The following is a 57108-nucleotide window of genomic DNA, read 5'->3' on the forward strand; positions in this document are numbered from 1 at the left end:
TCGACCGCGCGGCGGCGGCCGACCATGGCGATGACGTCGCGCAGGTGCCGTTCGAGGTAATTGGCCGGGTTCACCGACAGCGTCGAATCGTCCACCGGCGCGCCGTCCGAGATCACCATCAGGATCTTGCGCGCCTCTGTGCGCCGCTCCATCCGGCGGTGCGCCCATTCCAGCGCCTCGCCGTCGATGTTCTCTTTCAGCAGCCCTTCCTTCATCATCAGCCCGAGGTTCGAGCGCGCCCGCCGCCAGGGCGCATCGGCGTGCTTGTAGATGATGTGGCGCAGATCGTTGAGCCGCCCCGGCGTCTGCGGGCGGCCCTCGGCAAGCCATGCCTCGCGGCTTTGCCCGCCCTTCCACGCGCGGGTGGTGAAGCCCAGGATCTCGACCTTGACCTGGCAGCGTTCCAGCGTGCGTGCCAGAACATCGGCGCAGATCGCCGCGATCGAGATCGGGCGCCCGCGCATCGAGCCTGAGTTGTCGAGCAGGAGGGTCACCACAGTATCGCGGAACTCGGTATCCCTCTCGACCTTGAAGGACAGCGGGGTCGTGGGGTTCGCGACCACCCGGGCCAGCCGCCCGGCGTCGAGGATGCCCTCTTCGAGGTCGAATTCCCAGCTGCGGTTCTGCTGCGCCTGCAGGCGGCGCTGCAGCTTGTTGGCCAGCCGGGACACGGCGCCCTTCAGCGGATCGAGCTGCTGGTCGAGATAGGCGCGCAGCCGTTCCAGTTCCGCCGGTTCGGCCAGGTCCTCGGCGCGGATCTCTTCGTCGAAGCGGGTCGAGAAGACCTGGTAGTTGGGGTCGGCGTCGGAGACCGGCGCGGGGGGCGGCGGGTCCATCGGGGCCTCGCCCTCGGGCATGTCGGCGTCTTCGCCCGTCTCCATGTCGGCGGTCTCGTCCGAGGCCATCTGCGCCTCGGCCGCGTCCTGCGACTGGTCCTGGCTCTGTTCGGGGGACGCCTCGCTGTCGTCCTCGTCGGAGCCGTCGTCGTCGCCGGAGCTGTCGGGCTGGTCCTCGTCGTCGCTTTCCTCGGCCTCGTCCTCCTGATCAGGGTCTTCGGCGTCGGGATCCTCGCCCAGCTGGTCGCCGAATCCCAGATCCTCGATCATCTTGCGTGTGAAGCGGGCAAAGGCCGACTGGTCGGCCAGCGTGGTGTCGAGATCGGCGAGCGTTTCGGCGGCGTTCTCTTCGATGAAGCCGCGCCACAGCTGCATCACGTTGTCGGCGCCGCCGGGCAGGGTGCGACCGGTCGCCAGGTGCCGGATCAGGTAGCCCGCCGCCACGTGCAGCGGTACGTCGTCGGTCGATGTCACATCGCCATAGCCCTTGCGCGCGGCCTCGGCGCCGATCTTGGCGTCGATGTTGCCGGCGGTGCCGGGCATGGCGCGGGCGCCCACGGCCTCGCACCGGGCCATCTCCATCGCCTCGTAGAGATCGCGGGCCATCTGGCCCTGCGGGGCGTAGCGGTTGAAGGTGCCCGCATCGTGATACTTGCGCCGCAGCGCATAACTGTCGGCGGTGCCGCGGGCCATCAGCACCTCGTCCCGGGTCATCCGGCGCGAGATCTGCGGCAGCCGCACCCCGTCATTGGTCATCCCCGGAGGGTCGACCGAATAGGACACGCCCAGGTCGGGGTCGTCGGCCAGAACCTTGGTGGCCTCGGCCAGCGCCTTCTTGAAGGGATCGGCGGGGTTGTCTGACGGTTTGCTCATGACCTTGATAAATCACCGCCCGGGCGGGTCGGCAAGGGGGCCGTGCCATCGCCGGGCGGCGGGGGGCGCCGCGCGAACGAAAAACGCCGCCGGAGGGCCCGGCGGCGTGTTGCGGATCGCGACTGCGTGGCGGCGCCCTTACCGGACGCGGACGTTCGCGGCGCTCTCGGGCAGTTCCTCGTCAAAGCAGCGCTGGTAGAACTCGGCCACCGTCTCACGCTCAAGTTCATCGCACTTGTTGAGGAAGGTCAGCCGGAAGGCATAGCCGACATCGGCGAAGATCTCGGCGTTCTGGGCCCAGGCGATGACGGTCCGCGGGCTCATCACCGTGGAGAGGTCGCCGTTCATGAAGGCGGTGCGGGTCAGGTCGGCCACGGTCACCATCTGGCTGATCGTGCGGCGCCCGGCCTCGGTGTTGTAGTGCGGCGACTTCGACAGCACGATGGCCGTCTCGGCATCGTGGCTGAGGTAGTTCAGCGTCGCCACCAGGCTCCAGCGGTCCATCTGGCCCTGGTTGATCTGCTGGGTGCCGTGGTAAAGGCCGGTGGTGTCGCCCAGGCCCACCGTGTTCGCCGTGGCGAAGAGGCGGAAATAGGGATGTGGTTCGATCACCTCGTTCTGGTCGAGCAGCGTCAGCTTGCCCTCGACCTCGAGCACCCGCTGGATCACGAACATCACGTCGGCACGGCCCGCATCGTATTCGTCGAAGACGATGGCGGTGGGGTTGCGCAGAGCCCAGGGCAGGATGCCCTCCTGGAACTCGGTGAACTGCTTGCCGTCGCGCAGCTTGATCGCGTCCTTGCCGATCAGGTCGATCCGGCTGATGTGACTGTCGAGGTTTACCCGCACGCAGGGCCAGTTCAGCCGGGCGGCGACCTGTTCGATATGGGTCGACTTGCCGGTGCCGTGATAGCCCTGGATCATCACCCGGCGATTGTGGCTGAACCCGGCGAGGATGGCGAGCGTCGTGTCACGGTCGAACTTGTAGGTCGGATCCAGCGCGGGGACACGGTCGGACGGCTCGGCGAAGCCCTTGACCATCATGTCGGAGTCGAGCCCGAAGGTCTCGCGCACCGAAATTTCCTCGGTCGGTTTCGCCGCGATGTCCATAGTTCCATCCGCCATAGTAACTGGTTCCCTCATGCCGGCCCCGGCATTCCGGGCGCCGCGGATCGGTTTGCGTGGTGCAACATATCCCATGCAGGTGCAAGGGAAAGGCCGGTCCGGTTTTCGTGTAACCGGGGCTTGAGTTCGCGCGACAAGACGGCAAGACTGGCCCGCGACGGGGCCATGCGCGCCCACGCGCGCCCCGAGGAGTACCGGCATTTGACCATCGCCGAAATCGAAAGCCTGCTACAGAAGACTGCGACCGGGGATCGGTCTGCCTTTCTCGAACTCTATGATCGGACCAGCGCGAAACTTTTCGGCGTCTGTCTCCGTGTCTTGAATGACCGACCCGAGGCCGAGGATGTGCTTCAGGACGTGTTCGTCAAGATCTGGCGCAACGCGGACCGGTATCGCGCCAACGGGCTGAGCCCGATGACCTGGCTGATCACCGTCGCCCGCAACAGCGCCATCGACAGGTTGCGCGCGCGGCGGGCCGCCGGGGGTGCGACGGGGGGCGATATCTCCGAGGCCCGCGAGGTTCCCGACAGCGACCCGGGGCCCGAGGCGCGGGCCATCGCCCTGTCGGAGCGGGATCGCATCCGCGCCTGTCTCGACGAGCTCGAGTCCGACAAGGCGCAGGCGGTCCGGGGGGCCTATCTGGATGGTCTCAGCTACCGGGACCTGGCCGAGCGGTACGCCGTGCCGCTCAACACGATGCGGACTTGGCTGCGGCGCAGCCTGGACAAACTGAAAGAGTGTCTTGGTCGATGAGTGACGCTGCAACATACGATGACCGCGACGACGCGATCCGCGCGGCGGAATACGTGTTGCGCCTTCTCGACACCGCAGAGATGCGCGCCTTCGAGGCGCGGCTCGAGCTTGAGGGCGCGCTGCGCGGCCGGGTCGCATTCTGGGAGGAACGTTTCCTGCCGCTGATCGCGGGCGTCCCCGAGGTTGCGCCGCCGCCCTCGGTGCGCCGCGAGATCGAGCGCCGCATCGCACCATCCCCGGACACCAGGCAGCCCAAGGGCGCGCGGACCGGCCGGCTGGGTCGCCCGGCGCGCGTCAGCCGCGCCCGCGGCTGGCTGGCCGCGGCCTTCGTCGCCGCGCATGTGGCCGCACTGATCATCGTCACCCAGCTCACGCCACCGCCGACGACCACAGGCCCCGTCTACGTGGCCGAGGTGCAGGCCACGGCGCGCGATCTGGTGCTGAACGCCAGCATCGACAGCTCGCGCAGCATCCTCACCGTCGCGCGGCAGTCGGGCACCGCCGGGGCGGGACGCGACTACGAATTGTGGGTGATCCCCGCGGACGGGCCCGCGCCGCTTTCGCTGGGTCTGCTGGACTGGGACGGGGAAACCCGGCGCCCGGTGCCGCAAGAGGTGGTCGAGGCGCTGCAGGGCGGTACCTTCGCCGTGTCGGACGAGCCCGCGGGCGGCTCGCCCACGGGCGCTCCCACGGGCGAAATCGTGGCGACCGCACCGCTCACGACGCTGTGATGGAAATCTCCTGAAAAATTTTGACCCGGTCCGAAACTTCGGGCCGGGTTTTTTCGTGGCTCCCGATGTGTCCCGCCGAGGGGCTGGCCCGTCGTGGCCAGTTGCCTGGGCCCGGGACGGGTCGGTCGCGTTGACCGGTCGTAGTGATTTGATCGCCCTCACGAGGGGGTGATGCGTTTCGTAGCGAGTTCGCGTGTAGAGAGTGGGTGCCGTCCGGTCATGCGCCGGACGGCATCTTTCGGCCCCGCCGCAGGCTTTGAGTGCCGCGCGGGCCGGAAGCCGATTTTTTGCAGATGCCCGTGCCGCGGCTTGGTCTTGCCGACACCCGCTGCGGGTGGGCTGTATCAGGCGCCCGTTTGCGGGCGGTATAGAATGGCGCCCGGTTGCGGGCGACGTCGATGGGCGCCCGTTCGTGGGCGACCCGGGCAGAAGGAAAGGAACCGCAGATGAACCGCCGCGATTTCACCATGGCGTCTCTGGCCGCATTCATGTCGCCGCTGGCCGCCCGCGCCGCGACCGAGGGCAACTTCGAGGTCACGAGGACCGAGGCCGAGTGGAAGGAAATGCTGTCGGATCTGGAGTACGACGTGATGCGCGAAGAGGGGACCGAGCGCGCCTTCACCTCACCACTGAACGACGAGACGCGCGCCGGCATCTTCCATTGCAAGGGCTGTGACCACCCGGTCTATGACGCCGCGACCAAGTTCAAGAGCGGCACCGGCTGGCCGTCCTTCTACCAGGCGATCGATGGCGGCATCGGCACCAAGAACGACCGCAGCTTCTTCATGGTGCGCACCGAATGCCACTGCGCGCGCTGCGGGTCGCACCTGGGCCACATCTTCGACGACGGGCCCGAACCGACCGGCAAGCGTCACTGCATCAACGGCGTCAGCATGACGTTCCGGCCCGCGGCCGCCTGAGACGCCGTCATGCCAGCCGCGTCATGCCTGCCGCCCGCGGCGGGGTGACGCGCGGTTCTACGGAGCGGCCCCCTCATGCCGCCTCTGAGGGCCGCAAGCCCCCCGTCGCCCTCCCGCAGATTTGACCGGGATCGCGGCGGGGGACTCTGTCGTTCCCATGATCCGACGCCAATGGACAAGATGGGGCACGCGACGTGGGACATACGGCGACTGCCTTCGACAAGACCGTCTTCTTCACCGGCGCCGCCTCGGAAATCAGCCCCGCCGCGGCCCGGAGGTTTCATGCCTAGGCACGCATGTTGCGATAGTGAACCTCGACCCGGCCGACCTTGATCATATCCTGGCCGAGGTGCCTGCGTGTGGCATGCGGATCGCGGCAGAGATCGCGGACCCCGCCGCGACGGCCAACATGGGTGCGCGGACCGTCCCGCGGCGGGCGGTATAGCCGTGCTTGTCTTAAATGCAGGGATCGCGGTGATGGCAGGGTGGACGAGATGTCGCCGGACGATGTCCGCCGCCAGATCGAGGTCAACCTATTCGGGTTTTACATCAGCCTGCACGCGGCGTGGTCCTGCCGGTGGACGGCGGCACGACGGCCTCGACCGGACAGTCGCCGCTGAACGGCTAGGACCGTGGTCGGGGTAGGGCCCGGGGTCACGCGGGCAGCCCGTCGCGACGCGGCTTTTGCCCCGCGCCCGGATCGGCTAAGTCCGCGGACATGGAACTGTCGTGTCGGGATCTTGCAGTGGCGCGGGGCGGATGGCCCCTGTTGTCGGGCGTCACCTTTCGGGTGGCGCCGGGCCGGGCGCTGATCCTTCGGGGGCCCAACGGATCGGGCAAGACCACGCTTCTGCGCACGCTGGCCGGGCTGCAACCCGCCCTTTCCGGGCGGGCCGACCCCGAGCCGGGCATGATCGCGTATCACGGCCATGCCGATGGGCTGAAATCCACCCTGACCGCGACCGAGAACCTGAGGTTCTGGGCCGAGCTTTTCGGCACCTCGCCCGATGTGCGATCGGCATTGGCGGCCTTCGGGCTTGAACGGCTGGCGGATCGGGCGGCGGCCCACATGTCCGCGGGGCAGAGGCGCCGCCTCGGGCTGGCCCGGCTGATGGTCACCGGACGCCCCGTTTGGGCGCTGGACGAACCGACGGTGTCGCTCGACACCGCGTCGGTCACGCGCTTTGCGTCCGTTCTGGCGCGGCACCTTGATGCCGGGGGTGCGGCCCTGATCGCCACGCATATCGATCTGGGTGTGCCGGGCGAGGTGCTGGACGTCACGGCGTTTCGCTCCGCGCCGCCCGCGCGGGGGCAGGGCGGCGCGCCGGACGGCTTCGGCAACGCGGCGGATGCGGAGGCGTTCCTGTGAGGGCGCTGCTTCTGCGCGACCTGCGGCTCGCGGTGCGGTCGGGGGGCGGCTTCGGGCTGTCGCTGGCCTTTTTCCTGATCGTGACGGTGCTGATCCCGTTCGGCGTGGGGCCCGAGCCGGGGGTGCTGGCGCGGATCGCGCCGGGCGCGCTCTGGATCGGCGCGCTTCTGGCGGTGCTGCTGTCGCTCGACCGGATCTTCGCGCTGGATCGCGAGGACGGGACGCTGGATCTTCTGGCAACCGCGCCGATCCCGCTTGAGGCCGTGGCAGCGACGAAGGCTCTGGCGCACTGGCTGACCACAGGCCTGCCGCTGGCGCTGGTGGCGCCGGGGCTGGGCGTGCTGCTGAACCTGGCGCCCGCGGCCACGGGATGGCTGATAGGCTCGCTTCTTCTGGGGACCCCGGCGCTCAGCGTCATCGGGGCCTTCGGCGCGGCGCTGACCGTGGGGCTCAAGCGCGGCGGGCTGCTGATGTCGCTTCTGGTTCTGCCGCTTTACGTGCCGACGCTGATCTTCGGCGCGCTGGCGGTCGGCCGGGGCGGGGCCGGGGCGGATGCCGCGACGCCGCTGATGATGCTTGCCGGGGTCAGCCTCGGCACCGTCGCGGTGCTGCCCTTTGCCACCGCGGCGGCGCTCAGGATCAACCTGCGCTAGGGGCTGCCGCGCCACGGGCGCTTTGCCGCAAGCGCCGGGTCTTGAGTGCCCCGGGGGGCGGAGATAGGAGAGACGCATGTCTTTGTGGGAATACGCCAATCCGGTCCGCTTCATGGCCCTGTCGGGCAGGGTTCTGCCCTGGCTGGCCTGGGGGGCGGGCCTGTGCATCGCGGCGGGCCTCTTCTGGGGCTTTTTCCTGACGCCCGAGGATTATCGCCAGGGCTCGACCGTCAAGATCATCTATTTGCACGTGCCGGCCGCGCTGGTCGCGATTAACGGCTGGCTGGCGATGCTCGTAGCCTCGCTGATCTGGCTGGTCCGGCGTCACCATGTCAGCGCGCTGGTCGCCCGCGCGGCGGCGCCCGTGGGCATGGTGATGACGGTGATCGCGCTGGCCACCGGGGCGATCTGGGGCCAGCCTATGTGGGGCACGTGGTGGGCCTGGGATCCGCGGCTGACGTCGTTCCTGATCCTGTTCCTGTTCTACCTGGGCTACATCGCGCTTTGGTCCGCGATCGAAGAGCCCGAGACGGCGGCGGACCTGACCGGCGTGCTCTGCCTTGTCGGGTCGGTCTTCGCGATCCTCAGCCGCTATGCGGTGAACTTCTGGAACCAGGGGCTGCACCAGGGCGCGTCTCTCAGCCTCGACGCCAAGGAGAACGTGGCCGACGTGTTCTGGTGGCCGCTTCTGGTGTCGATGGCGGGCTTCGTCATGCTGTTCCTCGCGCTGGTCCTGGCCCGCACCCGGACCGAGATCCGCGCGCGGCGGCTGCATGTCCTGCGCCTGCGGGAGCGGATGGAATGATGCCCGAGCTTGGCAAATACGCGGCCGAGGTGACGCTGGCCTACGGCGTGTCCCTGTGTCTTCTGGCGGCGCTGGTGGCGGCGACGGTGCTGCGCAGCCGCCGCGTGCGGCGCGACCTGCGAGAGATGGAGAAACGCCGTGAAGATTAAGGCGCTCGCGGTCCTGCCGCCGCTGATCTTTGCCGGGATGGCGGTCGCCTTCTGGCTGGGCATGCAGCGCGATGATCCCGAGGCGCTGCCCTCGGCGCGCGCGGGGCAGGTCGCGCCCGAGCTGACGCTGGAGCCGATGCCGGGCGAGGCCGGGTTCGACGCCGAGACGTTGCGCAACCCCGGCGCGAAACTCGTGAACTTCTGGGCCAGTTGGTGCGCGCCGTGCAGGGTCGAGCATCCGCATCTCGCGGCGCTGGCCGAAGAGGGGGTGCCGATCTACGGCATCAACTACAAGGACGAGCCCGAGCGGGCGCTGGGGTTCCTGCGCGACCTGGGCAACCCTTTCGCGGCCATCGCCGCCGACGCGTCGGGGCGCACGGCGCTGGACTGGGGCGTGTACGGCGTGCCCGAAACCTACGTGCTGGACGGTGAGGGCCGCATCGTCCTGCGCTTTGCCGGGCCGATCACGGAGCGCGTGATCGACAGCCAGATCCGGCCCGCCATCGCCAAGGCGAACGGCAACTGATCCGGCCAGCCCCGCGCGAGGGTTCGGGTCTTAAGCACAGGGTCGGCGCCGTCAGTGGCCGAGCCCCGCGCCAAAGGCCAAAAGCAACAGTACTCCGGTTTCGAGGAAGGGCAGGCTGAACGGCAGCTGCCGCAGGATACTGGTCAGATTCAAAATCATAATGGTCATGCCCCCAAGCATTGGGGAAGCATGTATCGCGATTTCCCGTATGGCGAGAAAACAGATTGTTTCCGCCCAATTGTCGCCAAATGGGAAATTGCGACGCGGTCCTGTCGCCGGTCGTTTTCTGCTAACCATCTGAGACCTGGCCGCAAATCCCGGCCCGGCGGTAGGCGCCGGAGGGGACCGCCAAGAGGGCGCGTCGACGTTTGCACACTCCGGACAGCGGGAATCACCCTCCACGCCGTGCCGGCCCGGGGCGCTTGGCCGCCCTCCCGGATAGGCGTCGGCACCAGCGTACCGCGCAGGAAAAAGGCCGGCCGCGACGAACGCGACCGGCCTTGTCCAGCGGTGGCCCCCACGCCGAGACGTGGGGGAGGTCGCACGAAGGCTCAGCTCGCCTTGGCGAGGTTGCGCAGCACGTAGTGCAGCACGCCGCCGTTCTCGATGTACTCGATCTCGACCGCCGTATCGATCCGGCACTTGATCTCGATCGTCTTGCTTTCGCCGTCCTTGCCGGTGATCGTGCAGGGCACCAGGGCGCCGGGCTTCAGGCCCTCGGACAGGCCTTCGATCGACACCGTTTCCTCGCCGGTGAGTCCCAGCGACTTGCGCGTGTCGCCGCCGGTGAATTCGAACGGGATGACGCCCATGCCGACCAGGTTCGAGCGGTGGATACGCTCGAAGCTCTCCGCGATCACGGCCTTCACGCCCAGAAGCGCGGTGCCCTTCGCGGCCCAGTCCCGGCTGGAACCGGCGCCGTACTGCTCACCCGCGAAGATGACCAGCGGCGTGTCGGCCTCCATATACTTCATGGCGGCGTCGTAGATCGGCATCTGTTCGCCGTCCGGACCCTTGGTGTAGCCGCCCTCGACCCCGTCCAGCATCTCGTTGCGGATGCGGATGTTGGCGAAGGTGCCGCGCATCATCACCTCGTGGTTGCCGCGACGCGACCCGTAGGAGTTGAATTCGCGCGGCTGCACCTGGCGTTCGGTCAGGTACTTGCCGGCGGGCGTCGTTTCCTTGAACGATCCCGCGGGGCTGATGTGGTCGGTGGTGACCATGTCGCCCAGCAGCGCAAGAACGCGCGCGCCCTCGACGTTGTCGATCCGGCCCGGCTCCTTGTCCATGTTCTGGAAATAGGGCGGGTTTTGCACGTAGGTCGACCCCGACGGCCAGTCGTAGGTTTCGCTGTCGGGGGTTTCGACGCCGCGCCACTTCTCGTCGCCTTCGAAGACGTCGGCATACTTCTCCTGGAAGCTTTCGCGCGTCACCGTGCTTTCCACCAGCTGGGCGATCTCGGCCGTCGAGGGCCAGATGTCCTTGAGGTAGACGTCGTTGCCGTTCTTGTCCTTGCCAAGCGGCTCCTTGGTGATGTCGACGTTCATGTCGCCCACCAGCGCATAGGCCACCACCAGCGGCGGCGAGGCCAGGTAGTTGGCGCGCACGTCGGGCGAAATCCGGCCTTCGAAGTTGCGGTTGCCCGAAAGCACCGACACGCCGATCAGGTCGTTTTCGTTGATGCACTCGGAGATCTCGGGGTCCAGCGGGCCCGAGTTGCCGATGCAGGTGGTGCAGCCGTAGCCCACGAGGTTGAAGCCGATGGCGTCCAGGTCCTCTTGCAGGCCCGCCGCCTCGAGGTAGGCGGACACGACCTGGCTGCCGGGGGCGAGCGACGTCTTGACCCAGGGCTGACGGTCGAGGCCCAGCTCGCGCGCCTTCTTGGCGACAAGGCCCGCGCCGATCATCACGTAGGGGTTCGACGTGTTGGTGCAGGAGGTGATCGAGGCGATCACGATCGAGCCATCGTGCAGCTGGTAGTGGCCTTCCTTGGACTTCACGAAGCCGCGGACGTGGTGGCCCTCGTCGCCGGGAATGTCCTTGGGCTCGGGCTGGCCGCCCTCGGCCTCCCAGCGGTTCTCGGCGCGTTCGCTGGCATCCTTGCCGTCACGCTGGGCGCGCACGTAGTCGTGGAACTGCGTGGCGGCCTCGGTCAGGGCGATGTGGTCCTGCGGGCGCTTGGGGCCCGAGATCGCCGGCACGACCGTCGACATGTCGAGCTCCAGCGTATCGGTGTAGACCGGCTCGTAGCCCGGGGTCCGCCACATGCCGTTGGCCTTGGCATAGGCCTCGACCAGGGCGATCACCTCTTCGGGGCGACCGGTCTGGGTGAGGTAGCGGATGGTCTCGTCGTCGATCGGGAAGAAGCCGCATGTCGCGCCGTATTCGGGCGCCATGTTGCCGATCGTCGCGCGGTCGGCCAGCGGCACGTTGTCCAGGCCGTCGCCGTAGAATTCGACGAACTTGCCGACCACGCCCTTTTCGCGCAGCATCTCGACCACGCGCAGCACGAGGTCGGTGGCGGTCGTGCCCTCGGGCATCGCGCCCGTCAGCTTGAAGCCCACGACCTCGGGGATCAGCATGGAAATCGGCTGGCCCAGCATCGCGGCCTCGGCCTCGATCCCGCCGACGCCCCAGCCCAGGACGGCGGCGCCGTTGACCATGGTGGTGTGGCTGTCGGTGCCGACCAGCGTGTCGGGGTAGGCCACGGTGTCACCGGCCTGATCCTGGTCGGACCAGACGGTCTTCGCAAGGTATTCCAGGTTCACCTGGTGGCAGATGCCGGTGCCGGGCGGCACGACGCGGAAATTCTGGAACGCCTTCTGGCCCCATTTCAGGAACTGGTAGCGTTCGATGTTGCGCTCGTACTCGCGGTCGACGTTCATCTGGAACGCGCGCGGGTTGCCGAATTCGTCGATCATCACGCTGTGGTCGATGACCAGGTCGACGGGGTTCAGCGGGTTGATCTTCTGCGCGTCGCCGCCCAGTTCCTTGATCCCGTCGCGCATCGCGGCCAGGTCGACCACGGCGGGCACGCCGGTGAAATCCTGCATCAGCACGCGCGCCGGGCGGTAGGCGATTTCGCGATCCGACGTGCCGCCGGACTGCGCCCACGCGGCAAAGGCCTTGATGTCGTCGGTGGTGACGGTCTTGCCGTCCTCGAACCGCAGCATGTTCTCAAGCACCACCCGCAGCGCGATCGGCAGGCGGCTGAAATCGCCCAGCCCCGCAGCTTCGGCGGCCTCGATGGAGTAGTAGGCGTAGCTCTTGCCGCCCGCCTCCAGAGACTTGCGGGTCTTTGAACTGTCTTGTCCGACCTCGATGGGCATAGGGCTATCTCCCTTGTGGATTGGCGTCCTGGTGTCGCCCCTGTCCCCCCGAGTCTGGCCCGAAGGCGTGGCGACGGTTGCGGTATACTATTGTGCACAACACTTGGCGAGAGGCTTTCGCGCCACGCTTCGCCAACTGCTCGCGCCTTCTCTCAAAACCTTGATTGGAGTCACTGGTTCCCTGCATCTAGGTCAGAAGGGCATCTGACACGAGGGGACAGGGCATGACACGGGCCATCTCGGCGGTTCTGGCGCTGGTGCTGACGGCCGGCACCGCGGTGCCGCTGCACGCCGGCGACCAGCCGGTGGTGATCGAGCTGTTCACCTCGCAGGGGTGTTCGTCCTGCCCGCCTGCGGACGCGCTGCTGGCCGATCTTGCCGATCGGCCCGAGGTCCTGCCGCTGGCCCTGCATGTCGATTACTGGGATTACATCGGCTGGAAGGACCGCTTTGCCAGCCCGGCTTTCACCCATCGGCAAAAGGGCTATGCCCACGCCGCCGGGGTGGGCACGGTCTACACGCCGCAGATGGTGGTGGGCGGGGTCGACCACGTGGTGGGCTACCGCCCGTCCGAACTGATCGACCTGATCGAAAAGCATCGCGCCGCCCCCGATCGGGTGTCGCTGACCGCCACGCTGGCGAATGGCACCGTCACGGTCGAGGCGCCCGCCGCCCCCGATCTGGGCGCGCCGGTCATGGTGCAGCTTGTCACCTTCCTGCCCGAAGAGACGACCGAGATCGAGCGCGGCGAGAATGCCGGCAAGACGCTGACCTATACCAACATCGTGCAGGACTGGCGCGATATCGGGGAATGGAGCGGCGCGGAGCCGCTGAAGATCGATGCCCCCCTCGACGGCGGGCTGCCTGCCGCGGTGATCCTGCAGCGCACCGGCGTGGGCGCCGTCCTTGGCGCTGCGCGGGTGCAGTGACCCGGCGGACCGCAGGGTGCGATCCGGCGCTTGCGACCCGGGGGCGACCGCTGCGCCGTCTCTTGGTGACGGGGGCGGCCGGGGCGCCGCCCGACGCGCCGTTTCATGCCCCGGATCAGCCGGGCAGGGGCAGGACGCAGGGGGCCGCGATCCGGCGAGGATCTTCGGAAATGACGTGCCGAGGCCGCGCGCCGCTCGCCAAGGCCCGGGCGGCGGGCTAGAGATCGGGGCATGACCGATCTGAACCTGACCCTCGATGCCTCTCTGCCCCGGCGGGCCTTTGCCACGGCCCTTCTGATCGTGCTCGGGGGGCTGCTTCTGAACCTTGCCGCGACGGGAGCGCCCTCGCCGGGCTGGATCGTCGTCCTGGCGGCCTTGGGCGTTGGCGCATTGGTTCTGGCCGTGGCGCTTTGGCGTGCGACGGCCAGCAGCGTGGTGCTGACTGACGCGGGGCTGGCGCAGTCGGACGGCCGCCCGATCGCCGCGATGTCGCAGATCGAGGCGGTCGAGCGCGGCATGTTCGCCTTCAAGCCGTCGAACGGGTTCCTTCTGCGGCTGGGCGAGGGCGGCTCCGTGGCCTGGGCGCCGGGGCTCTGGTGGCGACTGGGCCGCCGCGTCGGCGTCGGCGGCGTGACAGGGGCGCCCGCCTCGCGGGCGATGGCCGAGATGCTGGCCCTGCACATCGCCCGGCGGGACGCGACCGAAATGTCCCCCGCGCCGGAGGCACATGGGCCGGATCAGGAATAGTCCATCAGCAGCTGCGGCGCGAAGCGGGGCGAGACCGACATCTGGTGGTGGAACTCCTGGGTGCCGAACCCCGCAAGCTCGAACAGCGGTGTGAAGGTCATCCAGGATTCCACCAGGATCACCATGTCGCCGTTGGCCAGGTCCGGCACCTGATGCAGAAGGTCGGGCAGCGTCGCCTTGGTCACCCGGGGATGATCGCCGGACGAGGGTTCGGACCACATCAGTTCGTATTCCTCCACCGTGCCGCGCCAGCGGATGCCGGTGACCCGGATCCACGTGTCGTGCCGCCCGTTGGTCAGGTAGTGATGCAGATCGCCCAGCCCGCGCACGTAGGCCGGTGTCAGCTGCCGCGCGTCCTGCCGCGAGAGCAGGTCGCCGATCGTGTAGGTGGCGCGGACGTTCTGGCCCTGCATCCGGTAGGCATCGACGAAAACGTAGCTGACGACCACCGACCAGAAGAGCAGCGGCACCACCAGCACCGTCTCGATCGAGAATGTGCCGCGGGTGTCCGCGCAGAAACGCAGCGCGCCCTTGCGCAGCATGGCCAATAGCCGGAGGGGCAGGGACAGGGAATGGGGGCGGCTCATCTCATGGCTCGTTCACGAAGGCGGTGGAGGCGAATAGCGGATAGGTTCCGTCGGGACGGTTTGCGACCTCGCGCCCGATGCCCAGCCAGGGAAAGATCGGGCGGAAGATCACGCAGAACCGCAGCAGCATGATCTCGTTCTCGGCGCCCGGCCGCAGCACCGGGTTGATGCGGCTGGTGTTGTCGACGCACTGCACCTGATCCTCGGCAAAGTCCCAGCGCCTCTCGTCGATCTTCACCATGTCGACCGAGATGTTGTCCTTGCAATGCGGCAGCAGCACCGTGTTGTCGCAGATGGCGGATTTCAAACCATCGGCGGTCTGCACCGACTCGTCGCCCAGACGCAGCTGGCGCACGGCGATTTCAAGCCCGTGCTCCATCATCGACTGGCGAAGCTGCAACAGGCCCAGTTCGGCCCCCAGAAGGAAGAACATGAAGACGGCCGGGAACACGATGACGAACTCGACCGACATCGCGCCCTCCTCCCGGGCGAGGCGAGAGAGAAGGCGGCTCACTGGATCAGCCTCAGCTGGTTGATCGAACTGGCGATCTGGGCAAAGACGTCGATGATCTCGATGCCGTCCGCGTCGAAGTAGTAATTCGGGTTGTAGGCGCAGGACGACATCAGCCTGTCGTTGGATCCCTTGATCTCGAGTCCGATCGAATAGACGATCACGTTGCGCTCGCGCAGCGCATCGCAGATGTCGCGCAGGCGGGAGTTCTTCTCATTCGACTCGAGCCGATCGTAAAGCGATCTGGCCGAAGAGTAGTTCCAGGTAAACTGACCGCTGTAGTTCCGCATCTGGTCATAGTGATACTCCACCGGCATCGTTTCCCAGACTTCCAGCCACGACATCTGCTCGATGGTATTCTTGTTGCCGTCGGGCCTGTCATCGCCCCTGTTCTTGGCCGGGAGCCACCAGTCGTAAAGCGACCAGCCCCAGAAAACGAGATCATTGATGCTGTATTTCCAGGTCTTGCTGCTGTTGCCGTTCCTGACCACCCAGACGTCGGACATGCCATCGCGGAACTGACCCTTCACCTCGGCTTGTGAGGTGTTTTCGCCGTCGGTCATGACGACGAGGATCTTGAGCGTGTTGTTGCGGTCATAGTCGTATGGGCGACCCTTGAAATCGGAATCTATTTTGCCCTGCGCGGCAAGTTCCGTGATCAGCGGGCGCATGGTCGGATCAAGCATAGCGGCGCCCCATTTCACGCCGATGTCGATCGAGGTGTTGCCATTGGCGGACAGGCTGTCGATCTGGTTGCGAAGCGCGTCGATATCGCTGCTGAACGGACGCATCTGGAACGCGGCATCGTCCCGGCACTCCCGGTTCTTCGGCGTGGATGAACTTCTGCCGGTCCTGACGTCGGCGTTGCTGGTTTGGTCATAGGTGCGGCTGAGGTCGATCGTGGTCGTCGTAAAGTCCCACTGCGCGAAGTTCAGGCAGTACGAATAGTCGTGGGCATGGATCCGGTCGATTTGTCCCAGGATATCCGCCCCCGCCGCGACCTGCGTGGCATAGGGAATGAGCGAGATCGAGACGCGTGTGGCTATGGATGAATCGTCATTCTGCTTTTCCAGCATCGTGGTGACGAATTGCTTTGCCGCCCGCTTGAGGTTGCCAAGCCGTCCGTGATTGTTCATCGATCCCGACAAGTCGAGAACCAGCGAAACCTCGATGTCGGTGATTTTCTCCTGTGCGGTGCTGACGGCGTGCGCGTCCATGCGGTCGACCCCCAGCATCCGCACCAGAACCGTCTTGACCGGCATCGTGCCGACCGCGGTGACGGTGCGCGAATTGAGCGTCTCCTGCACATCCACGCTGTCGAGCGATGCCGCCAGTCCGGCCTTGGCGAAATAATCCCGCACAACGCCCTCGGAATCGAGCCGCTGGTCGAGATCGGTCGCGGCAAGCACGGCATTGTCGAGCGTCGCCTGAAGCTGAAGCCGCGCGTATTCGTGCCGCATCAGGTCGACGGATATGCCGCCGATGAAGATGATCGACATCATCAGGAACAGGCCCAGCACGGTGATCGAGCCGTCGTCGCGCCGGACGAAACGGGCCGAACCTTTCACAATCGCGCGCCTCACCATTGCGCGGTCTCCTCATTACCAACGCCAGACCTTTCCGGCAGGCTGGACACTCGGGGACGCCCTTGTCCGGCTGACGACACAATGGGGGCAATTTCGTGGTGATCGATCCCTAACCGAGAACTGCGGCCTTCAAGTCCGACCCGACGCCGACCGCTGAAATTGCGCCTAGATTCTTCGCATTTCAGGTAACGGTTTCGGTGGCCCTCTTGTGCGCGTGCGCTAAGGTCGGGCCCGTGAAGCCCGCCACCCCGGCGGACGGCCAAGATACCAGGAGTAGTCCCATGCCCGCAGATGGCGCACTGCGCGAACCGAGCTTTCGCGAGTCAGTCGATCTGATGTTCAACCGCGCCGTGTCGTTGATGGATCTGAGCCCCGGGCTCGAAGAAAAGATACGGGTCTGCAATTCCACCTACACGGTCCGCTTCGGCGTCCGCATCCGCGGCGGCATCCGCACCTTCACCGGCTACCGCTCGGTCCATTCCGAACACATGGAGCCCGTCAAGGGCGGCATCCGCTACGCGCCTCACGTCCACCAGGACGAGGTCGAGGCGCTGGCGGCGCTGATGACCTACAAGTGCGCGCTGGTCGAGGTGCCGTTCGGCGGCTCGAAGGGCGGGCTGTGCCTGGACCCGCGCGAGTTCAACGAGGAAGAGCTTGAGCGGATCACCCGCCGCTTCACCTACGAACTGGCCAAGCGCGACCTGATCAATCCCGCCCAGAACGTGCCGGCCCCGGACATGGGCACCGGCGAACGCGAAATGGCGTGGATGGCCGACCAGTACGCGCGGATGAACACCCGCGACATCAACGCCAATGCCTGCGTCACCGGCAAGCCGCCGCATGCGGGCGGCATCAAGGGCCGGGTCGAGGCGACGGGGCGCGGCGTTCAGTACGCGCTGCGCGAGTTCTTCCGCCACCCCGAGGATGTCGCCGCGGCGGGCCTGTCGGGCCAGCTCGACGGCAAGCGCATCGTGGTGCAGGGTCTGGGCAACGTGGGCTATCACGCGGCCAAGTTCCTGGCGCAGGAGGACGGCGCCAAGGTCGTGGCGATCATCGAACGCGACGGCGCCCTGGTCGATGAGAACGGGCTCGACGTCGAGGCCGTGCGCAACTGGATCGGACGGCATGGCGGGGTCGCGGGCTACGGCTCGGCCAGCTACGGCGAAGATGGCGCCAAGGCGCTGGAAAGCCCCTGCGACATCCTGATTCCCGCCGCGATGGAGGGGGTGATCCATCGCGGCAACGCGGCACGTATCCAGGCCAACATCATCGTCGAGGCGGCGAACGGCCCCGTGACGGCGGGCGCGGACGAGATCCTGCGCGACCGTGGCGTGGTGATCATCCCCGACATGTATGCCAACGCAGGCGGCGTGACGGTGTCGTATTTCGAGTGGGTCAAGAACCTCAGCCACATCCGTTTTGGACGGATGCAGCGCCGGCAGGAGGAATCGCGCCACGACCTGATCGTGAAAGAGCTTGAACGCCTCTCGGCCGACCGTGGCCTCGGGTGGGAGCTGTCGCCGGACTTCAAGGAAAAGTACCTGCGCGGCGCAGACGAGCTTGAACTCGTCCGGTCGGGGCTGGATGACACCATGCGCCAGGCCTACCAGGACATGCGCGAGGTCTGGTGGGGACGCGAGGATGTGCCCGACCTGCGTGTCGCCGCCTATTTGGTCGCCATCGGTCGCGTCGCGTCCAGCTACCGCGCCAAGGGCCTTTGACCCCGGCGCATCGGCCCGTCCGGTCCGGCCCCTGGCCGTCCCGCATCGGCCTGCCCGCCCACCCCGATGGGGCGCGGGCGAGCCGTACGCGTCCGCGCGGGAAGGGACGGGCAGATACTATTGGAGCGGGCGAGTCGATCCCCGTCGCTGCTCGGGCCGCGGCACCGGTCGCGCCGGGGCGCCGGGGGCCCCCGCGGGGGAGGGGGGAATCGGCAATTGCGGCAAACCGCGATGCCGGCTTCGTGAACGGTCCCTGCGCTGCTGCCGTGGTCCGGGTATTATGGCTAACCGCCTGCTAACCTTGGACAAAGCCAGCTATTAAAGGGATGTCAGGCAGCTGGTGCCAAAGATGTTGCCGCAGGAATGCCGCATTCCTGCCGCTTCGTTCCCCGTCCGCGCCACCGTGCTGCCGTGGCGCCGTCATATACCGAAGGCTTGTATCAAATCGGATCCACGTGGAGTCCGTCAGGGGTAACGAGTGTTCGGCGCAAGACGTGTATCGCGCCTGTTCGGCAGGTTCGCGGCAGAGAATGACGGCAGTGCCACGGTCGAGGGTGTCCTCTGGCTGCCGATCTTCTTTGCCTTCTTCGTCGGGATCGCCGACGCCTCCCTGATCTTCTTCGGCCGCGCGCAGGCGCTGCAGGTCACGCAGGACGCCAACCGCTTCTACTCGATCGGGCGGCTGGATGCCGATGGCGCCGAGGCCTACATCGAAAACGCGCTTTCGGCGCTGAGCGCCAGGGTCCAGGCGACAACCTCGCTCAGCGGCGGCATCATCACGACGCAGGTCATCATGCCGTCGTCGGACCTGGTCGCCGTCGGGTTCATCACCGCGCTCACCGAAATCGACGTGTCGGTGACCATGCACCACGTGATGGAGAACTGAGCGTGCATCGGACCCGCGTCATGGATCTGCACAGGACCCTGCGCCGCTTCGCCCGGGACGAGGGCGGAGCGTTGACCATCCTCGGCCTCTACCTGTTTGCAGGCATGGCGGTTCTGGGCGGTCTGGCGCTGGACATGACCCGCCTGATGGTCGCGCGCACCGAACTGCAGGTCGCCGCAGACAGCACCGCGCACGCCGCGCTTTACCTGCGCGACGGCATGGAGCCCGACGCCGCGCGGGCCGGCGCGCTCGACATCGGGCTGGCGAACATGCCCAGGGACCGGTTCGGCGAAATCCTGAGGGCAGAGGATATTCATTTCGGCAGCTTCGACGTAGAAACCCAAAGCTTCGTCATCGACGCGCGGGGGCGCGACGCGGTGCTGGTCACCACAACCCGCCTGCGCGAACGGGCGAATGCCGTCACCACCTACCTGCTGCAGCTCGTGGGGGCGGGATCCTTCGATATCCGCACCGAGGCAGTCTATGAAACCTACGTGCCGCGCTGCCTGCGTGAGGGGTTGTTTGCCGACGACGTCATCGACGTGCAGTCGAACAACTTCTACTCGTCGGGGTTCTGCATGCACTCCAATGCGCATGTCGCGCTGAACAACAACAACACCTTCGAACAGGGGTCCGTGGTGTCGATGCCCGAAATCGACGACCTCGACCTGCCGAAATCCGGGTTTGAAAAGAATGACGGGCTCGAAGAGGCGCTGTTCGAGACGACGTATCAGCCCAAGCTGACGGACCGCGTCGACGAGATCCTGGAAGGCCTGGCGCAGGTAGGCTCGCCCTATCGCCCGTCCTACCTGGGCGCCACCACCGAGATCGAGCTGAAGGGCAAAACCATCGCGCAGGACGATCTGGTCAAGGGGCGGCTGCACCGGATGACCTGCGGCGGGGGCGGCGGTCACGTCACGATCGACGCCGGCGTCCAGCTGAACCAGATGGTGATCCTGACCGACTGCAAGGTGAAGTTCGGCGCCGATGTCCTGATCGAGGATGCCATCGTCGCCACCACCAACACGGATGCGCGCAGCCTGAGCGGTGCTGCCGATTTCGCCGTCGGGCGCGATGATGGATGTGCCGCCGGCGGCGGGGGCAAGCTGGTGACGGCGGGGGGCATGGATTTCGCGGCGAAACTCGCGCTTTACGGCGCGCAGCTTGTGGCGCGCGGCGACATCCGATTCGCCGCCCAGGCCGAAGGCGTCGAGGGTGTGTCGATCGTTGCGGGCGGGCGCATCGACGGAAGCTCGAACATGTCGATTTCCTACTGCGACGGGATGGGCATGGAGGACATCTATCAGGCCCGCTACTTCCGTCTCGCCGCCTGAGCGGGCAAGCGCGCCCCGGCGCCGGTCAGCCGCGGGGCGGCATGTCGCACACACGGTCCAGTACGAAAACCCGGATCGCCGAGGCCAGTCCCACATCGTCCCGGGTGGCGTCGATCTCGGCGGCCAGGTCGTTCAGCGGCCGTCCTTCGGCCGCGGCGATGTCGCGGAACGCGTGCCAGAAGGCGTCCTCCAACGACACGCTGGTGCGGTGCCCGCGCAGGGTCAGAGACCGCTTCCGGGGCCGGCCGCCCCCGCTCATTCCTCGGGCTTCGTGCGGTCCAGCCGCAGCTGGTCCAGCCGGCGTTCCGAGGTCTCGGCCCGCGCGGTATCAAGCGATTTCTGCGCCTTGGTGCGGCCGAACTTCGCCGCGTTGGCGTCCGCGCGGGACCGCGCCTCGTTCCGCGCCCGCTCCTTGCGGGCACGGTTGAGGTTCACGGGCGTGCTCACCGGGGCCCGATCATGTCTTCGGGCCGCACGACGCGGTCAAAGGTCGCCTCGTCCACGAGCCCGAGCTTCACCGCCTCTTCCCGCAGCGTGGTGCCGTTCTTGTGGGCAGTCTTGGCGACCTTGGTGGCGTTGTCGTAGCCGATTTCAGGCGCAAGCGCGGTCACCAGCATCAGGCTTTCGCGCATCAGCTGGTCGATACGGCTCTCGTTGGCCTTGATGCCCGCGACGCAGTTGTCGGTGAAGGCCACGCAGGCATCGCCCAGAAGCTGCAGCGACTGCAGCACGTTGTAGGCGATCATCGGCTTGTAGACATTGAGCTCGAAATGACCCTGGGTTCCGGCAAAGCCCACGGCCGCGTCATTGCCCAGGACATGCGCGCAGACCTGGGTCATCGCCTCGCACTGGGTGGGGTTCACCTTGCCCGGCATGATCGAGCTTCCGGGCTCGTTCTCGGGCAGCATCAGCTCGCCCAGGCCGCAGCGCGGGCCCGAGCCCAGGAAACGGATGTCGTTGGCGATCTTGAAGAGGCTCGCGGCAACCGTCTTGGTCGCGCCCGACATCTCGACCATGGCGTCGTGCGCCGCCAGCGCCTCGAACTTGTTGGGGGCGGTGACGAAGGGCAGGCCGGTGATCGCGGCCATGTGGCCGGCGACGGTCTCGCCCCAGCCCTGCGGCGTATTGAGCCCGGTGCCCACGGCGGTTCCGCCCTGCGCCAGCTCGTAGATCCGCCCCAGCGCGCCGGTGATGCGGGCAATGCCCATACGCACTTGTTGCGCATAGCCCGAGAACTCCTGCGCCAGCGTCAGGGGCGTCGCATCCATCGTGTGGGTGCGGCCGATCTTGATGATGCCGTCGAACTCGCACACCTTGTCCTCGAGCGCGGCAAGAAGTTTCTCCAGCCCGGCGAGCGTCACCTCATGCGCCGTCATCGCCGTGGCGATGTGCATGGCGGTGGGGAAAGTGTCGTTCGACGACTGGCCCATGTTGCAGTGATCGTTGGGATGAACGGGGTCCTTGGACCCCATCTCGCCGCCCAGGATCTCGATCGCGCGGTTGGCAATAACCTCGTTGGCGTTCATGTTCGACTGGGTGCCGGATCCGGTCTGCCAGACGACGAGCGGGAAGTTGTCGTCGAACTTGCCGCCCCGCACTTCCGACGCGGCCTGGATGATCGCGTCGGCAAGCTTCCCGTCCAGCTTGCCGCGCGCCTTGTTGGCCATGGCGCAGGCTTCCTTGATGACGCCCAACGCCCGGACGATCGCCACGGGCTGCTTTTCCCATCCGATGGGAAAGTTCTGGATCGACCTCTGGGTCTGTGCGCCCCAGTACTTGTCGGCGGGAACCTCGAGCGGTCCGAAGCTGTCGGTCTCGGTGCGGGTCGCGGTCATGCGAAGAAGCCTCCATCCTTCCGGTTGCCACAGGCTCTACCGCCTGCGCCGGGCGCAGGCAACGCCCCCGTCCCGCGGCATGGCTGGCCGCGGACGCCTCCGGCGACCCTGCTCAGGGGACGTCCCGACACACGGGCAACGCAGTCCGCGCGCGTGCCTTCTTCTCTTTCGAAATACTCCGGGGTGAATGCGCGGGCTTGCCCGCGCAGAGGGGCAGCGCCCCTGGACCACCCCGCCCGCCTACTTGCGGAACTTGTCCAGGCTGACGACCTCGGCATCGCCCTTGGGCGCCGCGTCGTCGTCTGCCTCGTCCTCGACCATTTCGTCCATCGGCGCTTCCTCGTCGCTCTCCTGCGTTTCGAAGCGCAGGCCGAACTCGACCGAGGGGTCGACGAAAGTCTTGATCGAATCGTAGGGGATGTAGAGCGGCTCGGGCGCGTTGCCGAAGTTCAGCGTGACCGAAAAGCCCTCGTTCGTGACCTCAAGCCCGTCGAACCAGTGCTGCAGCACCACCGTCATCTCGCCCGGGTAGCGGTCCGACAGCCAGTCGGCGATCTCCACGTCCGGGTGCATCGTATCGAAGGTGATGAAGAAGTGGTGGTTACCGGGCAGACCGGTCTCCGCCACGTCGCCCAGCACCTGCTGGATCAAACCCCGCATGGCGCGGTGCATCAGGTTTCCGTAGTCGATACTGCGAGACATGGACCATATTTCCCGGGAAAACTTCGCCAAGCATACGAGATTCGGGTCCGAAGGAAAGGGCGTCCGGGCCAAAATGCTCATGCCGCGGCGGGGATCCCGGCCAGCAGCCCTGCCGCGGCAGCCAGGCCAAGCACGATCGGCAGCGGCCAGCGCAGCCCGATCAGCACCCCGCCTGCCAGCATGGCCAGCCCGGTGGCAAGGGGCGAAAAACTGTTCGGCACCGGCAGCGGCATGTCGACCGGTCCGACGGTGACGGTCGCGATGTGCGCGAAGAAGACATGCATCGCGAACCAGATCGACAGGTTCAGGATCACGCCCACCACCGCCGCCGTGATCGCCGCCAGCGCGCCCTTGAGGCGCGGCCGGCGCGACAGGGCGTCGAGATACGGCGCGCCCGCGAAGATCCACAGGAAGCAGGGCGCGAAGGTCACCCACAGCGTCACCAGCGCCGCCGCGACCGCCAGCGGCAGGCCGCCCGCACCGGCGCCGGCGAGAAAGCCCACGAACTGGGTTACGAGGATCAGCGGGCCAGGCGTGGTCTCGGCCAGCCCAAGCGCGTCCAGCATCTGGTCGGCGGTCAGCCAGCCGCGCCCCTCGACGGCCTCTTGCGTCATGTAGGCAAGCACCGCGTAGGCGCCGCCGAAGGTCACCACCGCGAGCTTCGCGAAAAACACCGCGATGCCGGTCAGCAGGGTCGCGCCACTGGCCCAGAGCGCCGCGACGGGGGCAAGCCAGATCGTCAGCCAGATCGCCACGGTCCGCCCGGTGCGCGGCGCTCCGGCAGGATCGGGGTCGGCGTCGTCGATGGCCTCCGGCGCGCGCGCCAGGGCCCCCCAGGCTGCCGCAGCGGCGATGACCAGCGGGAACGGCAGGTCGAAGGCAAAGAGGGCCAGGAATGCGGCGCCCGCCAGCACCCAGTGGTCGGGCCGGGTCAGGGCGCGCCGCGCGACACGGTGCAGTGCGTCGAGCACGATCACCACCACCGTGGCCTTGATCCCCAGGAACAGCGCCTGGGTCGCGGGCAGGGCGCCCCAAAGCGAATAGGCCCAGGCCAGAGCGAAGATCGCCACCGCCCCGGGCAGCACGAAGAGCAGCCCGGCCAGAAGCCCGCCCGCCGTGCCGCGCATCCGCCAGCCGCAATAGGTGGCCAGCTGCATCGCCTCGGGCCCCGGCAGCAGCATGCAGAAGCTGAGGGCGCGCAGAAAGCGATCCTCGCTCAGCCACGACCGCTCTTCGACCAGGTCGCGGTGCATGAGGGCGATCTGAGCGGCCGGGCCGCCGAAGGACAAAAGCCCGATGCGTCCGAAGACGGCGAAGAGCTGGGCAAAGGTGGGGGGCGGGGGCCGGGCAGTCATGATGCCCCTAGTGCTAGCCCGATGTGACGCCCACGCGACAGGGCGCATCGCAGCAAACCGCACCGGGGGCGTGCGAAAGGACCAATTGGGGGGAAGTGCAGGCTTCTGTTGCCAGGTGCCTGCGAACCCCGCCTTACGTTGCTAGACGCAAGGGCTTCAAGAATCGATCTACGTTACTGCTTAAGCAGCAACGGCGACCGGAGCACGATTGTCGTTGGCAATTATGCTTTGTCGGACCGATAACGGTGGTACCTCACCGAGCGAAAGCAAACAGCTTTAGACGTCCGTCGATCCTATTTCGGCCCCATGACCCGCAACGATCGGGTGATTGGTGGAGCCGCCGGGTACCGCCCCCGGGTCCGAGCCGCTTATTACCTGCGCGTTTATCGCCATAGTCCGCTTGCACGGACAGGACGGAAGATAGGGCAGGGTGGCGCCGCGTTCAAGGCGTTCGCGACCCGTCGCGGTGGATTCGCGGGGGGGCGGTGGGTCGCACCCGGCCGGATGCGCGTTGGCGCAGCGCAGGCGGGCCAAGGCTATTGGTTGCACCGCACTTTGTCGCAGTGGTACGCTCACGAAACCGCGACCGGCGCGGCGTCCGATGTCCCGCCCGAGGCGAAGCCGGATGCCGCTGGCCCGATCGTCGCGCCGCCCGCCTTCGTGGCGTGGATCTGCGGCGCTGAAACGGCGGATCTGGCCCGATCAGAGGCGCCAGATAAAAAGAAAGAAGGAGGAGCGCTCGTGTTCTCGCATATCATGGTTCCGGTGGATCTTTCTCACGCGGCGGCAATGGCACCTGCGGTCAAGGCGGCCAGTGATCTGGCCCACGCCAACGACGCGCGGATCACCTATGTCGGTGTCACGACCGCCGAGCCCAGCAGCGTAGCCAGAACGCCCGAGGAGTTCGGCCGGAAGCTTGCCGCCTTTGCCGAAGAGCATGGCGATGGGCTGAGCGTGGACTCGCGGGCGATCACCTCGCATGATCCGACGAGCGATCTCGACCGTAAGCTGCTCGACGCGGCAAAGGAGATGGGTGCCGATCTGGTTGTGATGGTGACGCATCATCCCAACCTCGCGGACAGGATCTGGTCCGGCCACGGCGGGGACATCGCGGCCCATGCCGATATGTCGGTCCTGCTGCTGCGCAGCTGAGCGCTGCTGGAAAAGCGTGCGGTGGGGTCGCGCGCGGTGATGAACTGACAGCCCACGGGGGGCGGACCGCGCGGTTCGCCCCCCGTGGTTTCAATGAAAACCTATGAATAAAAACACAGGAAAGGGGGACAGATGACTGACGAAGATGAAAGTGTCGGCGTACCCGCGCCGGACGGTGATACGGCTCTGATCGAGACCGATTACAATATCGGGCAGGACAACGTGGAGGGGTCTGTCGGGCCGCTCGGCTTCGACATCCACAACCCGGTCTTCGTGATCTCGGGCGTCTCGGTGGTGGCATTCGTGCTGTTCACGCTGCTGATGCCGGAGACCTCGGGCGACCTGTTCTCGTGGCTGTTCAACGAGGTCACGCAAGGATTCGACTGGTTCTTCATCGCCTCGGCGAACATCTTCGTGCTGTTCTGCATCGTTCTGATCTTCACGCCCTACGGATCGGTCCGGCTGGGCGGAACCGAGGCGACGCCGGATTATACCTATACCGGCTGGTTCGCGATGCTCTTTGCCGCCGGCATGGGCATCGGGCTTATGTTCTATGGCGTGTCAGAGCCTCTGACGCACTTCTCGACCGCCTCGTCGGGCGAGGCCTATGGCGTGGTCTACGGCGGCGACGAGCTTGAGGATGATGCGTTCCCGCCGGGCTTTACCTCGCGCGAGCAATTCGACGAGGTAGAGGCCCTGACGGCCGTGTCGCCCGATGCCGTGAACGCGGCGCTGGATGATGCCGTCCCCGCCGACGCCCGCGGTAACTTCACCGCCACGGATGCGCGGACCGACTGGTCGCCGCTGTCGGGTGCCGCGAACAATTCCGACGAAGCGGTGCGTCTGGGCATGGCGGCGACGATCTTCCACTGGGGCCTTCACCCCTGGGCGATCTATGCCGTGGTGGCTCTGTCCCTTGCACTTTTCACCTACAACAAGGGCCTGCCGCTGACGATCCGGTCGGCCTTCTACCCGATTTTCGGGGACCGCGTCTGGGGCTGGCCCGGACACATCATCGACACCCTCGCGGTGTTCGCAACGCTCTTCGGCCTTGCGACGTCGCTTGGTCTCGGGGCCACGCAGGCCAACGCGGGCTTGTTCGAGCTTTTCGGCATCCCGGTCGGCAACACCACCGAGGTCATCCTGATCTGCTGCATCACCGGCGTCGCCCTGGTGTCGGTGCTGCGGGGGCTCGACGGCGGCGTGAAGCTCTTGTCCGAGCTCAACATGGGGCTCGCCTTCCTTCTGCTGCTCTTCGTGCTCTTCGTCGGGCCGACGGTGACGCTTCTGAGCGGCTTCGTCAGTTCGCTCGGAGCCTATGCGGAATACCTGCCCGAACTCGCGAACCCGTTCGGGCGCGGTGACGTCAACTTCCGTCAGGGCTGGACCTCGTTCTACTGGGCATGGTGGATCTCCTGGTCACCCTTCGTCGGCATGTTCATCGCCCGCGTCAGCCGGGGCCGGACAGTGCGCGAGTTCATCATCTGCGTTCTGCTGATCCCCAGCCTCGTCTGCGTGTTCTGGATGTCGGTCTTCGGTGGCACGGCGATCCATCAGGTCCTTTCGGACGGCTACACCGCCGCTCAGGAAGCCGACCTGCCGATCCAGCTGTTCCGCATGCTGGACGCACTTCCGCTGGCCAGCATCACCTCGCTGATCGGGATCGTGCTGGTGATCGTGTTCTTCGTCACGTCGTCGGATTCGGGTTCGCTGGTGATCGATACGATCACGGCGGGCGGCAAGGTCGATGCGCCGGTGCCGCAGCGGGTGTTCTGGTGTGTCTTCGAAGGCGCGGTGGCCATCGTGCTGCTGCTGTCGGCGGGCGGCCTGAATTCGCTGCAGTCGATGGTGATCTCGACGGGGCTGCCCTTCACGGTGGTCCTGCTGTTGATGTGTTACGCCATCGTGCGCGGGCTCAGCAGCGAACGGCGGATCTGATAGCGCCGCGGGTGCCCCGTCCGGGGGCGCCGACCTGACACCGGCCCGGCGCGGATGCCTCCGCGCCGGGCCTTTTTCGTGGATCTGCCCGTGCGGCACGGCTTGACCGGACCCGCCGCGCCCTAGGTCGCAATACAGATGACGGAAAAGGGCCCCGCGGCGGCGGGGCGGACAGGGCAGATGAGCGACACGCGTCCGATACTCTACTGGCTGCGGCGCGATCTGCGTCTGAGCGATCATCCCGGCCTGAGCGCCGCGGCCGAGACCGGGCGCCCGGTGATCCCCGTGTTCCTGGCCGACGAGATCGTCGAGGGCTATGGCGCCTGCCCGAAATGGCGTCTGGGCCTTGCCGTCGAAAGTTTTGCCGGCAGGCTCGAAGGCATCGGCACCCGGCTTATCCTTCGACGCGGTCCGGCGCTTGCCACCCTCCGCGCGCTGGTCGAAGAGACCGGCGCCGGCGCCGTCTGGTGGAGCCGCGTCTACGAACCCGACGGGACCGAGCGCGACCGCAAGGTGAAGGCCGCGCTCGAGGACGACTCGCTCGACGTTCAGAGCTTTCCGGGGCACGTGCTCTTTGAACCCTGGACGGTCGCGACGGGGACGGGGGGCTACTACAAGGTCTTCACGCCGTTCTGGCGCAAGGTCCGCGACCGCGGCGTCGCCCCGCCGCTGGGCGCCGTCGGCACGCTGGCCGCGCCGCAGGACTGGCCGCGCAGCGACCGGCTGGAGGACTGGGACCTGGGCGCCGCGATGGACCGCGGCGCTGCCGTGGTGGCGCCACACCTGACGGTGGGCGAAGAGGCCGCGCAGGGCCGGCTGGGCGCCTTTGCCGCCCACCGGATCGAAGACTATCCCGCCGCCCGCGACCGGCCCGGTGTCGATGGCACCTCGGGCCTGTCGGAGAACCTGACCTACGGAGAAATCTCGATCCGGGCCTGCTGGCACACCGGGATGCGCGCGCAGGAAGAGGGCAAGGCCGGCGCGCCGACATTCCTGAAAGAACTGGTCTGGCGCGACTTCGCCTATCACCTCGCGTTCCACACCCCCCGTCTGCTGCGCTCCAACTGGCGCGAGGAGTGGGAGGCGTTCCCCTGGAACGAGGATGAGCATCGCTCCGACGTCATCGCGTGGAAGCGCGGCCGCACCGGCATCCCCTTCGTCGATGCCGCGATGCGCGAGCTTTACGCGACGGGGCGGATGCACAACCGTGGCCGCATGGTGGTGGCCAGCTACCTGACCAAGCACCTGATGTGCCACTGGCGCATCGGCCAGCGTTGGTTCGAGGACTGCCTTGCCGACTGGGATCCGGCCAACAACGCGCTGGGCTGGCAGTGGTCGGCGGGCTCGGGCCCCGACGCGTCGCCGTTCTTCCGTGTCTTCAACCCGGTCACCCAGCTGGATCGCTTCGACCCCGACCACACCTATCCGACGATGTGGATCGCCGAGGGGCAGGAGGACCCGCCCGACACGGCGCTGTCCTATTTCGAGGCGATCCCGCGAAACTGGTCCATTTCCCCCGATGATGCGTATCCTGAACCGATCATCGCGCCCAAGGATGGCCGCGCCCGTGCGTTGGCCGCCTACGAGAATCGCGATTTCTAAGGTGGTTGCCGGACGTGGGTGACGGTATCGGGACGCGTCAGGTATATGGGGGAATGGGTATGGATGTGAAATCGACCACGCAGGGCGAAGGCGATCTGCCGCGCTATTTCGCGCAGGTCTTCGCGGCCGCGCAGGGCATGGCGAACGGGCGGCTGGACATGGTGCTGCCCGACGGACGCCGGTTCCGCGCCGAGGGCCGCAATCCCGGGCCGGTGGCCGAGCTTGTCATCCACGACCGCGATCTCTTTGCCCGGCTTATCCGCGAGGGCGATCTGGGCTTTTGCGAGGCCTATGTCGACGGCGGTTGGACCACGCCTGATCTGCAGGCCTTCATGGATCTGGTCCATGCCGACAACGACGACCTTTACGACGGCTTCCCCGGCATGGGGCTTCTGCGGGCGTTCGAACGGGCACGCTTCTGGCTGATGTCGAATTCCAAGCGGCAGGCCCGCCGCAACATCGCCGCGCATTACGATCTGGGCAACGAATTCTACGGAATGTGGCTGGACGACACGATGACCTATTCCTCGGCCCGGTTCGACACCGGCCAGGAAAGCCTCGAGACCGCGCAGATCCGCAAATACGACAGCCTGATCGACGAGATGGGCGCCAAACCCGGCGACCACGTGCTCGAGATAGGGTGCGGCTGGGGCGGGTTCGCCGAACACGCCGCGAAGGAGCGGGGGCTGCGGGTCACCGGCCTGACGATCAGTCGGGCGCAGCACGACTATGCCGCCCAGCGGATCGCTCGGGCGGGGCTGTCTGACCGCGTCGAGATCAAGCTGCAGGATTACCGAGACGAGCGTGGGGAATACGACGGCATCGCCTCGATCGAGATGTTCGAGGCCGTGGGAGAACGCTACTGGCCCGTCTATTTCAACACCCTGCGCGACCGGCTGCGTCCGGGCCGCAACGCGACGCTGCAGATCATCACAGTGCAGGACCGCCGGTGGGAGGTCTATCGCCGCGGCGTCGACTTCATCCAGAAATACATCTTTCCCGGTGGCATGCTGCCGTCGCCCACGGCCCTGCGGCAAGAAGTCACGAAAGCGGGGCTGGTCATTGCGCATTCGGTCGAATTCGGCGAAAGCTACAGCCAGACCCTGCGGCGCTGGTACGATACCTTTAACGACCGCTGGGACGACATCGCGGCGCTGGGGTTCGACGATCGCTTTCGCCGCATGTGGAATTTCTACCTGACCTCTTGCGCGGCGACCTTTCACAGCGGAAATTGTGACGTGACACAGATCACGGTCACGCGCAGTACCTGACGCCGCAGCACCTGACGCCCTTGCCCCCCCCTCAGTTCCGATCGTGCCTAGATGTATCCCACCGCCGCCAAGCTGATCGCCGCCATCCTGTTCGGGGCGCTGTCGTGGTGGCTGTCGGACCTGGTCAGGCCGTTCCTGCCACAGGAAGGGTCGCTTGAGTGGCTCGCCCCGGTCAACGCGGTCATCGGGATGGTGATGGGGTGGCGGGTGCTGGGAAGCCGCGCCGGTCGCGGCTATGGCGCGGCCATCGGCTATGGCTGGACCGCGCTGGCCGTCACCCTGTTCTGGGTGCTGCTGGTTTGGTCGGGCCGCGAGATGCTCGAGCGGTCGATGCGGCTTTACTACGACGGGCCTATGGATGCGATCGAACAGATGATCGCGCTCTTCGTCGAGTACGGAGCCCATGCGGCCAATACCTCGACCGCCGTCTCGGCGCTGTTCGGCGCGGGGTTCTGCGGGCTCGTCACCGAATTCGCCGCGCGCAACGCTGCCTGAGGCCGCACCATGACCGACATCCATCTTTTCGGCACCCTGCGCGACGATGCCCTGCGGGCGCGTGTCCTGGGGCGCGACATCGCGGGCAAGCCTGCGGTGTTGCAAGGGGTTGCCACGGTCGAACGGCCCGGTGCGGATGATCCGGCCCTGGTCGCCGGGACGGGCGCAGAGGTGCCGACGCTGTGCCTGCGCGCGCTCGATGCGGATCTGCGCCGCCGGATCGAGTTCTACGCCGGGGGGCTCGGCTGTCGGGCGGTCGAGCTGCCGCAGCCCGGCGGTCCGGTGCTGATCTTCGCGCCAGACGCTCCCGACGCAGCCGCACCTCACGACGCCGAGGGGCAGGGGCCCTGGGACCTTGCCGTCTGGCAGGCCGCCTGGGCGCCGATCTGCCGCCGTGCCGCGGAAGAGGCCATGGGCTATCTGGGGCGGATCGACGGGGCAACGCTGGCCGGACGCATGCCCACGATCCGCGTTCGCGCCTCGTCATGGGTCAGGGCGCAGACCGCTCCGGCCCCGCGACACCTGCGGCGCGGCTACGACCGCGACCGGGTCGCCGTCCACGACCGGCGGCAGCCCTACGCGCATTACTTCGCCGTCGAAGAGGCCGACCTGCAGCACCCCAAGTTCAACGGCGGCGCCAGCGATACCCTGACCCGGGCGGCCTTTGTCCTGGGCGACGCGGTGACGGTCCTGCCCTATGATCCGGCGCGCGACCGGGTGCTGCTGGTCGAACAGTTCCGCTATGGCCCGCATGTGCGCGGCGACGTCCTGCCATGGTCGCTGGAGCCCGTCGCGGGCCGGATCGACCCCGGCGAGATGCCGCAAGAGGCGATCCGCCGCGAATGCGACGAAGAGGCCGGCCTCACGCTCGGTCATCTTGAGCCCGTCGCCAGCTACTATCCCAGCCCCGGCGCGGTGACGGAGTATCTTTATTCCTACGTCGGCCTGTGCGACCTGCCCGACGAGGCAGGATCGGACGCCGGCGGCAAGGACGACGAGGGCGAGGATATCCTTAGCCACGTCATCGGCTTCGACCGGCTGATGGAGCTGATCGCGCTGGGCGAAATCGACAACGCGCCGCTTCTGCTCACCGCCTTCTGGCTTGCCCCACGACGGCGTGAGCTTGCCGCGCTTGCTTGAGGTCCGCGACCCGCCTACCTAGACAGCACCACAACGCGCGATCCGTCAGGGAAGGGAAAAGCATGAAGATTCACGGTGATCTGGCAGCCGCCATCGGCAATACGCCCCTGATCCGGCTGAACGGCCCGTCCGAGACGACGGGGTGCGAGATCCTTGGGAAATGCGAATTCCTGAACCCCGGCCAGTCGGTCAAGGACCGCGCCGCGCTGTGGATCATCCGCGATGCGATCGAACGCGGCGCGCTGCAGCCCGGCGGGACCATCGTCGAGGGCACGGCCGGCAACACTGGCATCGGCCTTGCCCTGGTCGGACGGTCGATGGGGTTCGAGACGGTGATCGTGATCCCCGAGACCCAGAGCCAGGAAAAGAAGGACATGATCCGGCTGTCGGGCGCCCAGCTCGTGCAGGTGCCGGCCGTGCCCTACAAGAACCCCAACAACTACGTGCGCTATTCCGAACGACTGGCGCAGCGGCTGGCGCAAACGGCCGAGAACGGGGCAATCTGGGCCAACCAGTTCGACAACACCGCCAACCGGCAGGCCCATATCGACGCAACGGGCCCCGAGATCTGGGACCAGACCGACGGCCGCGTCGATGGCTTCATCTGCGCCGTGGGCACCGGTGGCACCGCGGCGGGCGTCGGCCTGGCGCTGCAGCCCCACGGTGTGAAATGCGGCATCGCCGATCCCATGGGTTCGGGCATCTACAGCCTTTACAAGAGCGGTGAATCGGCGCCCGAGGGCGGCTCGATCACCGAAGGCATCGGGCAGGGGCGGATTACCGCGAACCTCGACGGCTATTCCCCCGACTACCTGTGCCAGGTCTCGGATGACGAGGCGCTGCCGGTGGTGTTCGACCTGCTGACGCAGGAGGGTCTCTGCCTTGGCGGTTCCTCGGGCATCAACGTCGCCGGCGCGATGCAGATGGCGCGGGAGATGGGGCCTGGGCACACCATCGTCACCATCCTGTGCGACTACGGCAACCGCTACCAGTCCAAGCTCTACAATCCCGCCTTCCTGAAGGACAAGGGTTTGCCCGTCCCCGAATGGCTGGACCGCGACGCGCCGGTCCTGCCCTCGGTCTTCGAGGACGCCTGACCATGGCCGCCCGGATCTGGGCGGCGCTTCGGCTCATCGCACTCGTCCTGTGCCTCGCCGCCCCCATGGGGGCCGTGGCCCAGGACCAGGAGACGCCGGATTACGCCGCATGGAGCGATACCGCCACCGATGCCGAAGGGCTGCTGTCCGATGGTGGGGCGACGAATGCCGAGCTTGAGGCGCTGCGCGTCGATCTGGCCGAGTGGCGGGAGATGTTCCTTGAACAGCAATCCGCCAACCAGGCCCGCATCGACACGGTGCAGGACCAGCTGTCGGCCCTGGGCGACCCGCCGGCCGAGGGCGACTCCGAGCCCGACGCCATCGCCGAGCGCCGCGAGGCGCTGAACGCCCAGCTTGCCGAGATCCAGGCGCCCCGGCTCGAGGCCGAGGAGGCCTATAACCGCGCCAGCGGGCTGATCCGCGAGGTCGACGACCTGCTGCGCGCGCGGCAGACGGACGAACTGCTGCAGCTGGGGCCCTCGCCGCTGAACCCGGTGCACTGGCCGGGTGCCGTCTCTGCGATGGCCGAAACCGGGCGGATCATCGCGGGCGAGCTGCACGGCGAACTGGCCGAGCCGCGCGGTCAGAGCGATTTCTGGCGCAACCTGCCCATAGCGGTCCTGTTCTTCGGGATCGCCGCGCTGCTTCTGGCGCGAGGGCGCGGCTGGATGATCACGGCCACCAGCGCGATGGCCCGCAAGTGGCAGGGCTATGGCCGCGGCGTCTTTGTCTTCGTGGTGTCCCTGGGACAGGTCGCTGTGCCGGTCGTAGGCATCATGATGCTGGCCCGGGGTATCGGCGCGCTGTCGGTACTGGGGCCCTATTCACAGGCGATCGTCGATACGCTCGTCGTGCTTGGGCTGACCTTCTACGGGGGGCGCTGGCTGGGCATGCGCGTGTTCCCCGCCGACGCGGTGATGTCCTCGGCGCTGGATTTTTCCGAGCGGGCGCGGGGCGAGGCGCGGTTCTACGCGGGCACGCTGGGACTGCTCTTCGGGCTGGCCGTCATGCTGGGGCGCCTGATCGAGCTGAGCGACTATCCCCCGGGCACGGTCGCCGTTCTCGCCTTTCCGCTGATCGCGCTCACCGGCCTCGTGCTGGTGCGCATGGGCCAGCTTCTGGCGCGCGAGGTGGTGCCGCAGGAGCCGGGCGAAGAGATCCGCTTCGCCTCCCGCATCGCCCGCCTGATGGGGCAGGTGGTGATGGTGCTGGGCGCGCTGGGCCCGCTGCTGGCCGCGGTGGGATATCTCAACGCCGCAGGCGCCGTGACCTTCCCCGCGACGCTGTCGCTGGCCCTGATCGCCTTTCTCGCGATCCTCTACTTCTTCTTCCGCGATCTCTACGCCTTGCTGCGCCGGATCCCGGCCGAAGAGGCCGATCAGACGCTGATGCCGGTGCTTCTGACGCTGGTCGCGACGCTGGCCAGCCTGCCTGTCTTCGCGCTGATCTGGGGCGCGCGGCGCACCGACATCGCCGAGGTCTGGGCCCGGTTCCGCGAAGGCTTTGCCGTCGGCGACACGCGCATCTCGCCCGCCGATTTCCTGACCTTCGCGGTGGTCTTCGCGCTGGGCTACATGGTCACGCGGATGGTGCAGTCGATGCTGCGCTCGACCGTGCTGCCAAAGACCCGGATGGACCCCGGCGGGCAGAACGCCGTGACATCGGGGCTGGGCTACGTCGGCATCTTCCTGGCCGCGCTTGCGGCGATCACCGGCGCCGGGATCGACCTGTCGAACCTCGCCATCGTCGCCGGTGCGCTGTCGGTGGGGATCGGTTTCGGCCTGCAGACCATCGTGTCGAATTTCGTCTCGGGGATCATCCTGCTGATCGAGCGCCCGATCTCGAAGGGCGACTGGATCGAGGTCGGCGGCCGCATGGGCATCGTGCAGGACATCTCGGTCCGTTCGACCCGGATCGAGACCTTCGACCGCACCGACGTCATCGTGCCCAATGCCGATTTCGTGTCGGGGACGGTCACCAACTGGACCCGCGGCAACCACGTGGGGCGGGTGACGCTGTCGGTAGGCGTCGCCTACGGATCCGACAGCCGCAAGGTCGAGAAGATTCTGCGCGAGATCTGCGATTCGCATCCCATGGTCGCGATCGAGCCCGAGCCCGCCGTCTATTTCCGTCGCTTCGGGCCGGATGCGCTTGAGTTCGACTGCTTCTGCATCCTGCGCGACGTGAACTACCTGCTGGCCGTGCATTCCGAGCTGAACCACCAGGTGCACGAGCGGTTCAAGGAAGAGGGGATCGAGATTCCCTTTGCGCAGCGCGACGTCTGGCTGCGCAACCCCGAGACCTTGCCACGTTCGGGCCAGGGGCAGGGCAAGCCCGACGCGCCGCGCGAGATCGAACCGCCGCGCGAAAACACGGTGCGCGCGCCCGATACCTGGGACGAGGGTGACGGCGACGCCGACGCCCCGGTGCGCGACGGGGGCGACGGCGAGGGTGATCCGACCTGACCTGCCGCCCGCAGGGGAAGCGTCCGGCGCTTCCCCTGCGAAATGCGGCAACGGGGGGCTTGCGCCGCAGGCGGCGCGCGGTATAACCGGCGCCCACGGAGAGGTGGCCGAGTGGTCGAAGGCGCACGCCTGGAAAGTGTGTAGGCGGGAAACCGTCTCCAGGGTTCGAATCCCTGTCTCTCCGCCATACATCTCCGGCCGCTTCGCAGGCCCAGATGTTTTCCCCTCCATGTTTGTCGGATTGGATGCCGCGCCGGGACTGGCCGGAGCAGCGCGGTTGTCGCATGCCAGACGAGGCGGGACAGGTCTGCCGAATTAGCCGCCGTCATCACTCCAAGGTCCGGGTGGCCTCTATCGCCCCACCGGCCATCGTCGCGGCAAAGACGAAAGGGGCCGGGCCGCGTGATGCGGTCCGGCCCCGGGTCATGTGATGCACGCGAGCGTCAGGGACGCACGGCGACCACCTCGATCTCGACCAGCCACGCGGGGTTGGCGAGGCCCGCGACCTCGAACACCGAGCGGGTGGGCAGGTTCGGCTGTTCCTCGGTCCCGAAATACTGGGTATAGCCCTCCATGAAGCCGCCGAAATCCATCGCATCCGCGCCCTCGGGGCGGACAAGGTAGGCCTGCATCTTGATGACGTCGCCCATGGTCAGGTCCAGCTCGGCCAGCTTGCCCTCGATCGAGGCCAGGGTGCTTTCCGTCTGCGCGGCGGTATCGCCGTATTTCTCGGGCGCGCCATCCTCCGCCGTGTCGTCGACGACCTGCGGCACGGTCCCGCTGAGGTAGACGAGCGTGGCATCGGCCGGAACCTCGACCGCCTGCAGGATCGGAAAGTCGGACCCCGGGATCGGGTGGCGCGTCACCTCGGCCGGGGCGGCGGTGGCCCCCAGAAGGACGGCGGTCGAGGCCAGGGCGATCAGGTGATGTCTCATTCGTGCTCCGCTGTGTTGGGGTCGGCAGGGTCGACGGGACGCGACAGGGCCACGTCCTCGGCTGTGGCATCGGGCGTGTAATCGTTGCCCAGATGGGTCTGAAGATAGGTGGTGATGGCCACCACCTGTTCGTCGTTCAAGAACTCGCCGAAGGCAGGCATCGCCGATTGTCCGTTGACGATCAGCGTGATGGGGTAGGCCGCGAACTCGAGGTTCTGGTTCTCGCGCAGCGCGGGATAGGCGCCGGCGCCCACCGCGCCGCTGCCGTCCGGCATGTGGCACCCGGCGCAGAGGCTTTGATAAAGCGCCTCGCCGTCGGTCGAGGTGTACCCCGCGGCGCCGAAGCTGGCCTGATCGGCGATCTCCGACATCTCGGCCACCTGCGGTTTCATTCCGACCTCGGCGCCCGTCTCCGCGGCCTGCGCGGTGTCGGTGTCAGCGTCGGTTTCGAGCTCGGCGGACTGGGCGAAGGCCATCGACGCCGCACCCAGGAAGACTGTCGTAACAAGAGCGGTTTTCATGGCTTCACCCGTTGATGACCTTGTCGTGGAGGCGTGAGATGGCGTCGAGAGAGGACAGGATCGCGCCTTCCTGCCAGGCCGGAATGTATGACAGATGCTCACCCGCGCAGACGACGCGGTTGTCGATCTTGATCGCCTCTTCGTAGCCCTGCGCCTCGCGGTCCTCCCAGACGCCCGAGCAGCCCAGCACCCACGGCACCTTGTGCCAGCTGACGGCGACGCCCGCCTTGAACTCGTCGCGGTACTGCGGGTGGATTTTCTCGCCCATCCGCAGCGCCCATTTGATCCGTTCGGCGGGCTGCATGGCGTTGAACTTGAAGGTGTCCGTCCCGCGCCACGTATACGCCCCCAGAAGGACCGCGGGGCCGTCGGACTGGTAGCCCGTCGAGGGGTAGCTGATCTGCGAAATCGCCTGGTCGGTATAGGTGATGCCGCCGTAGATCTGTTCGTCCTGCTCCCAGAACCGGCGCTTGAACTCGAGCCCGACCTTGGTCGAGCCGTTGTAGAACATCGACGAGATCACGCCCGACAGGCCCGGAGACAGGTTGTGATCGATCTGCCCCAGGACCGAGAAGGGGATCGTGCAGACGCAGTAATCCGCGGTGCTGGTGTTGGTGCCGCCGCCGGCGCCGGTCGCGTCCTCCCACGTCACGGTGACGCCGCTGTCGTCCTGCTTCAGCGATGTGACCTTGGCGTTGTAGGTGATCAGGTCGCCGACCTCGCGTTCGAACCCCTTGGCGATGCCGTCCATCCCGCCCACGGGCTGGAACATCGGCGCCCAGTGATCGAGCGATTCGTGGGTCGAGAAATAGCGCCAGAGCTGTGACTGGATCACCTGCTGGGGATCGTTCAGGTCCGAGGCCACGGGCGCCGCGTCGACCCCGCCGCCGGGCTGCTTGTCGTAGCCGCGATAGCCGCTGGTATCGAGGCTTTTGACATAGGCGTTCTGGTCGTCCAGCACACCGAAACGGCGCAGGCTTTCGAGCAGAAGCTCCTTGTCGTCGGCGGTGACCTCCTGATCCAGCTTGCCCTGGTCGACGGCCTTGGCCAGCAGTTCCGAGACATGGCCGCGATAGTCGGTCAGGATCTCGCCCATGCGCTGCGGCTTGCCGTCGAAGGCATCTCCGCGGTGGACATAGGCGTTGTAGTTGGTCTGGATGAAGGGCTCGATCGGGACATTCAGTCGGCGGCAGTAATCCATCACCGCATAGTGGTGATGCGGCAACCGCCAGGGCCCGGGGTTGATGTAGTTGCCGTCCGAGAAGCCGACGGTCTGCTTCGCGCCGCCGAGTTCGGTATACTCGTCGCCCGAGCGCAGCGTCCAGCAGCGGCCGCCCGCCTTTTCCCGGTATTCCAGCACCTCGACGGTATAGCCCGCGGCGCGCAGCTCCAGCGCGGCGGTCATGCCGGCAAGGCCCGCCCCCAGAACCAGAACCTTGGCGCCCTTGGGATCGCCATCCAGCTTGATCGGGCCAGTGTAGTTCGACGGCGCCGCGTGGCCCATGGCCGTCATCGCATAGTACATCGCGGAACTGCCGGCGGCGGTGCCGATCATCCCCAGCAGACGGCGTCTGGTCATGTCAGTCAATTCTGCATCTCCCTGTTGAATTTTGGCCGCACGCCTCCGGTCCGCGCCGCGCGAGGGCGCGGCGGGTGAGGGGCCGGATGGTCGGACTGCTAATTAGATGCGTACATCATACTTCCCGCTTCACCGCAGTCTGTAAAGGGAGAGCTTGGAAGTTCCGCCCGCTGTCCCCGCGCAGTCGGCAGGCGAACGGGGCAGGGCGGGCGTTTTCGTAGATGGATGCCCAAACTTGCATCCATTTGTGAATGACCGCGCGGCGGGGGCGTCGCCCGGTCACGCAGGCAGGCTGTGCCGCGTTATGCCCGACCGCGGCACAGGGTGGCAGGGACAGGTGCGGGGGGCTTGGGCGTGGCGCCGTGGTTACGTGCGGAAACGCTGCCGGTATTCCCCCGGCGTCAGGCCCACGATCCGGTGGAATACCTTGCGAAACGCACCGGCATCGGCATAGCCGACCTCCCACGAGATCCGCTCGACCGGCAGGCGGCCGAATTGCAGAAGCTCCTGCGCCTTGGCCACGCGCAGGCGCTGCGCATACTCGGTCGTCGTCAATCCGGTCGCTTTCTGGAACCGGCGCAGCAGCGTGCGCTCTTCCAGCCCTGCGTGCTGCGCCAGCGTGGCGAGGCGGGCATCGCGGCCCTCGCTGGCCTGCAGGACATGCTGGGCCTTCAGCACCGCCGGGTCGCCATGTGTCAGCCTGGGGGTGAAACTGCTGTAATAGCGTTGTTCGCGGCCCGGCGGGTCCACCAGCATCATCCGCGCCGTCTGCGCCATGATCACCGGTCCCAGGAAACGCTCGACCAGTTTCAGGCCCAGGTCGGTCCAGGACATCAGCCCCCCCGCCGACAGGATGTCGCCGCCGTCGATAATCAGTCGGTCGGTGTCGAGCGCGACCCGGGGGAACCTCTCGCGGAACGTGTCGGCATAGTTCCAGTGCGTGGTGGCGGCCCGTCCGTCCAGCAATCCCGTCTCGGCCAGAAGGAACGCGCCGCCGCAGACCGAGGCGAGCGATGTGCCCTCGGCATGGCGGGCCCGCAGCCAGCCGGCCAGCGGCGCCGCGACCTCGGGTTCGATCGGCGATACGAGAGTGGGCGGGAGAACCAGCACGTGGCAAGGGGCGTCGTGGTTCGTTGCAATGTCGGGCGCACCCGTGGTCTGCGCCACCGCGCTCGGCCCCGTGCCGACTGCTCCCGTATCCTCTGCGGTGAAGGTTCGGACCCGAAGATGCGGCATATCCCGGTCCGCGCTCAGGGCCATTCGTTCGGCGATATGGAAAAGGTCGGCAAGGCCCATCGCCGCCGAGGTCTGGGCGCCGGGATACAGAAGAATGCCGATCCTGATGTCGTCCATATGTCGATATTGCCCCGCATTCTGTCGATAGCGCCAGTGGTGGCCCTGGTGATGCGGGGCCAGATTGCCGTCAAGACACAGGACACATGAAAGGCTGTTCCCATGACCAACCGTGCCATCGTCGTAATCGACCTTCAGAACGAATACTGGCCCGACAGCAACACGCCGCTCGAAGGCATCGAATTTGCCGCCGCCAACGCCGCGCGCTAAGCTGAAGAGACTGCGATGAAAATCCACCAGATCCGGAACGCCACGCTGATCGTCACCTTCGGCGGCAGCCGCTTTCTCGTCGATCCCTACCTTGCCGAAAAGGACGCCTATCCGGGCTTCGAAGGGACGGTGAACAGCGAAATCCGCCACCCGCGCGTGGCGCTCAGCACGCCGATGGAGACGATCCTCGACTTCGACGCGCTGATCCTGACCCACCTGCACCCCGACCATTTCGACGAAGCCGCCATCAAGCTGCTGCCGCGGAACAAGCCGGTTTTCGTGCAGGACTACTCGGATGCCCGGCTGATCAGGGCCATGGGCTTTACCGACGTGCGCCCGCTGGGGATCGAGACCGCCTTCGAAGGCGTCACCCTGTCGCGCACCCGCGGCCAGCACGGCAGCGACCAGGCCTATGTCTACGGCGCCGAGCGGCTGGGCAACGTGATGGGCGTGGTGTTCCGGGCCGAGGGAGAAAAGACGCTCTACCTTGCCGGTGACACGGTGTGGAACGCCATGGTCGACACCAACCTAAAGATGTTCAGGCCCGACGTCATCGTGCTGGCCGCCGGTGACGCACAGGTGCCGGGCCTGGGGTCCATCATCATGGGCACGGCAGACATCAAGACTGTCTACGATGCCGCCCCCGGCGCGCAGATCATCGCCAACCACATGGAGACGGTGAATCACTGCGTGCTGAGCCGGGCCGAGCTTCTGAGCTTTGCCGAGACGAACGGCATGACCGAACGCCTGTCGATCCCGGCAGACGAAGCCGTGCTGGAGTTCTGAGCATGAGCGAGGCGACCAAGGCCACCATCCGCCAGCAGCTGGCCAGCCCCGCCGCGCCCAGCAGCGAACGGGTGCGGCCTTTGGTGTGGCGCATCCGCGGGCGAAAGCGAGGGGGGCGCCGCACTGCGTCCAGGCGCGGGGCGCCATTGGTCCCGATCACTGCAAGGCTTGGCCGATACGCCGGTTTGGCCAACCTGACGGTTTCCCTGGCCCGCAGATCTCGGCTATACGCGGCTTCAGCAAGGCGCGACGCATCTCGCCCCCGGTGACCCGTTCGTCGTCGCATCTGGGAAGGGGGATGTCGGTCCCGCCGGGCCCGGCAGCCACTGCTGCGGCAGAGACACGGCGGCGCCCGCAGCGGTCCCTCGATCCACGTGGGCCGGAAGGCCGCGGGTGTCCCGGGAACTGCCTCGTGCCGCGGCATCCCAGCCAAGGTCGGCCACGGTGCCGAAAGGTCGAAGAAGCGAAGTATGCAGATAGATCACCACGCCCGCCTGTCCGTCGCCCCGATGATGGACTGGACCGACCGCAACTGCCGCGCCTTTCATCGCGTGCTGTCGCGCAAGACCCTGCTATATACCGAGATGGTCGTTTCGGCCGCGCTGGTACGGGGCGGGGCGCGGCACCTGTTGACCTTCGATGCGGCCGAGCATCCCGTCGCGCTGCAACTGGGCGGCTCGGATCCGGCCGAGCTGGCCGAGGCCGCGCGGATCGGAGCCGGTGAGGGATACGACGAAATCAACCTCAACTGCGGCTGCCCCTCCGACCGCGTGCAGTCGGGCACCTTCGGGGCCGTCCTGATGAAGGACCCGCAGCGGGTGGCCGATTGCCTGGCCGCGATGCAGGCCGCGGCGGGGCCGGTCGAGGTGACGGTCAAATGCCGCATCGGCGTCGACGATCAGGACCCCGCCCGGGTGCTTCCCGATTTTCTGACCCATGTGCGCGACGCGGGCATCCGCCGCGTCTCCGTCCATGCGCGAAAGGCGTGGCTGCAGGGGCTCAGCCCCAAGGAGAACCGCGATGTCCCGCCGCTCGACTACGATCTGGTGATCGAGATGCTGCGCGCCTTTCCCGACCTGCACCTGTCGGTCAACGGCGGCATCGGCACGCTGGACGAGGCCGCGGCGTTCCTCGACCGCGGTCTGCATGGCGTGATGGTCGGGCGTGCCGCGTATCAGCGCCCCGCCGACATCCTGCTGGAGGCCGACCGGAGGGTCTTTGGTGCCGCGAATCCCTGCGCCGACGCGGTCGAGGCCGCGCAGGCGATGCGTCCCCATATCGCGCGCCACCTCGAAGGCGGCGGGCGGCTGGACCAGGTGACACGGCACATGCTGGGGCTTTTCGCGGGACGTCCCGGCGCGCGGCTCTGGCGCCGCCTCCTGTCGGAAGGGGCGCATCGCCCGGGCGCCGGGCTGGACGTCTACGACGATGCGCTGGCGGCGGTGACGCAGGCGCTGGAGACGGAGACCCAGCCGGGCGATGAGGCCATGGGCGAGGGGTCGACGGCCGGGGGCGTCCCGTCCCGGCCGGTTCCGACGTCCTAACCCAGTGACAGGCGCGACCGCGCCATGACGGCCAGAAGCGTCGCGGCGGCGGCGGCGCACAGCGCGATGGCCACGATCATCGGCCGCGCGGTGTTGTCGAAGAACGGCCCCGTGGCGGCGATCATCAAGCCGCCCACCAGCATCTGCAGGGTGCCGCCAAGCGATGCCGCCAGCCCCGCCCGGTCGCCATGGTCGTCGAGCGCCAGGACCATCGTCGCCGGGATCACCAGCCCCAGCCCCGCGTTGGCGCCGATCAGGCACAGCACGATCGCAGCAAAGCTGATCAGCCCGGCCAGCTCGATCCCCAGAAGCAGCATCGAAAAGCCAAGGAACAGCCCGATCCCCAGCGTGACCAGCCGTTGCATCCCCAGCCGCGTGCCCAGCGGCCCCGCGACCTGCGAGGCGCCGAAAAAGCCCGCCGCGTTCGCCGCGAAGGCCAGCGAGAACTCGGTCGGTGTCAGGTGGAACTGCTCGACATAGACAAAGCTGGCCGAGGCAATGAAGACGAAGAAGCTGGCCATGCCGAAGCCGCCGACGAAGGTCAGCCCCATGAACTTGGGATCGCGCAGCAAAAGCCGCGCATCGCGGCGCAGCTGGCCCAGACGCACGGGGTGGCGCCGCGCGGGCGGCAGGGTTTCGGGCAGAAACGTCAGGGTGACCACCGCCGACACCACCGCCGCGGCGGCCAGCACGCCGAAGACCGCGCGCCACCCCGCGACCGAGATCACGCCCGAACCCGCCAGCGGCGCCAGCATCGGCGAGACCGAGATCACCAGCATCACCATCGCCATCAGCCGCGTGCCCTCGGGCCCGGTGTGCATGTCGCGGATCACCGCGCGCGGCACCACCATCAGCACCGCCGCCCCGAGCCCCTGCAGCGCGCGCCAGGCCAGCAGCGCCTCGAGCGATCCGGCCAGCGTGCAGCCCAGCGACCCCAGCGCAAAGATCCCGAGCCCCGCCAGGATCGGCGGGCGCCGCCCGGTCTGGTCGGCCAGCGGCCCCCAGATCAGTTGCGCCGCGCCGAAGGTGGCGAAGAACACCACGAGCGAGGCCTGTACCATCGCGGCCGAGGCATCGAGGTCGGTGGCGATGGCGGGCATGGCCGGCAGGTACATGTCGATCGACAGCGGACCCACGGCCGAAAGCAGGCCGAGGACCAGTGCCGTGCGGAAGAGCGGGGGTGTGGCCATGCGAAGCGTCCGGATCAGGGGGGGAGGAGGCGTGGCGCGCACCTAGCCCCGTTTGCCCCCGGGCGTAAATGGGGCAGGCGCCTTGCGAAGGGTGGCCCGCGCTTTGGGGGGCTGTCGGCGCGCCAGTGGCGGCGGCAGGCTCGTGCTGGTGGCGACCTCGTGCTGGCGGCGGACCCGCTGGGGCTACGAGTCCGGTGGTGTGGCGGGTGTCATGGTGATTGCGTCCGGGCGACGAAACCGCTCTATCTGGGCGCCTGAGACCTTAGGGAGGCCACCGGATGCTCGACCCCACGATGATCGTTCCGATGCTATGTCTGCTGCTGCTCATCGGAGCGGTGGCGGGGGTGATTTCGGGTCTCCTTGGGGTCGGAGGCGGTATCGTTCTGGTGCCGGCCTTCTACTATGCCTTCGGCGCGCTGGGCTTTGGCGGGCCCTACCTGATGCAGATCTGCCTTGCGACATCGCTGGCGACGATCATCGTCACCTCGCTCCGGTCGCTGTCGGGGCACCACCGCAAGGGCGCGGTGGACTGGAGCATCCTGCGCAGCTGGGCGCCCGGCATCGCCGTGGGAGCGCTGTTCGGCGTCTTCGTCGCCGCGGGGCTGCGGACCGCGACACTGCAGGCGATCTTCGGCATCCTGGGCGTGACGATCGGGCTCTACCTCGCCTTCGGCAAGGCCGAGTGGCGGCTGTCGGACCGCATGCCCGGTCTTGCGCTGCGTTCCGTGCTGTCTCCGGTCGTGGGGTTCCTGTCGGTGCTGATGGGGATCGGGGGCGGATCCTTTGGGGTGCCGGTGATGACGCTCTGCGGGCGGCCGATCCACCGCGCCGTCGCCACCGCCTCGGGATTCGGCCTGCTGATCGCGGTGCCCTCCGCGCTGGGGTTCCTCTTCGTGTCGATCCCCGACGGCGCGCGGCCGCCGCTGACACTCGGGGCGGTCAACCTGCCGGCCTTCGCGGTGGTCATCGCGATGACGCTGCTGACCGCGCCGCTGGGCGTGCGGTTGGCCCATGCGACGAACCCAAAGCCGCTGCGCCGGATCTTCGCCGCGTTCCTGCTGCTCGTCGCGCTCAACATGCTGCGCAAGTCCGCGGGATTGTGACGCCGAGGAGACCCCGGGACGCCAGCCGGGCCGGGCCCCAGTCTGGACCCGGTCTGGACCCGGACGGGACTGCCCGCAGGTGGATCAGTCGACGGGCTGGCCGTTCTTCAGCAGGCTCACGGGGTTGAGTTCGCCATCGTAGCTTGCATCGACCTCGTAGTCGCGCAGCACATAGCCCTGTAGCGTCAGGTCCCACGTGCCTGCCGACATCGCGTCGCCCACGCCGCGCCATTTCTCCTGCGTGACGATCTGACCGGTCCTCTCGTCCACCGCGGCGTTGATCAGCGTGGCCGTCGTTTCATATCCCGCTATCCCCAGGTGCGCGAGCTCGCTTTCCATGGTGTTGTTCTCGTCGGTGTAGGTCAGGTCGAGCGCGGGCTGGGCGAAACTGGCGACGTGCAGACCGTCGAGGTTGGTCTGGATGACGAAGGCGTCGACGCGATTATAGGCCCCGAAATCGCAGGTGAAGGCAAAGACGGTCAGGGTGCCCTCACCCTCGCCCCGCGTAATGTCGTAGCGTTCAGGCGCTGCTGGATCGTCAAAATAGAGGGGGCAGATGTCGTCCGAAAAAGCCGCCTCGAACAGGGCCACGGCCTGGGTGTCGAGCTCGTCTGCTGCGACAGGGCAGGCCGCAAGGGCCGCGAGGGTGGAGAGGGAGATCAGGCGCATTGCACTCACCGATAGTCTGAAGATGTCGGCCGCATCATTGCGGACAGGGCAGAGATAGAGGCGCGACCGGGCTGCGGCAAACGCCGTCGGCCTCCCCTTGCCGCCGCTATCCGCCCCGGGGGCTTGGGGCCACGCACAGGGGCGGGGGCCCGTTCCGCCCCCCCTGGGCCATTCGGAGGCGGCCAGGTGGCGCGCGGGCTCTGGCAGGTCGCGGGCAATGGGGCTAAGGCCTGCCCCATGACCCGCACCCTGTTTTCGCCCAATGTCGTCCGCGCCCTGATCACGCTTGCCTTCATCGCGGCCGGTGGCGCGGGGGGGCTGGTGGCGGCGGCGCTGGCCCTGCCGATGCCCTACATGCTGGGCAGCCTTGCCGTGACATCGACGCTGATCGGCCTGCTACAGAACCGGCTGCCTGGCGACTATGTCTTTCCCCAGCGGATCCGCGCGATCTTCATCGCCGTCGTCGGCACGCTGATCGGCGCCCAGGTCGACCCCTCCTTCGTGTCGCAGATCCCGGAGATGGCAATCAGCCTCTTCGCGGTGACCTTCTTCGTGCTGATCGCGCATGCGACGAACTACCTGATCTTCCGCCGCATGGGGGGGTACGACAAGCCCACCGCCTTTTTCTGCGGCTCGCCCGGCGGTCTGATCGAAAGCATCACGCTGGGCGAACAGGCGGGTGCCAACGTGCAGCTACTGACGCTGCAGCATTTCCTGCGGATCATCCTTGTCGTCACCATCCTGCCGCTCGCCCTGTCGATCTGGCATGGCGAGGCGCTGGGCAGCGCCGCCGGTGTGCAGTTGAGCGGGCATCCCGTGGGCCTGGGCAGCCTGCCGCTTCTGATTGCCGTGGCCGTGGCGGGGCTGGTGCTGGGGATCAAGCTGAGGCTGCCGGCCGGGCAGCTTCTGGGGCCGCTGGTCTTTGCCGCGCTGGCCAGCGGCAGCGGGCTTCTGACGGTCGAAGGGCCGGGCTGGACCATCGGCGTGGCGCAGATTGTCATCGGCGTGTCGCTCGGGGCGCGCTTTGCCGGGGTCACGCGCCAGCTTCTGTTCCGCGGGCTGCGCCTGTCGGCGGTGTCGGCGGTGTCGATGCTGCTGATCGGGGCGGCCTTTTCGGAGGGGCTGCACCTTGTCACCGGAAACGGGATCGAGGCGCTGCTGATCAGCTTCGCCCCCGGCGGCGTGTCCGAGATGGGGCTGATCGCACTGTCGCTTGCGGTGAACCCGGCCTTCGTCACCTTCCACCACCTCTACCGCATCGCGGTCACGGTGATCGAGATCTCGATCGCCTCGCGCTGGTTCCGCCCGCGGCAGGGGTGATCGGCCCGCGTCCGGGCCGCGCGAATTAGCAAAGCGTCAATCCCCACGGCCTAGACCATGCAGGACCCGGCGGGAATCCCGCCGCCCTTCGTGATAGGAGAGCCGCGATGTTTCGCCCCTGCCTGACCGCTGCCGCGCTGGCGGTCGCCCTTGCCGCGCCCGCATCGGCGCAGGATCTGTCCGAATCGATGCAGATCTACCTCGATACCTACGTGCGCCCTTGGATGCAGGACCCGGTGATCGTGCGCGCGATCCTTGCCCAGAACGCCGAGCATGCGGCGCTGACGCCTGCGCAGATCGATGCGCTGGACCAGCGCTGGCGGGCCGAGGCCGAAGAGGGGGAGGGCCGTCTGATCGCCGCGGTGCGCGGCACCGCCGCCTCGCAATTCCTCAACGACCGCATGGCGGAATCCGCTGGCGCGATTTCGGAGGTGATCCTGATGGACGCGGTCGGGCTGAACGTCGCCGCGACGGGCCTGCCCTCGGACTACTGGCAGGGGGACGAGGCCAAGCATCAGGATACCTATCGCGTCGGGCCCGATGCCGTGCATATCGGCGAGATCGAGTTCGACCGGTCGAGCGATACGTTCCAGGGGCAGGTGTCGGCCACCATCGTCGGCGCGGACGGCCAGCCTATCGGGGCGATCACGCTGGGGATCGACGCAGAAAGCCTGTTCTGATCCCCGGTAGGGGGCTGATAGGGAAGCTTCCCCTGGTAAGATCCGCGAATACGAAAGATCCGCCCCCGGCCTGGTTGGCCGGGGCGGCGATCTGTCCGCGATCTTTAGAGGAACCATTGGAGCGGGCGATGAGATTCGAACTCACGACCCTTACCTTGGCAAGGTAATGCTCTACCCCTGAGCTACGCCCGCCTCCGTTGGTGAGGGGGTGTTTAAGTCGAGCGCGGGGGCGCCGCAAGTGGAAAATCACGGTCACGCTCCGATTTCCTGAACGACTTTACGTAAGCGGCGGTGCGCGGTCACGAGGCGCCTCTGCCCGTCCGCCGGGCGGGCAGAGGCAGGGCCAATCGTGTCGATGGGGCCCCCCAAACCGACAGCGGGCCGCCCGATTCCCCGGACGGCCCGACCGTAACTTGATAGCTGCCCGCCTGCGTCCCGGGCCGTGTCCCCGGGGCGAGGGCCGCGCGGCAGGGCCCGTGTCAGTGGCGCGGGTCGCCAGCCGCTACGGCGGGGATCTTCGCCCGCCGCCTGGCGCGCCAGAGGTTCAGTGCCTCGACCCCGCCGGCAAAGACCATGGCCGCATAGATGAACCCGCGTTCGATGTGGAAGTGCAGGCCGTCCGCGATCAGCGCCATGCCCACCATGACAAGGAAGGCGAGCGCCAGCATCTTGGTCGAAGGATGCGCTTCGACGAACTTGGCGATGGGTTCGGCGGCCAGCATCATCACCGCGATGGCCACGACAACGGCAGCGATCATCACCGGCAGGTGGTCGGCGATGCCCACGGCGGTAATCACGCTGTCGAGCGAGAAGACCAGATCGAGCAGCATGATCTGGAAGATCACCGAGCGCAGCGTCGCGTGGGTCTTGCCCTCGGGCGCATGGTGGCCGCTGCCCTCGACCTCGGAAAAGATCTCGGTCGAGGCCTTCCAGATCAGGAACAGCCCGCCTAGCAGCAGGATGATGTCGCGCCAGCTAAGCCCGAAGCCCATGATCGTGACGAAGGGTTCGGACAGGCCGATGATCCACGCGATCGAGAACAGCAGTAGCACCCGCAGCACCAGCGCGCCGCCAAGGCCGATCAGCCGGGCCCGCCGTCGCTGCGCCTCGGGCAGTTTCGCGGCAGCGATCGAGATGAAGATGACGTTGTCGACCCCCAGCACGATCTCAAGCACCGTGAGGGTGAGGAACGACGCCCAGACGGCGGGGTCGGAAAGGAGTTCGATCATGATGTCAGCCAGGGATCCAGGGAAGGGGAGCGTCCGGCGGAAAGTGGTGTTGCGGCCGGAAAATCCAAGAGCCCGGGCCGCGGTGCCGCGCAAAAACTATCGCGCGCCGAACACCGGCCCATAACGCCCTGCGCGGTCCCCGGAAAACCGGGGCTGCGCGGGATGTGGGGCGGAAGGTGCCCATGCGTCAGGTACCCGTGCCACGGGGGCTCTCGCAATGTGTCCTCGCCATGGGCGGCCGGGCGAGGGGGGCGGCCCTCGTCGGGGCCGCCCGTGGCCACGATCACTCGTCGAACTCGACCAGCAGGTCCTTGGCGTCGATCTGGGCGCCGGGCGTGACATGCACCGCCTTCACCTTGGCGTCGCGGTCGGCATGGATGCCGGTCTCCATCTTCATAGCCTCGATGGTCAGCAGCAGATCGCCCGCCTTGACCTGCGCGCCGGGCTGGATGCCGACCGAGGCGATGACGCCGGGCATCGGCGCGCCGATATGCAGCGGGTTGCCGGGCTCGGCCTTGGCCCGCGCCTGCGACGCCGCCCCCGCCCGCCGGTCGGGCACCCGCACCAGCCGGGGCTGGCCATTCAGCTCGAAAAAGACCTTGGCCTCGCCCTCTTCGCTGGTCTCGCCCAGGGCCTGGCACCGGATTTCGAGCGTCTTGCCCGGGTCGATCTCCGCCGCGATGCTTTCGCCCGGTTCCATCCCGTAAAAGAAGGTGTGCGTGGGCAGCACCCGCACCGGCCCGTAATCCTCGTGACGGCGGCGATAATCGAGGTAGACCTTGGGATACATCAGGTAGCCGTTCAGATCCTCGTCATCGAGTTCGAGCCCCCCAAGCTTGTCCGAGGCCTCGGCGCGCGCCGCCTCGGGGTCGACGGGGGCCAGCTTCTTGCCCGGCCGGTCGGCCATCGGCGCCTCTCCCTTCAGCACCTTGGCCACGATGTCTTCGGGAAAGCCGCCGGGCGGGCGCCCCAGCTCGCCGCGCATCATGCCGATGACGCTGTCGGGAAACGACACCTCGACCGCCGGATCCTCGACCTGGGCGCGGGTCAGTCCCTGGGCCACCATCATCAGCGCCATGTCGCCAACGACCTTGGAGGACGGCGTGACCTTGACGATGTCGCCGAACATGCGGTTCACCTCGGCATAGGTCTCGGCCACCTCGTGCCAGCGGTCCTCAAGCCCCACGGACCGGGCCTGCGCCTTGAGATTTGTGAACTGCCCGCCGGGCATCTCGTGCAGGTAGACCTCGGACGCAGGGGCCTGCAGTCCCGATTCGAAGGCGGCGTAGTGCGCGCGGACAGCTTCGAAGTAATTCGACACCTCGCGGATCGCGGTGATGTCGAGCCCGGTCTCGCGGTCGGTGTGGCGCAGCGCCTCGACAATGGTGCCCAGCGTCGCCTGGCTGGTGTTGCCCGACAGCGAATCCATCGCGCAGTCGACCGCGTCGACCCCGGCCTCGGCGGCAGCAAGGATGGTGGCGCAGGCGATGCCCGCCGTGTCATGGGTGTGGAAGTGGATCGGCAGTCCGACCTCGTCCTTCAGCGCACGGATCAGCAGGCCGGCGGAGGCGGGTTTCAGCAGGCCCGCCATGTCCTTCAGCCCCAGCACATGCGCGCCGGCGGCCTTCAGCTCCTTGCCCATCGAGACGTAGTATTCGAGGTCGTATTTCGCGCGCTCGGGGTCGAGGATGTCGCCGGTGTAGCAGATCGTGCCCTCGCAGACCTTGTCCGCCGCGACCACGGCGTCCATCGCGACGCGCATGTTCTCGACCCAGTTGAGGCTGTCGAAGACGCGGAAGACATCGACGCCCGAGGTCGCGGCCTGGGCGATGAAGTTCTGCACCACGTTGTCGGGATAGTTCGTGTACCCCACGCCGTTGCTGGCGCGCAGCAGCATCTGGGTCATCAGGTTGGGCATCGCCGCGCGCAGGTCGCGCAGCCGTTGCCACGGGCATTCCTGGAGAAAGCGGTAGGCCACGTCGAAGGTCGCGCCGCCCCAGCATTCGACTGAAAAGAGCTGCGGCAGGTTGGCGGCATAGGCGGGCGCGGCGCGGATCATGTCGATCGAGCGCATACGGGTTGCCAGAAGCGACTGGTGCCCGTCGCGCATCGTGGTGTCGGTGATCAGAAGCTGCGGCTGCTCGGACATCCAGTCGGCCAGGGCCTGCGGTCCGAACTGGTCGAGGATCTGGCGCGTGCCGGGCTTCGGTGCATCCGTTCGCAGAGCCGGCGGCTTGGGGTCCCGGGCCTCGGCCGGGGGCATCTGGCGGCCCGCGGTCTCGGGGTGGCCGTTGACGGTGATGTCGGCGATGTAGCGCAGGATCTTGGTCGCGCGGTCGCGTCTTGCCTTGAATTCGAAGAGTTCGGGCGTCTGGTCGATGAACTTGGTGTGGTACTCGTTCGACAGGAAGGTCGGGTGTTTCAGCAGGTTGATGACGAAATCGATGTTGGTGCTGACGCCGCGGATGCGGAATTCGCGCAGGGCGCGGTCCATCCGGGCGATCGCGGCCTCGGGCGTGGGGGCCCAGGCGGTGACCTTCTCCAGCAGCGAATCGTAGTATCGGGTGATCACCGCGCCGGAATACGCGGTGCCGCCGTCCAGCCGGATGCCCATGCCGGTGGCGCCGCGATAGGCGGTGATGCGGCCGTAATCGGGGATGAAGTTGTTGTGTGGGTCCTCTGTCGTCACCCGGCACTGGATCGCGTGGCCGTTCAGGCGCACGTCGTACTGGGTGGCGACGCCCGTCGCCTCCATGAGGCTGGCGCCCTCGGCGATCTTGATCTGGGCCTGCACGATGTCGATGCCGGTGACCTCTTCGGTCACGGTGTGTTCGACCTGCACGCGGGGGTTCACTTCGATGAAGTAGAAGTCGCCCGTCGCCATATCCATCAGGAACTCGATGGTGCCGGCGCATTCATAGCCGACCTCTTCGGCGATCTTGCGGCCGAGATTGCAGATCTCTTCGCGCTGGGCGGGCGAAAGGTAGGGGGCGGGGGCGCGTTCGACGACCTTCTGGTTGCGCCGCTGGACGGAACAGTCACGCTCCCACAGGTGGTAGATATTGCCCTGGCTGTCGCCGAGGATCTGCACCTCGACATGCCGGGCCTTCAGGATCATCTTTTCCAGGTAACCCTCGCCGTTGCCGAAGGCGGCCTCGGCCTCGCGCCGGCCTTCCAGCACCTTTTCGCGCAGTTCCTCGGGCTTCATGATGGGCCGCATGCCGCGCCCGCCGCCGCCCCAGGAGGCTTTGAGCATCAGCGGATAGCCGACCTCTTCGGCCTGGCGCGCGATGGCGTCCATGTCGTCGCCCAGAACCTCGGTCGCGGGGATGACCGGCACGCCGGCGCGGATCGCGACCTGCCGGGCGCTGGCCTTGTCGCCGAGCGCGCGCATCGTTTCGGATTTCGGCCCGATGAAGGTGATCCCGGCCTCGCGGCAGGCATCGACGAAATCAGGGTTCTCCGACAGCAGGCCATAGCCCGGGTGAATCGCGTCGGCGCCCGACATGCGGGCCACGCGGATGATCTCGTCTATCGACAGATAGGCCGCGACGGGGCCCAGCCCCTCGCCGATCTGGTAGGCCTCGTCCGCCTTGAAGCGGTGCAGGCTCAGCTTGTCCTCGGCCGCGTAGACGGCAACCGTGCGTTTGCCAAGCTCGTTGGCCGCGCGCATCACCCTGATGGCGATTTCCCCGCGGTTTGCGATCAGGATCTTCTTGAACTCGGCCATGCGCTTCCCCTTCGGTGTCCCGGGGTCACTCTATGAGTTTCTGCGGTGCCGTAAATGCCCGCTGCATGTGCAGCCTGCGGAAAGGGCAGGGGCGGGACCGCGATCGGCTATCGCATTGTGCCGACGATCTGGCGCAGATCCTGCAGCGAGGCCGAGATATCCGTGTCATGCCCCGCCGGTATCTCTTTGCCGGAGGCAAGACCAACTGGGCGGGGGGTGTCCGAGGCAGGGGTGGCAGGGTCACCGGGGGCCGGTTGCGGTGCGTCTTCGTCATTGGCCGAGCCCGGACGACGGGCCGCGGTGGCCGCCACGACCGGCGGGGCATTCCCGACCGGTGATTCCCGGTCGGCCAGCACGCGAATATCGGACAGCACCCGTTCGATCGACCTGCAGATGCCGCTGACCGCGGCGACCGCGCCTGGCGCGGTCGATGCGCCCTTGGTGTTCTGTGCCACGGCGTCGAGGTAGGTCGCGACCTGCGACAGCTGGAAATTCGCCTGCGCGGAGAAGAACCGCACATCCTCCCAGGCGCGACTGGGCCGGGCGTCCTGACCGGAGATCACGATGGCGGTGCCGATCACCCGTTCACGGGCATCGTTGGTAAAGACGGGCTGGATCGTCGTGTCCCATTCCTTGACCCCGGTGGGCAGCTCCAGCTTTTCGCGATAGCGCATTGCCGTGCCGGTCGCGACGCAGCGGCCGAAGCGGTCCAGCACATGCCGGGCGTCTTCGGCGCCCAGAAGCTCGGATATCATGCGTCCGCGAACAGCGGCGCTGTCCATGCCCGAGATCCGGGCATGCGCGTCGTTGATACACAGCAGGCGAAACGGGGCGCCGGGGGCGACGCGTTCAACGGCGAACATGGGCATCTGAAAGAAGTTCAGGACGGTCGCCAGAGAGTCGGAGTCTTCGGTGTTGAACATGGGCGCAAACCTTCCGGAAGTATGGTTTATCAAAACTTTCGTACGACAGGGTAAACAGAGCCTTTACCGCGTCGTCCGAAGCCCGCGGGGGACCGGCAGCGTGCCGCGGATTGTCTGGGAACGAAATGCGAACGCGGGCTTCCGCTTTGGTCTGCGCTGGGTTAGGAAGGGGCATGAACGATTTCAGCGAGGAAGATGCCTTCGAACAGGCGGGCGACCGCGCCGGCGGTCTTGCGTCGCGTGCCATGGCGGCGCGTCCGGCCCCGTATCTCGATGGCCTGAACCCACAGCAGCGCGCCGCGGTCGAGGCGCTGGATGGCCCGGTCTTGATGTTGGCGGGCGCCGGTACCGGCAAGACCAAGGCGCTGACGACGCGAATCGCGCATCTGCTGAATACCGGGCACGCGCGGCCGAACGAGATTCTGGCGGTGACCTTCACCAACAAGGCCGCGCGCGAGATGAAGACGCGGGTGGCGCGTCTTTTGGGCCAGACGGTCGAGGGGATGCCCTGGATGGGCACCTTCCACGCGATCTGCGTCAAGCTACTGCGCCGACATGCCGAGCTCGTGGGGTTGAAGACGAACTTTACCATCCTCGACACCGACGACCAGATCCGCCTGCTCAAGCAGCTGATCGCGGCTGAGGAAATAGATGAAAAGCGATGGCCCGCACGGCAACTGGCCGGCTTGATCGATCAGTGGAAAAACCGCGCCTGGACGCCTGCCCAGGTCCCCGCGTCGGAGGCGTCCGCCTACAACCACCGCGGCACCGAGCTTTACGATTATTATCAGCAGCGGCTGAAAACGCTGAACGCCGTCGATTTCGGCGACCTTCTGCTGCACGTCCTGACGATCTTTCGCGAACATGATGACGTGCTGGCCCAGTATCAGCGCTGGTTCCGCTATATCCTCGTGGACGAATATCAGGATACCAACGTCGCGCAGTACATGTGGCTGCGCCTGCTGGCGCAAGGGCACCGCAACATCTGTTGCGTGGGCGACGACGACCAGTCGATCTATGGCTGGCGCGGCGCCGAGGTGGGCAACATCCTGCGGTTCGAGAAGGATTTCCCCGGCGCCACCGTGGTCAAGCTTGAGCAGAACTACCGCTCGACCCCTCACATCCTGGCCGCGGCCAGCGGCGTCATCGACGCCAACCAGGGGCGGCTGGGCAAGACGCTGTTCACCGACCTGACCGAGGGCGAGAAGGTGCGCCTGATCGGCCACTGGGACGGCGAGGAAGAGGCGCGCTGGATCGGCGAGGAGGTCGAGGCGATGAGCGGCGGCCGCCGTGGCGACACGCAGCGATCGCTGGACGACATGGCGATTCTGGTCCGGGCCAGCCACCAGATGCGGGCCTTCGAGGACCGGTTCCTCACCATCGGGTTGCCCTACCGGGTGATCGGCGGCCCCCGCTTTTACGAGCGGATGGAGATCCGCGACGCGATGGCCTATTTCCGCCTCGCCGTAAGCCCCGATGACGACCTGGCCTTCGAAAGGGTGGTCAACACGCCCAAGCGGGGTCTTGGCGACAAGGCGCAGCAGAAGATCCAGGTGACGGCGCGCGAACACGGTGTGAACCTCGTCGACGGCGCGCGGATTCTTCTCTCCGAGAAGGGGCTGGGCGGCAAGGGTGCGGCCGAGCTGCGGGTGCTGGTCGATTCGATCGCGCGCTGGCACGATCTGGCCGTGGGGCCGGTACGCGCCGCCCCGGTCGAGGATGGGCTGGTGCTGGAGGACCTGTCGCAACCCGATCCGCGCACCCGGCTTAGCCATATCGAGCTGGCCGAGCAAATCCTCGAGGAATCGGGGTACACGGCGCACTGGCAAACCGACAAGACGCCCGAGGCGCCGGGACGGCTGGAAAACCTCAAGGAACTGGTCAAGGCGCTGGAGCAGTTCGAGAACCTGCAGGGGTTCCTGGAACACGTCGCGCTGATCATGGACAACGAGACGGAAGAGCAGGGCGCCAAGGTGTCGATCATGACGCTGCACGCCGCCAAGGGGCTGGAGTTTCCCTGCGTCTTCCTGCCCGGGTGGGAGGATGGCCTGTTCCCGTCGCAGCGGTCGATGGACGAAAGCGGGCTCAAGGGGCTCGAGGAAGAGCGGCGGCTGGCCTATGTTGGTATTACGCGGGCCGAAGAGGTGTGCACCATCTCCTTTGCCGCGAACCGTCGGGTCTACGGGCAATGGCAGTCGGCGCTTCCTTCCCGGTTCATCGACGAACTGCCCGAGGCGCATGTCGATGTGCTGACGCCGCCGGGGCTTTACGGCGGCGGCTACGGCGCGGCGGGCATGTCGGCCAGCGCCTCGCCCAAGGTGATGGCCGAAGCCGGGTCGAACCTGCACGACCGGGCCGCCGGGGCGAATGCCTATAATTCCCCCGGATGGCGCCGGATGCAGGAGCGCAGCCAGAGCCGCCCGATGAGCCAGCCGCGCGAAAGCCGGAACATGGTGATCGACATGACCGCGAGTTCGTCCTTCACCGAAGGCGACCGGGTGTTTCACAACAAGTTCGGGTATGGCACCGTCGCGGGCATCGAGGGCGACAAGCTGGATATCGAGTTCGAGAAGGCCGGACGCAAGAAAGTCGTTGCGAAATTCATCATCGAAGCGGATCGGGCCGATGATGTTCCCTTCTGATCGCGATGATTGTTCCTGATAAATAGATTCGGAAACCTTCGCTTAACCTCTTGGCCGCAATTGTGTCTCAAATTCGACGGAGATACCGAGTTGCAGGTCTTAATCGCAAACTGTGATACTGAAAACTCCAACGCCTGGTCGACGGTCTTCGAAGCCGCGGGGCACCGAGTCGTCTGCGCCAGCACCGTGTGGGAAGCTGAGCAGAAGCTGCTGTGCCAGCGCTTTGACCTGCTGATCGCTTGCCTCGAGCTGGGCGACGACAGCGGCCTGTCTCTGGTGACAATGGCCGGATTGCGCACGCCGCCCACGATGGTCCTGCTGATGACCGCGTCTCGTACCTTCTGCCGGGGTGAGCTTTTCGGGTTCGGCAACAACATCGAGGTGGTGTTGCCTGAGTCGATCCCGCCCGAGGAATTGCTGGCTGTCGGCGAATACCGCGCCTGCCTGCGCTGCGGCGGCTGCGTCGCGACATGCGTTCTGAACACGCCATCCTGCCCGCCCTCTTTCCTCCGCGTGAACGGCGGCCGGTCCGTGCTGGGCTAGGGCGGAAAAGAAAAACGGCGGCGCCCGGGAGGAGGTGGACGCCGCCGCTCTTCACCACGGGCCAACTCCAGGGAGGAGGAGGGAGCGACCCGCATATCGTCGGGGTCTCGCGACCCCGGGTGAGAGGCCGGCGACGTCCGGGAGGAGGTGGACGCCGCCGCTCTTCACCACGGGCCAACTCCAGGGAGGAGGAGGGAGCGACCCGCATATCGTCGGGGCCTTGCGACCCCGGGTGAGAGGCCGGCGACGTCCGGGAGGAGGTGGACGCCGCCGCTCTTCACCACGGGCCAACTCCAGGGAGGAGGAGGGAGCGACCCGCATATCGTCGGGGCCTTGCGACCCCGGGTGAGAGGCCGGCGACGTCCGGGAGGAGGTGGACGCCGCCGCTCTTCACCACGGGCCAACTCCAGGGAGGAGGAGGGAGCGACCCGCATATCGTCGGGGCCTTGCGACCCCGGGTGAGAGGCCGGCGACGTCCGGGAGGAGGTGGACGCCGCCGCTCTTCACCACGGGCCAACTCCAGGGAGGAGGAGGGAGCGACCCGCATATCGTCGGGGCCTTGCGACCCCGGGTGAGAGGCCGGCGACGCCCGGGAGGAGGTGGACGCCGCCGCTCTTCACCACGGGCCAACTCCAGGGAGGAGGAGGGAGCGACCCGTATCTCGTTGAGACCCAGAAGAGGGCCCCGGAATTCGGCGCGACGACACCAGGGAGGAGGTTGGTGCCGTCG

Annotated in this window: 48 protein-coding genes, 2 tRNA genes and 1 other RNA gene (1 of these 51 cut by a window edge); 29 read left to right on the top strand and 22 right to left on the bottom strand. The window is 67.1% G+C overall.

Annotated features, from left to right (window positions below; genetic code table 11):
- Both cobT and cobS read right to left on the bottom strand, forming a co-directional pair.
- Nucleotides 1–1709, bottom strand: partial view of a cobaltochelatase subunit CobT gene (cobT, locus tag EKE94_RS06885; protein WP_127905863.1) — the 5' portion only. 169 nt of this gene lie to the left of the window's left edge; the window shows 1709 of its 1878 coding nt (coding positions 1–1709); the start codon lies at nucleotides 1707–1709; its stop codon lies off the left edge, out of view.
- A gap of 138 nt (nucleotides 1710–1847) precedes the next feature.
- A complete protein-coding gene (gene cobS, locus EKE94_RS06890; protein WP_127905864.1) occupies nucleotides 1848–2834 on the bottom strand; it encodes a cobaltochelatase subunit CobS in 987 nt (328 codons plus the stop codon).
- A gap of 201 nt (nucleotides 2835–3035) precedes the next feature.
- Here cobS and EKE94_RS06895 point away from each other — a divergent pair, with 201 nt between their 5' ends.
- The 8 genes from EKE94_RS06895 (at nucleotide 3036) to EKE94_RS06930 (ending at nucleotide 8740) form a co-directional block, all read left to right on the top strand.
- Nucleotides 3036–3587, top strand: coding sequence for a sigma-70 family RNA polymerase sigma factor (locus tag EKE94_RS06895; RefSeq protein ID WP_127905865.1), 552 nt, complete (start codon nucleotides 3036–3038; stop codon nucleotides 3585–3587).
- Nucleotides 3584–4318: an anti-sigma factor gene (locus tag EKE94_RS06900; protein WP_127905866.1), complete on the top strand. Its 735-nt coding sequence runs from the start codon at nucleotides 3584–3586 to the stop codon at nucleotides 4316–4318. The genes EKE94_RS06895 and EKE94_RS06900 overlap by 4 nt, the downstream gene beginning before the upstream one ends.
- A 446-nt stretch (nucleotides 4319–4764) precedes the next feature.
- On the top strand, nucleotides 4765–5238 hold the full coding sequence (gene msrB, locus EKE94_RS06905; RefSeq protein WP_127905867.1) for a peptide-methionine (R)-S-oxide reductase MsrB: 474 nt from the start codon (nucleotides 4765–4767) through the stop codon (nucleotides 5236–5238).
- Between the two features lie 718 nt (nucleotides 5239–5956).
- A complete protein-coding gene (gene ccmA / locus EKE94_RS06910) occupies nucleotides 5957–6607 on the top strand; it encodes a heme ABC exporter ATP-binding protein CcmA (protein WP_127905868.1) in 651 nt (216 codons plus the stop codon).
- Complete coding sequence (ccmB, locus tag EKE94_RS06915) at nucleotides 6604–7260, top strand: heme exporter protein CcmB (RefSeq protein ID WP_127905869.1); 657 nt, start codon at nucleotides 6604–6606, stop codon at nucleotides 7258–7260. Before ccmA ends, ccmB begins: the two co-directional genes overlap by 4 nt.
- A gap of 76 nt (nucleotides 7261–7336) precedes the next feature.
- Nucleotides 7337–8065 (top strand): heme ABC transporter permease, encoded by a 729-nt coding sequence (locus tag EKE94_RS06920; RefSeq protein ID WP_127905870.1) that lies wholly within the window; start codon nucleotides 7337–7339, stop codon nucleotides 8063–8065.
- Complete coding sequence (ccmD, locus tag EKE94_RS06925) at nucleotides 8062–8214, top strand: heme exporter protein CcmD (RefSeq protein ID WP_206615029.1); 153 nt, start codon at nucleotides 8062–8064, stop codon at nucleotides 8212–8214. The genes EKE94_RS06920 and ccmD overlap by 4 nt, the downstream gene beginning before the upstream one ends.
- Nucleotides 8204–8740 carry a DsbE family thiol:disulfide interchange protein gene (locus EKE94_RS06930; RefSeq protein WP_127905871.1) on the top strand — a complete coding sequence of 179 codons (537 nt, stop codon included), beginning with the start codon at nucleotides 8204–8206 and terminating at the stop codon, nucleotides 8738–8740. The genes ccmD and EKE94_RS06930 overlap by 11 nt, the downstream gene beginning before the upstream one ends.
- Before the next feature lie 551 nt (nucleotides 8741–9291).
- Here the strand turns inward: EKE94_RS06930 and acnA are convergent.
- Complete coding sequence (gene acnA, locus EKE94_RS06935) at nucleotides 9292–12069, bottom strand: aconitate hydratase AcnA (RefSeq protein WP_127905872.1); 2778 nt, start codon at nucleotides 12067–12069, stop codon at nucleotides 9292–9294.
- 224 nt (nucleotides 12070–12293) lie between these two features.
- On the opposite strand from acnA, the gene EKE94_RS06940 reads away from it, so the two are divergent.
- Together EKE94_RS06940 and EKE94_RS06945 are read left to right on the top strand one after the other, a co-directional pair.
- Nucleotides 12294–12998: a DUF1223 domain-containing protein gene (locus EKE94_RS06940; RefSeq protein ID WP_206615030.1), complete on the top strand. Its 705-nt coding sequence runs from the start codon at nucleotides 12294–12296 to the stop codon at nucleotides 12996–12998.
- Nucleotides 12999–13229: 231 nt separating this feature from the next.
- Complete coding sequence (locus tag EKE94_RS06945) at nucleotides 13230–13745, top strand: hypothetical protein (protein ID WP_127905873.1); 516 nt, start codon at nucleotides 13230–13232, stop codon at nucleotides 13743–13745.
- Here the strand turns inward: EKE94_RS06945 and EKE94_RS06950 are convergent.
- Genes EKE94_RS06950 through EKE94_RS06960 form a run of 3 tightly spaced genes read right to left on the bottom strand, consistent with a single transcriptional unit; the run spans nucleotide 13736 to nucleotide 16429 of the window.
- Nucleotides 13736–14332 carry a TadE/TadG family type IV pilus assembly protein gene (locus tag EKE94_RS06950; protein WP_127905874.1) on the bottom strand — a complete coding sequence of 199 codons (597 nt, stop codon included), beginning with the start codon at nucleotides 14330–14332 and terminating at the stop codon, nucleotides 13736–13738. The genes EKE94_RS06945 and EKE94_RS06950 overlap by 10 nt on opposite strands.
- A gap of 1 nt (nucleotide 14333) precedes the next feature.
- Entirely contained in the window at nucleotides 14334–14846 is a 513-nt protein-coding gene (locus EKE94_RS06955; protein WP_127905875.1) for a TadE/TadG family type IV pilus assembly protein, read from the bottom strand.
- Nucleotides 14843–16429 carry a pilus assembly protein TadG-related protein gene (locus tag EKE94_RS06960; RefSeq protein WP_127905876.1) on the bottom strand — a complete coding sequence of 529 codons (1587 nt, stop codon included), beginning with the start codon at nucleotides 16427–16429 and terminating at the stop codon, nucleotides 14843–14845. The genes EKE94_RS06955 and EKE94_RS06960 overlap by 4 nt, the downstream gene beginning before the upstream one ends.
- Before the next feature lie 281 nt (nucleotides 16430–16710).
- On the opposite strand from EKE94_RS06960, the gene EKE94_RS06965 reads away from it, so the two are divergent.
- The 3 genes from EKE94_RS06965 to EKE94_RS06975 all read left to right on the top strand — a co-directional run bounded on the left by EKE94_RS06965 (nucleotide 16711) and on the right by EKE94_RS06975 (nucleotide 20370).
- On the top strand, nucleotides 16711–18150 hold the full coding sequence (locus tag EKE94_RS06965; RefSeq protein WP_127905877.1) for a Glu/Leu/Phe/Val family dehydrogenase: 1440 nt from the start codon (nucleotides 16711–16713) through the stop codon (nucleotides 18148–18150).
- A gap of 478 nt (nucleotides 18151–18628) precedes the next feature.
- Nucleotides 18629–19036: a TadE/TadG family type IV pilus assembly protein gene (locus EKE94_RS06970; RefSeq protein ID WP_127905878.1), complete on the top strand. Its 408-nt coding sequence runs from the start codon at nucleotides 18629–18631 to the stop codon at nucleotides 19034–19036.
- Between the two features lie 20 nt (nucleotides 19037–19056).
- Nucleotides 19057–20370 carry a TadE/TadG family type IV pilus assembly protein gene (locus EKE94_RS06975; protein ID WP_127905879.1) on the top strand — a complete coding sequence of 438 codons (1314 nt, stop codon included), beginning with the start codon at nucleotides 19057–19059 and terminating at the stop codon, nucleotides 20368–20370.
- 25 nt (nucleotides 20371–20395) lie between these two features.
- Here EKE94_RS06975 and EKE94_RS06980 read toward each other — a convergent pair whose 3' ends face one another.
- The 6 genes from EKE94_RS06980 to ssrA form a co-directional block, all read right to left on the bottom strand.
- Nucleotides 20396–20629 (bottom strand): ribbon-helix-helix domain-containing protein, encoded by a 234-nt coding sequence (locus EKE94_RS06980; protein WP_127905880.1) that lies wholly within the window; start codon nucleotides 20627–20629, stop codon nucleotides 20396–20398.
- Nucleotides 20626–20817, bottom strand: a complete 192-nt coding sequence (locus tag EKE94_RS06985; protein WP_127905881.1) for a DUF4169 family protein — start codon at nucleotides 20815–20817, stop codon at nucleotides 20626–20628. The genes EKE94_RS06980 and EKE94_RS06985 overlap by 4 nt, the downstream gene beginning before the upstream one ends.
- The gene (gene fumC / locus EKE94_RS06990) at nucleotides 20814–22205 is read right to left on the bottom strand and encodes a class II fumarate hydratase (protein ID WP_127905882.1); all 1392 of its coding nucleotides are present in this window, start codon (nucleotides 22203–22205) and stop codon (nucleotides 20814–20816) included. The genes EKE94_RS06985 and fumC overlap by 4 nt, the downstream gene beginning before the upstream one ends.
- 240 nt (nucleotides 22206–22445) lie before the next feature.
- Complete coding sequence (locus EKE94_RS06995; RefSeq protein ID WP_127905883.1) at nucleotides 22446–22907, bottom strand: SspB family protein; 462 nt, start codon at nucleotides 22905–22907, stop codon at nucleotides 22446–22448.
- Between the two features lie 77 nt (nucleotides 22908–22984).
- Nucleotides 22985–24262, bottom strand: coding sequence for a chromate efflux transporter (gene chrA / locus EKE94_RS07000; RefSeq protein WP_127905884.1), 1278 nt, complete (start codon nucleotides 24260–24262; stop codon nucleotides 22985–22987).
- Between the two features lie 94 nt (nucleotides 24263–24356).
- Nucleotides 24357–24712: a transfer-messenger RNA gene (gene ssrA / locus EKE94_RS07005) on the bottom strand.
- 93 nt (nucleotides 24713–24805) lie between these two features.
- On the opposite strand from ssrA, the gene EKE94_RS07010 reads away from it, so the two are divergent.
- From EKE94_RS07010 to EKE94_RS07050, 9 genes are all read left to right on the top strand, one after another.
- Nucleotides 24806–25414: a universal stress protein gene (locus EKE94_RS07010; protein WP_328590468.1), complete on the top strand. Its 609-nt coding sequence runs from the start codon at nucleotides 24806–24808 to the stop codon at nucleotides 25412–25414.
- 132 nt (nucleotides 25415–25546) lie between these two features.
- Nucleotides 25547–27352 carry a BCCT family transporter gene (locus tag EKE94_RS07015; protein ID WP_127905885.1) on the top strand — a complete coding sequence of 602 codons (1806 nt, stop codon included), beginning with the start codon at nucleotides 25547–25549 and terminating at the stop codon, nucleotides 27350–27352.
- A 180-nt stretch (nucleotides 27353–27532) separates the two neighbouring features.
- Nucleotides 27533–28954: a cryptochrome/photolyase family protein gene (locus EKE94_RS07020; RefSeq protein WP_127905886.1), complete on the top strand. Its 1422-nt coding sequence runs from the start codon at nucleotides 27533–27535 to the stop codon at nucleotides 28952–28954.
- 59 nt (nucleotides 28955–29013) lie between these two features.
- Nucleotides 29014–30225 carry an SAM-dependent methyltransferase gene (locus EKE94_RS07025; protein ID WP_127905887.1) on the top strand — a complete coding sequence of 404 codons (1212 nt, stop codon included), beginning with the start codon at nucleotides 29014–29016 and terminating at the stop codon, nucleotides 30223–30225.
- A 51-nt stretch (nucleotides 30226–30276) separates the two neighbouring features.
- Nucleotides 30277–30720: a TrgA family protein gene (locus EKE94_RS07030; RefSeq protein WP_127905888.1), complete on the top strand. Its 444-nt coding sequence runs from the start codon at nucleotides 30277–30279 to the stop codon at nucleotides 30718–30720.
- Nucleotides 30721–30729: 9 nt separating this feature from the next.
- Complete coding sequence (locus EKE94_RS07035) at nucleotides 30730–31860, top strand: NUDIX domain-containing protein (protein WP_127905889.1); 1131 nt, start codon at nucleotides 30730–30732, stop codon at nucleotides 31858–31860.
- A gap of 62 nt (nucleotides 31861–31922) precedes the next feature.
- Entirely contained in the window at nucleotides 31923–32957 is a 1035-nt protein-coding gene (locus EKE94_RS07040) for a cysteine synthase A (RefSeq protein WP_127905890.1), read from the top strand.
- A 2-nt stretch (nucleotides 32958–32959) separates the two neighbouring features.
- Entirely contained in the window at nucleotides 32960–35422 is a 2463-nt protein-coding gene (locus EKE94_RS07045; protein ID WP_164870850.1) for a DUF3772 domain-containing protein, read from the top strand.
- Nucleotides 35423–35519: 97 nt separating this feature from the next.
- A tRNA-Ser gene (locus EKE94_RS07050) sits at nucleotides 35520–35609 on the top strand.
- Nucleotides 35610–35865: 256 nt separating this feature from the next.
- Here EKE94_RS07050 and EKE94_RS07055 read toward each other — a convergent pair.
- The 4 genes from EKE94_RS07055 to EKE94_RS07070 form a co-directional block, all read right to left on the bottom strand.
- Nucleotides 35866–36357 (bottom strand): RidA family protein, encoded by a 492-nt coding sequence (locus tag EKE94_RS07055; protein ID WP_127905892.1) that lies wholly within the window; start codon nucleotides 36355–36357, stop codon nucleotides 35866–35868.
- Nucleotides 36354–36878 carry a c-type cytochrome gene (locus EKE94_RS07060; RefSeq protein WP_127905893.1) on the bottom strand — a complete coding sequence of 175 codons (525 nt, stop codon included), beginning with the start codon at nucleotides 36876–36878 and terminating at the stop codon, nucleotides 36354–36356. The genes EKE94_RS07055 and EKE94_RS07060 overlap by 4 nt, the downstream gene beginning before the upstream one ends.
- A 4-nt stretch (nucleotides 36879–36882) precedes the next feature.
- Nucleotides 36883–38457, bottom strand: a complete 1575-nt coding sequence (locus EKE94_RS07065) for a flavin monoamine oxidase family protein (protein ID WP_164870851.1) — start codon at nucleotides 38455–38457, stop codon at nucleotides 36883–36885.
- Nucleotides 38458–38823: 366 nt separating this feature from the next.
- Nucleotides 38824–39810 carry a GlxA family transcriptional regulator gene (locus EKE94_RS07070; RefSeq protein WP_127905894.1) on the bottom strand — a complete coding sequence of 329 codons (987 nt, stop codon included), beginning with the start codon at nucleotides 39808–39810 and terminating at the stop codon, nucleotides 38824–38826.
- A 225-nt stretch (nucleotides 39811–40035) separates the two neighbouring features.
- On the opposite strand from EKE94_RS07070, the gene EKE94_RS07080 reads away from it, so the two are divergent.
- Together EKE94_RS07080 and dusA are read left to right on the top strand one after the other, a co-directional pair.
- The gene (locus EKE94_RS07080; protein ID WP_127905895.1) at nucleotides 40036–40806 is read left to right on the top strand and encodes an MBL fold metallo-hydrolase; all 771 of its coding nucleotides are present in this window, start codon (nucleotides 40036–40038) and stop codon (nucleotides 40804–40806) included.
- Between the two features lie 470 nt (nucleotides 40807–41276).
- Complete coding sequence (gene dusA / locus EKE94_RS07085; RefSeq protein ID WP_127905896.1) at nucleotides 41277–42350, top strand: tRNA dihydrouridine(20/20a) synthase DusA; 1074 nt, start codon at nucleotides 41277–41279, stop codon at nucleotides 42348–42350.
- Here dusA and EKE94_RS07090 read toward each other — a convergent pair.
- Entirely contained in the window at nucleotides 42347–43540 is a 1194-nt protein-coding gene (locus EKE94_RS07090) for a multidrug effflux MFS transporter (RefSeq protein WP_127905897.1), read from the bottom strand. The two genes, dusA and EKE94_RS07090, sit on opposite strands and share 4 nt — an antisense overlap.
- A 278-nt stretch (nucleotides 43541–43818) precedes the next feature.
- Between EKE94_RS07090 and EKE94_RS07095 the strand changes: the two genes are divergently transcribed.
- Nucleotides 43819–44643 carry a sulfite exporter TauE/SafE family protein gene (locus tag EKE94_RS07095; protein ID WP_127905898.1) on the top strand — a complete coding sequence of 275 codons (825 nt, stop codon included), beginning with the start codon at nucleotides 43819–43821 and terminating at the stop codon, nucleotides 44641–44643.
- An 84-nt stretch (nucleotides 44644–44727) separates the two neighbouring features.
- Here the strand turns inward: EKE94_RS07095 and EKE94_RS07100 are convergent, their stop codons facing one another.
- Entirely contained in the window at nucleotides 44728–45312 is a 585-nt protein-coding gene (locus tag EKE94_RS07100) for a DUF1176 domain-containing protein (RefSeq protein ID WP_127905899.1), read from the bottom strand.
- 237 nt (nucleotides 45313–45549) lie between these two features.
- On the opposite strand from EKE94_RS07100, the gene EKE94_RS07105 reads away from it, so the two are divergent.
- Nucleotides 45550–46632 (top strand): AbrB family transcriptional regulator, encoded by a 1083-nt coding sequence (locus EKE94_RS07105; protein ID WP_127905900.1) that lies wholly within the window; start codon nucleotides 45550–45552, stop codon nucleotides 46630–46632.
- A 107-nt stretch (nucleotides 46633–46739) separates the two neighbouring features.
- Nucleotides 46740–47312 (top strand): hypothetical protein, encoded by a 573-nt coding sequence (locus EKE94_RS07110; RefSeq protein ID WP_127905901.1) that lies wholly within the window; start codon nucleotides 46740–46742, stop codon nucleotides 47310–47312.
- Between the two features lie 117 nt (nucleotides 47313–47429).
- Here the strand turns inward: EKE94_RS07110 and EKE94_RS07115 are convergent.
- The 4 genes from EKE94_RS07115 to EKE94_RS07130 form a co-directional block, all read right to left on the bottom strand.
- A tRNA-Gly gene (locus EKE94_RS07115) sits at nucleotides 47430–47504 on the bottom strand.
- A 287-nt stretch (nucleotides 47505–47791) separates the two neighbouring features.
- Nucleotides 47792–48541, bottom strand: a complete 750-nt coding sequence (locus EKE94_RS07120; protein ID WP_127905902.1) for a TerC family protein — start codon at nucleotides 48539–48541, stop codon at nucleotides 47792–47794.
- Nucleotides 48542–48824: 283 nt separating this feature from the next.
- Nucleotides 48825–52271: a pyruvate carboxylase gene (locus EKE94_RS07125; protein ID WP_127905903.1), complete on the bottom strand. Its 3447-nt coding sequence runs from the start codon at nucleotides 52269–52271 to the stop codon at nucleotides 48825–48827.
- A 107-nt stretch (nucleotides 52272–52378) separates the two neighbouring features.
- Nucleotides 52379–53194, bottom strand: a complete 816-nt coding sequence (locus EKE94_RS07130) for a hypothetical protein (protein ID WP_127905904.1) — start codon at nucleotides 53192–53194, stop codon at nucleotides 52379–52381.
- 173 nt (nucleotides 53195–53367) lie between these two features.
- On the opposite strand from EKE94_RS07130, the gene EKE94_RS07135 reads away from it, so the two are divergent.
- Nucleotides 53368–55836: an ATP-dependent helicase gene (locus tag EKE94_RS07135; protein ID WP_127905905.1), complete on the top strand. Its 2469-nt coding sequence runs from the start codon at nucleotides 53368–53370 to the stop codon at nucleotides 55834–55836.
- A 90-nt stretch (nucleotides 55837–55926) separates the two neighbouring features.
- A complete protein-coding gene (locus EKE94_RS07140; RefSeq protein WP_127905906.1) occupies nucleotides 55927–56379 on the top strand; it encodes a response regulator in 453 nt (150 codons plus the stop codon).
- The last annotated feature ends 729 nt before the right edge of the window (nucleotides 56380–57108 follow it).

This window comes from Mesobaculum littorinae (genome assembly GCF_004011175.1).
Classification (GTDB): Bacteria; Pseudomonadota; Alphaproteobacteria; order Rhodobacterales; family Rhodobacteraceae; genus Tranquillimonas; species Tranquillimonas littorinae.

Coding starts and splice junctions, on each gene's coding strand:
- cobS (WP_127905864.1), bottom strand. CDS start 2,834: ATGGCGGATGGAACTATGGACATCGCGGCGAAACCGACCGAGGAAATT.
- EKE94_RS06900 (WP_127905866.1), top strand. CDS start 3,584: ATGAGTGACGCTGCAACATACGATGACCGCGACGACGCGATCCGCGCG.
- msrB (WP_127905867.1), top strand. CDS start 4,765: ATGAACCGCCGCGATTTCACCATGGCGTCTCTGGCCGCATTCATGTCG.
- ccmA (WP_127905868.1), top strand. CDS start 5,957: ATGGAACTGTCGTGTCGGGATCTTGCAGTGGCGCGGGGCGGATGGCCC.
- EKE94_RS06920 (WP_127905870.1), top strand. CDS start 7,337: ATGTCTTTGTGGGAATACGCCAATCCGGTCCGCTTCATGGCCCTGTCG.
- ccmD (WP_206615029.1), top strand. CDS start 8,062: ATGATGCCCGAGCTTGGCAAATACGCGGCCGAGGTGACGCTGGCCTAC.
- acnA (WP_127905872.1), bottom strand. CDS start 12,069: ATGCCCATCGAGGTCGGACAAGACAGTTCAAAGACCCGCAAGTCTCTG.
- EKE94_RS06940 (WP_206615030.1), top strand. CDS start 12,294: ATGACACGGGCCATCTCGGCGGTTCTGGCGCTGGTGCTGACGGCCGGC.
- EKE94_RS06945 (WP_127905873.1), top strand. CDS start 13,230: ATGACCGATCTGAACCTGACCCTCGATGCCTCTCTGCCCCGGCGGGCC.
- EKE94_RS06950 (WP_127905874.1), bottom strand. CDS start 14,332: ATGAGCCGCCCCCATTCCCTGTCCCTGCCCCTCCGGCTATTGGCCATG.
- EKE94_RS06960 (WP_127905876.1), bottom strand. CDS start 16,429: ATGGTGAGGCGCGCGATTGTGAAAGGTTCGGCCCGTTTCGTCCGGCGC.
- EKE94_RS06965 (WP_127905877.1), top strand. CDS start 16,711: ATGCCCGCAGATGGCGCACTGCGCGAACCGAGCTTTCGCGAGTCAGTC.
- EKE94_RS06975 (WP_127905879.1), top strand. CDS start 19,057: ATGGATCTGCACAGGACCCTGCGCCGCTTCGCCCGGGACGAGGGCGGA.
- EKE94_RS06980 (WP_127905880.1), bottom strand. CDS start 20,629: ATGAGCGGGGGCGGCCGGCCCCGGAAGCGGTCTCTGACCCTGCGCGGG.
- fumC (WP_127905882.1), bottom strand. CDS start 22,205: ATGACCGCGACCCGCACCGAGACCGACAGCTTCGGACCGCTCGAGGTT.
- EKE94_RS06995 (WP_127905883.1), bottom strand. CDS start 22,907: ATGTCTCGCAGTATCGACTACGGAAACCTGATGCACCGCGCCATGCGG.
- chrA (WP_127905884.1), bottom strand. CDS start 24,262: ATGACTGCCCGGCCCCCGCCCCCCACCTTTGCCCAGCTCTTCGCCGTC.
- EKE94_RS07015 (WP_127905885.1), top strand. CDS start 25,547: ATGACTGACGAAGATGAAAGTGTCGGCGTACCCGCGCCGGACGGTGAT.
- EKE94_RS07020 (WP_127905886.1), top strand. CDS start 27,533: ATGAGCGACACGCGTCCGATACTCTACTGGCTGCGGCGCGATCTGCGT.
- EKE94_RS07025 (WP_127905887.1), top strand. CDS start 29,014: ATGGATGTGAAATCGACCACGCAGGGCGAAGGCGATCTGCCGCGCTAT.
- EKE94_RS07030 (WP_127905888.1), top strand. CDS start 30,277: ATGTATCCCACCGCCGCCAAGCTGATCGCCGCCATCCTGTTCGGGGCG.
- EKE94_RS07035 (WP_127905889.1), top strand. CDS start 30,730: ATGACCGACATCCATCTTTTCGGCACCCTGCGCGACGATGCCCTGCGG.
- EKE94_RS07040 (WP_127905890.1), top strand. CDS start 31,923: ATGAAGATTCACGGTGATCTGGCAGCCGCCATCGGCAATACGCCCCTG.
- EKE94_RS07045 (WP_164870850.1), top strand. CDS start 32,960: ATGGCCGCCCGGATCTGGGCGGCGCTTCGGCTCATCGCACTCGTCCTG.
- EKE94_RS07055 (WP_127905892.1), bottom strand. CDS start 36,357: ATGAGACATCACCTGATCGCCCTGGCCTCGACCGCCGTCCTTCTGGGG.
- EKE94_RS07060 (WP_127905893.1), bottom strand. CDS start 36,878: ATGAAAACCGCTCTTGTTACGACAGTCTTCCTGGGTGCGGCGTCGATG.
- EKE94_RS07065 (WP_164870851.1), bottom strand. CDS start 38,457: ATGACCAGACGCCGTCTGCTGGGGATGATCGGCACCGCCGCCGGCAGT.
- EKE94_RS07070 (WP_127905894.1), bottom strand. CDS start 39,810: ATGGACGACATCAGGATCGGCATTCTTCTGTATCCCGGCGCCCAGACC.
- EKE94_RS07080 (WP_127905895.1), top strand. CDS start 40,036: ATGAAAATCCACCAGATCCGGAACGCCACGCTGATCGTCACCTTCGGC.
- dusA (WP_127905896.1), top strand. CDS start 41,277: ATGCAGATAGATCACCACGCCCGCCTGTCCGTCGCCCCGATGATGGAC.
- EKE94_RS07090 (WP_127905897.1), bottom strand. CDS start 43,540: ATGGCCACACCCCCGCTCTTCCGCACGGCACTGGTCCTCGGCCTGCTT.
- EKE94_RS07095 (WP_127905898.1), top strand. CDS start 43,819: ATGCTCGACCCCACGATGATCGTTCCGATGCTATGTCTGCTGCTGCTC.
- EKE94_RS07100 (WP_127905899.1), bottom strand. CDS start 45,312: ATGCGCCTGATCTCCCTCTCCACCCTCGCGGCCCTTGCGGCCTGCCCT.
- EKE94_RS07105 (WP_127905900.1), top strand. CDS start 45,550: ATGACCCGCACCCTGTTTTCGCCCAATGTCGTCCGCGCCCTGATCACG.
- EKE94_RS07110 (WP_127905901.1), top strand. CDS start 46,740: ATGTTTCGCCCCTGCCTGACCGCTGCCGCGCTGGCGGTCGCCCTTGCC.
- EKE94_RS07120 (WP_127905902.1), bottom strand. CDS start 48,541: ATGATCGAACTCCTTTCCGACCCCGCCGTCTGGGCGTCGTTCCTCACC.
- EKE94_RS07125 (WP_127905903.1), bottom strand. CDS start 52,271: ATGGCCGAGTTCAAGAAGATCCTGATCGCAAACCGCGGGGAAATCGCC.
- EKE94_RS07130 (WP_127905904.1), bottom strand. CDS start 53,194: ATGTTCAACACCGAAGACTCCGACTCTCTGGCGACCGTCCTGAACTTC.
- EKE94_RS07135 (WP_127905905.1), top strand. CDS start 53,368: ATGAACGATTTCAGCGAGGAAGATGCCTTCGAACAGGCGGGCGACCGC.